Raw genomic sequence first — 57,671 nt, 5'->3', positions numbered from 1 at the left:
GCTCATGCGCATTCTCAAAGAAGCGCTAGCAGTGGCAGGGCAGGAGGCAGACAATGTCTTTGCCAACGTCAAAATAAATGTAGGAGAGATTTTAAGTATTGATGAGAAGCTTGAAAAGTATACTGAGACGACACATTAGTCTATTGGGTTTTCTGGGAGTCTTGTCAATCTGGCAGTTAGCAGGTTTTCTTAAACTTCTCCCCAAGTTTATTCTGCCGACACCTCTTGAAATCCTCCAGTCTTTTGTTCGTGATAGAGAATTTCTCTGGCACCATAGCTGGGCGACATTGAGAGTGGCTTTGCTAGGTCTAATTTTGGGAGTCTTAATTGCCTGTCTCATGGCTGTGCTTATGGACAGTTTGACTTGGCTCAATGACCTGATTTATCCTATGATGGTGGTTGTTCAGACTATCCCGACCATTGCTATAGCTCCTATCTTAGTTTTGTGGCTAGGTTATGGAATTTTACCCAAGATTGTCTTGATTATCCTAACGACAACCTTTCCTATCATCGTTAGCATATTAGATGGTTTTAGGCATTGTGACAAGGATATGCTGACCTTGTTTAGTCTGATGCGGGCCAAGCCTTGGCAAATCCTGTGGCATTTTAAAATTCCAGTCAGCCTGCCTTACTTTTATGCAGGTCTGAGGGTCAGTGTCTCCTACGCCTTTATCACAACAGTGGTATCTGAGTGGTTGGGAGGCTTTGAGGGTCTTGGTGTTTATATGATTCAGTCCAAAAAACTGTTTCAGTATGATACCATGTTTGCTATTATTATTCTGGTATCGATTATCAGTCTTCTCGGTATGAAGCTGGTCGATATTAGTGAAAAATATGTTATTAAATGGAAACGTTCATAAGAAAAAGGATGTTTCTGAAAAAGAAAAGAGGAAAGAAAATGACGAAAACATGGAAAGTGTTTTTAACTGTTTTAACAGCTCTTGTAGCTGTCGTACTTGTGGCCTGTGGTCAAGGAACTGCTTCTAAGGACAACAAAGAGGCAGAACTCAAGAAAATTGACTTTATCCTAGACTGGACACCAAATACCAACCACACAGGGCTTTATGTTGCTAAGGAAAAAGGCTACTTCAAGGAAGCTGGAGTGGATGTTGATTTGAAATTGCCACCAGAAGAAAGTTCTTCTGACTTGGTTATCAATGGTAAGGCACCATTTGCAGTCTATTTCCAAGACTACATGGCTAAAAAATTGGAAAAAGGAGCAGGAATCACTGCTGTTGCAGCTATTGTTGAGCACAATACATCAGGAATCATCTCTCGTAAATCTGACAATGTAGCTAGTCCAAAAGACTTGGTTGGTAAGAAATACGGAACTTGGAATGACCCAACTGAACTTGCTATGTTGAAAACCTTAGTAGAATCTCAAGGTGGAGACTTTGAAAAAGTAGAAAAAGTACCAAACAACGACTCAAACTCGATTACACCGATTGCCAATGGGGTCTTTGATACTGCTTGGATCTACTACGGTTGGGATGGTATCCTTGCAAAATCTCAAGGTGTAGATGCTAATTTCATGTACTTGAAAGACTACGTTAAAGAGTTTGACTACTACTCACCAGTTATCATCGCAAACAATGACTATTTGAAAGACAACAAAGAAGAAGCTCGCAAAGTTATCCAAGCTATCAAAAAAGGCTACCAATATGCTATGGAGCATCCAGAAGAAGCAGCTGATATCCTCATCAAAAATGCACCTGAACTCAAGGAAAAACGTGACTTTGTCATCGAATCTCAAAAATACTTGTCAAAAGAATACGCAAGCGACAAGGAAAAATGGGGGCAATTTGATGCAGCTCGCTGGAATGCCTTCTACAAATGGGATAAAGAAAATGGTATCCTTAAAGAAGACTTGACAGACAAGGGCTTCACTAACGAATTTGTGAAATAATGACAGAAATTAGACTAGAACACGTAAGCTATGCCTATGGTCAGGAGAGGATTTTAGAGGATATCAATCTGAAAGTCACTTCGGGTGAAGTAGTCTCTATTTTAGGCCCAAGTGGTGTTGGAAAAACCACCCTCTTTAATCTAATCGCTGGGATTTTAGAAGTCCAGTCGGGGCGAATTGTCCTTGATGGTGAAGAAAATCCCAAGGGGCGCGTGAGTTATATGTTGCAAAAGGATCTCCTCTTGGAGCACAAGACGGTGCTTGGCAATATCATTCTTCCCCTCTTGATTCAAAAAGTGGATAAGGCGGAGGCCATTGCCCGAGCAGATGAAATCCTTGCGACCTTCCAGTTGACAACTGTACGGGACAAGTATCCTCATGAACTGAGTGGGGGGATGCGTCAGCGTGTGGCCTTGCTTAGGACCTACCTTTTCGGTCACAAGCTCTTTCTCTTGGATGAGGCCTTTAGCGCCTTGGATGAGATGACAAAGATGGAACTCCACGCTTGGTACCTTGAGATTCACAAACAGTTGCAGCTAACGACCCTAATCATTACGCATAGTATTGAAGAGGCTCTCAATCTTAGCGACCGCATTTATATCTTGAAAAATCGCCCTGGACAGATCGTTTCAGAAATTAAACTAGATTGGTCTGAGGACGAGGACAAGGAAGTCCAAAAGATTGCCTATAAACGTCAAATATTAGCAGAATTAGGCTTAGATAAGTAGAAAAATAGGGAGTTGGTGAAGATTATCCTTTACCAGCGCCCTTTTTCTTTTAAAAATGAGAAAATTTCGGTATAATAGTCAAAGATAGTCAAGGTTTAAAGAGAGAGGTGGGTTTGTAATGAGATTTAAAAATACATCGGATCATATTGAGGCCTACATCAAGGCAATTTTAGATCAATCTGGTATCGTGGAGTTGCAACGGAGTCAGTTGGCGGATACCTTCCAGGTTGTTCCTAGTCAGATTAACTACGTGATCAAGACACGCTTTACGGAAAGTAGAGGTTACTTGGTTGAAAGTAAGCGTGGTGGCGGAGGCTACATTCGCATAGGACGGATTGAGTTTTCTAGTCATCATGAAATGCTCCGCGATTTGCTTTACTCAATTGGTGAGCGAGTTAGTCAAGAAATTTATGAGGATATTCTGCAGCTTTTGGTTGAGCAGGAATTGATGACCAAGCAGGAGATGAATTTGCTGGTGGCAGTAGCTTTGGATCGCGTTCTAGGAGAAGAAGCTCCAGTTGTTCGTGCAAACATGCTACGACAGGTCATACAAGAGGTAGATAGAAAAGGGAAGTAAGATGAACTATTCAAAAGCATTGAATGAATGTATCGAAAGTGCCTACATGGTTGCTGGCCATTTTGGAGCTGGTTACCTAGAGTCTTGGCACTTGTTGATTGCCATGTCTAATCACAGTTATAGTGTGGCAGGGGCCACTTTAAATGATTATCCATATGAGATGGACCGTTTAGAAGAGGTGGCTTTGGAGCTGACTGAAACGGACTATAGTCAGGATGAAACCTTTACGGAATTGCCGTTTTCTCATCGTTTGCAGGTCCTTTTTGATGAAGCAGAATATGTGGCATCAGTGGTTCATGCTAAGGTGCTAGGGACAGAGCATGTCCTCTATGCGATTTTGCATGATGGCAATGCCTTGGCGACTCGTATCTTGGAGAGGGCTGGTTTTTCTTATGAAGACAAGAAAGACCAGGTTAAGATTGCTGCACTTCGTCGCAATCTAGAAGAACGGGCAGGCTGGACTCGCGAAGACCTTAAAGCTTTGCGCCAACGCCATCGTACCGTAGCTGATAAGCAAAATTCTATGGCTAATATGATGGGCATGCCCCAGACTCCGAGTGGTGGTCTCGAGGACTATACGCATGATTTGACAGAGCAAGCGCGTTCTGGAAAGTTAGAACCAGTCATCGGTCGGGATAAGGAAATCTCGCGTATGATTCAAATCTTGAGCCGTAAAACCAAGAATAATCCTGTCTTGGTTGGGGATGCTGGTGTCGGGAAAACAGCCTTGGCGCTTGGTCTTGCCCAGCGTATTGCTAGTGGTGATGTGCCTGCGGAAATGGCTAAGATGCGCGTGTTAGAGCTTGATTTGATGAATGTCGTTGCAGGGACACGCTTCCGTGGTGACTTTGAAGAGCGCATGAACAATATTATCAAGGATGTTGAAGAAGATGGCCAAGTGATTCTCTTTATCGACGAACTTCATACCATCATGGGTTCTGGGAGCGGGATTGATTCGACTCTGGATGCGGCCAATATCTTGAAGCCAGCCTTGGCGCGTGGAACTTTGAGAACGGTTGGTGCGACCACTCAGGAAGAATACCAAAAACACATCGAAAAAGATGCGGCCCTTTCTCGTCGATTCGCTAAAGTGACGATTGAAGAACCAAGTGTGGCAGACAGCATGACCATTTTGCAAGGCTTGAAGGCGACTTATGAGAAGCATCACCGTGTGCAAATCACAGATGAAGCGGTTGAAACAGCGGTTAAGATGGCTCATCGTTACTTGACGAGTCGTCACTTGCCAGACTCTGCTATCGACCTCTTAGATGAAGCAGCGGCAACAGTGCAAAATAAGGCTAAGCATGTAAAAGCAGACGATTCAGGTTTGAGTCCAGCTGACAAGGCCTTGATGGATGGTAAGTGGAAACAGGCAGCTCAGTTAATCGCAAAAGAAGAGGAAGTGCCTGTCTATAAAGACTTGGTGACAGAGTCTGATATTTTGACCACCTTGAGTCGCTTGTCAGATATTCCAGTCCAAAAACTGACTCAGACTGATGCTAAGAAATACCTAAACTTGGAAGCTGAATTGCACAAACGTGTCATCGGGCAAGATCAAGCAGTTTCAAGCATTAGCCGTGCGATTCGCCGCAACCAGTCAGGGATTCGCAGTCATAAGCGTCCGATTGGTTCCTTTATGTTCTTAGGGCCTACAGGTGTCGGTAAGACCGAATTGGCTAAGGCTCTAGCAGAAGTTCTTTTTGATGATGAATCAGCTCTGATCCGCTTTGATATGAGTGAATATATGGAGAAATTTGCAGCCAGCCGTCTCAATGGAGCTCCTCCGGGCTATGTGGGGTATGAAGAAGGTGGGGAGTTGACCGAGAAAGTTCGCAACAAACCATACTCTGTTCTCCTCTTTGACGAGGTAGAGAAGGCCCATCCAGACATCTTTAATGTTCTCTTGCAGGTTTTAGATGATGGTGTCTTGACCGATAGCAAGGGCCGCAAGGTTGACTTTTCAAATACCATTATCATCATGACGTCAAATCTTGGTGCGACAGCCCTTCGTGATGACAAGACCGTCGGTTTTGGGGCTAAGGGCATTCGTTTTGACCAGGAGAATATGGAGAAACGCATGTTCGAAGAGCTGAAAAAGGCTTATAGACCGGAATTCATCAATCGTATTGATGAAAAGGTGGTCTTCCATAGCCTGTCTAGCGATCATATGCAGGAAGTGGTGAAGATTATGGTTAAACCTTTAGTGGCAAGTTTGGCTGAAAAAGGCATTGACTTGAAATTACAAGCTTCAGCCCTGAAATTGTTGGCAAATCAAGGATATGATCCAGAGATGGGAGCTCGTCCACTTCGCAGAACCCTACAAACAGAAGTGGAAGACAAGTTAGCAGAACTTCTTCTCAAGGGAGATTTAGTGGCAGGTAGCACACTTAAGATTGGTGTAAAAGCAGGCCAGTTAAAATTTGATATTGCATAAAAAAAGAGAATCAGGAGCAATCTTGATTCTCTTTTTTACTACTTTTTTATAAAAAACAATAAAAAACTATTGACAAAACAAAAATATAGTTTATAATAAAAAACATAGATAATAAAAATATCAAAAATTATAAAAAGGCAATGCATTTATGAAAAAGAAAACAGCAGTGGTATTTGGAACCTTTGCTCCACTTCATCAAGGACATATCGATCTGATTCAGCGAGCGAAGCGGCAGTGTGACCAGGTCTGGGTTGTCGTTTCAGGCTACGAGGGAGACCGAGGGGAGCAGGTAGGCTTAACATTGCAAAAAAGGTTTCGCTATATTCGAGAGGCTTTTCGAGATGATGAGTTAACCTCTGTCTGTAAGCTGGATGAAACTAACCTTCCCCGTTATCCTATAGGCTGGCAGGAGTGGTTGGACCAGATGTTAGCAGAGATTTCCTATGATGAAACCCAGCAAGAGCTGATCTTCTTTGTGGGAGAACGTGACTACCAGCAAGAATTATCAAATCGTGGCTTTGAGACTGTCTTGCAAGAAAAAAAGTTTGGTATCTCAGCGACTATGATTCGAGAAAATCCAAGCAAATATTGGAAATATATCGCTCAACCCTTCCGTCGTCAGTTTACAAAGAAAGTGTTGATTATGGGAAGTGCCAGCAATGGGAAGACCACTCTAGCCAAGGATTTGGCAAGGTATTACGATGCACCCGTCAGTCTGGAATACGCACGTGAGTACCAGATCAAAAACAATGTCCGTGACGATGAATTGACTCCAAAAGATTACTATTATCTCCTTTTAGGACAGTATGACCAGACCTCTAAATTAATCGACAGTAATGCCAATAGGGGACTGGTGATAGCTGATACCAACTCCTTAGTAACCAAGGGCTACTATGATTATTACATGGAGACTGAGGACCAAGGGGATTTATCAGGAGAGACTTTTGATAATCTCTTTGCCTCAATCTTAGCTAAGGAAAAATGGGACTTGATTCTCTTTGTGCAGCCTGTCGGCTCCTATGTCAATGACGGATTTAGAGATATGACTATGGCAGAAGACCATATTCGTCATAGTTTTTCCCAGCATTTGGACCAGATGAGAGAGCGATATTTAACCACCATTCCACTAGTTTATCTAGCTGAGGATTACCTAGGCAATTATGAAGCAGCAAAAGTGGCTATTGATGCCATTTATCAAGCAGATTAGGAGACAATTATGAAAAAACTAACTGAAAAAATCACACAATTTATCGAAAACTTTAAAAATGTCCATGCGGAAGCCCGCAAGATCGGTTTTACAGGAATCATGAACCTGCTCTGGAAAGATCTCTTTGTCGGCCGTAGCCTCTTCCAGTGGTTGTATCTCATTGTCTTGTCAAGTGTTCCCTTGATCTTGGAATTCACGCAAAATACAGAAAGTCATGACTGGATGAGCTTGTTGGCATCTTGGACTGGGATTGTCTGTGTTATCTTGGTAGCAGAAGGGCGTGCAAGCAATTATCTCTTTGGGGCCATTAACTCTGCTATCTATTTGGTTTTGGCTATGAATGCGACTTTTTATGGTGAAGTTTTGACGACCGTTTACTTCTTTGTCATGCAGCCGATTGGCCTCTATGCTTGGCTGTCCAACCGTATCAATGATCAAGGAAAAGTAGAAGAATCTCACTTTGAAGCTAAGAAATTATCTGTGCTTGACTGGCTCAAGTACTTGGCTTTGACTGCTATCATTTGGATTGGTATGGGCTTGGCTTACCAAAGTATTCATAGCGCTCGCCCTTTCCGTGATAGTGTAACCGATGCGACCAATGGTGTAGGTCAGCTCTTGATGACACGTCTCTACCGTGAGCAATGGATTTTCTGGATTGCAACCAATCTTTTTAGTATCTACCTCTGGTGGGGTGAAAATATCCACATCCAAGGGATGTACTGGGTTTACACACTCAATAGTCTAGTAGGTTGGTACCAATGGACCAAGGCAGTTCGTAAGGAGGCATAAAATGGCGGATACGATGATTCCAGCAGGGATGACGGAAAAAGAATTTTTTGAAGTTCATGCAAGTCAGGAAGAGTTTTTAGACTGGTACTACAAGCAGGAACTCCCTCAATACGAAAAACCAAGTGTGACGGTGGATATGGTAGCCTACTGCTTTGTCGAAGGAAAGATCAAGCTCTTATTAATTCGTCGCAAGGCTCACCCTTATCAAAATTGTTTGGCCTTAGTTGGAGGATTTATGGACAAGGGCGAAGATGCTGCACATGCCTGTCAGCGTGAAGTGAGAGAAGAAGTCAATCTCGATCTTCCTTTAGAAAAAATCGAGCAATTGATGACCGTATCGACCCCCGGCCGTGATCCACGGGGCTGGACAGTGACCATTGCCCACTTGGTTTATCTGCCTAGTCGTGCATTAGAACTTGTTCAGGCAGGAGACGATGCCAAGGATGTCGTTTTCGTAGATGTCGATTTTCAGACAGGCAAATGCTACCTAGAGGGAGTGGAGCTGGACGAAAGAGCCTTTGCTTTTGACCATTATGCCATTATCCAAGAATCCATCAAACGAATCCAAGGACGACTTGACTGGAATCCGACCTTCCTCTATCTGCTAGAGGAGGAGTTCACTGTATATGAAGGAACCGAACTGGTCAATCTCATCAACCCAGGTCGTCCAATCGTCAGCAATAACTTTCTCGTAAAATACGGCGAATATGTAGAAGAAGTCGGACTCAAACGAGTGCCTAAAAAGAAACCAAGAAAAACCTATCGATTGAAATAAAAAACGAGGTCGGGACAAAGTTCCTGACCTCTTTATGTACCATCATGAGATGGTTTTGTGTTGTGACTGTTTTAGGGAATGGCTATCTTTCTTAGAATTGCTCAACAGGTGCGTAAAGAAGTCTTTGTATCGATACTTGAGATAGTTCTCATGTAAAAATAACAAAGCGATGTAGACAATCATAAAGCTTGTAGTCAGATAGAAGACATCAAATGCAGTTCGCGCATAGTAAGTGGCTGTTTCATAAGAGCAAATAGCTCCCAAAATCAACCCAGGAAGATACTTGTAATATTTGCTTAACATAAGCCTACACCTCCTATATTCTATTTCAATGTTATTATATTCCTTTGTCTAATATAATGCAAGCGATTACACAAAAAACAAATTCAAATTTTAAAAGAAAAATCTCCTGTTTTTCTGTTTTATTACGAATAGAAGAGTAGGAGGAGTAAATATATCTAAATGATGTGAGATTTTTAAAATAGTTTAGATAAATTGTTGACATATTCAAGGCCATATGTTACAATTATATTACAAAAAGATTTCTTTATATTTCTAAAACATTACAAAGGAGTAGAAAAATGAAAAAGAAAACCTATATCAAATTGATGGCAGCAACTGTATTGGCTTCTACCTTGCTATTAGGAGCTTGTGGAAATAAAAAGGAAACAACTCAAGCAAGCAGTTCTGTTAAGACAAGCCAATCATCAAGTTCTAAAGCAGCTTCTTCTAGCAAAGAAAGCAAGACTCAGAAGTCCTCAAGTTCAGCTTCATCTGAAAAGGCCAAATCATCTACTGACCAGTCTGCAGCAACTGCGACACCATCACAAGCGACACCTGCACCAGAGCAAAGACAAGGCCAAGAAGTGTCTAATCAACAGGCAGTGAGTCAACAAACTGCTACTCAAGCTCCTTCAACTCAGCAAGGTTCTCAAGCTCAGTCTAACCAGTCAGGCTATGATCCAACAACTGACCGCAAACTTCAAGACAAGCAAGCAGAACACAACAAACGCTACAAGGGTGTTTTAACCATGGTTGATGGTGATTTCTCAGCAGCTGCAGGCAACTGGAAGGGTGCCAATGGTGAAACCATCACAGTTTCATCAGGAGGCAAATTCACAGTAGAATCTGCTGATGGAAAGAAAGAAAACTACTCTATCAGAGACTATTCTTATACTCTTGATGATGGTAAGTATAATGCCAAAATTGGTGGGGGAAAAATCATCCAAATTACAACAGGAGCGGATGGTAAGGTTTCCAGTGTTGCTTTGAATCAATAATAACGATCAGTATTTGAATATTTACAATCAAAGAAAATCCGTCAGCTCAATAAGAGTTGACGGATTATTTTATACTTGTACTTGGGTTAGAAATTCTTCTGTAGTAAGAATTTGAGCAAATTCATCTTGTAGAGAAAGGAGGTTAATCTCATGGATAGTCTCAGGAGAGATGGCCTGACCGTTTTTGTTAGATAGGGTAAAACTGGCAGTAGTATCTGCTAGTAAAGTGACTTCGAAACCAAGATTTGCTGCCATTCGTGTCGTAGTAGATACACAATGAGGAATAACGACTAAATGACAAATCTGATTTGTTCGTAAATAGGTTTCAAGATTTGTTCCAATAAAGGCGCTATTAACCGTTTTTTGAAAGACAGGTTCGGAAGCAACTGGTTCAAATCCACTTTTAAACTCCTGATTTTGTTTGTTATGAAATTGCGACTGGAGATTATCAGATATGTGTTGAATGTGTAAGACTGGAAGATCGTGTTTACGAAAGTGTGCCAGTACTCTCAATGCTTGGTGTTCAGCTTGAGGGTTGTTTCGTTCTCCCCAGCTAGGTCTATCAAATGCTTTTTGCATATCGATAATCAGTAGAGCCGTATGAACCATTTTATGCCTTATCCAACTGTAAGAGAGCTTCAATCTCTGCCAGAGTGCTAGCTTGTGAAATGGCTCCGCGGAGTTTGGCAGCGCCAGATGTTCCACGGAGGTAGTGAGGAGCGAGTCCTCGGAATTCACGAACTGCGACATTTTCCCCTTTGAGGTTAATCAAGCGTTTCAAGTGCTCGTAGGCAATTTTCATCTTGTCTTCAAAGGTCAAATCAGGTAGGATTTCTCCTGTTTCAAAGTAGTGGTTGATTTGGTTAAAGAGGTAAGGATTCCCCATGGCAGCGCGGCCAATCATGACTGCGTCAGCACCGACTTCTTCGATGCGTTGTTTGGCTTCTTGAACCGTACGGATGTCACCGTTGGCGATGAATGGAATTTTTGTCAATGCTTGAGCGACCTTGTGAAGGGTCTCAAGGTCAGCGTGACCAGTGTACATTTGTTCACGGGTACGTCCATGCATGGCAAGGGCAGAAACACCTGCTGCTTCAGCAGCGAGGGCATTTTCTACTGCAAGAGATGGGTCAGCCCAGCCGGTACGCATTTTGACAGTAAGTGGGATATCAAGGACAGATTGGACCTTGTTGATGATAGAGTAAATCTTATCTGGATCCTTGAGCCACATAGCGCCAGCTTCGTTCTTCACGATTTTGTTAACTGGGCAGCCCATGTTGATATCGACGATATCGGTCTTAGTGTTTTCTTGGATGAATTCTGCTGCGCGTGCTAGGCTGTCTTCATCGCTACCAAAAAGTTGGATAGAGACAGGGTTTTCGCCCTCATCAATATGAAGCATATGCAGGGTTTTTTCATTGTTGTATTGGATTCCCTTGTCAGAGACCATTTCCATGACAACGAGTCCAGCTCCGAGTTCTTTTGCGATGGTACGAAAGGCTGAGTTAGTCACGCCAGCCATAGGCGCTAAAACGGTACGATTGGGAATCTCAACATTGCCAATCATAAAAGGTGTATTAAGATTTGTCACGAATGAGTTCCTCCAGGTCGTTTTCATCAAAGTTATAAGTAGTTTGGCAGAATTGACAAGTGATTTCTGCCCCGTGGTCTTCCTCTTTCATTTCCTGTAGGTCTGAGCTTGGAAGGCTGGCAAGAGCATTCATAAAGCGCTCATGGCTACAGTCACATTGGAAACGGATTTCTTCTTCAGAAAGACGCTTGTAGGATTCATCGCCGTAGATAGCTTTGAGGAGGGCTTCAATATGGTCGTCGCTTTCGAGAAGAGTAGAGATAGCTGGCATTGCTTGGATGCGTTTTTCAAAGCGAGCAATCTCCTCTTCCTTGGCTCCTGGCAAGACTTGGACTAGGAAACCACCTGCAACCTTGACCTTGTCTTCTTCGTCCAAAAGGACATTGAGGCCGACTGCAGAAGGGGTCTGTTGGCTTTCAGTCAGGTAAAAGGCAAGGTCTTCACCGATTTCCCCAGAGATGAGGGGGGTCATAGAGTTGTAAGGATTTCCAGTACCATAGTCTGTGATAACGAGGAATTGACCATTTCCGACAAAAGGTCCGACTAGGACTTCACCAGTTGCAGTCTTTTTGATGTCAACACCGGGGTTTTGAACGTAACCTTTGACATTCCCCTTGGTATCAGCGACGGTGATGATAGCACCTAGAGAGCTAGACCCCAGCACTTTAACTGTTAGTTTGGTATTTCCTTTTTCATTGGCTGCGAGAATCTGGCTGGCGATAAGAGTTCGACCAAGCGCTACAGTTGAGCTAGCTTGGGTTTGATGTTTTTCTTGAGCAGTGCGGACGGTTTCTGTGCTGTCAAGGACAAAAGCACGAAAGGCGCCGCTTTCTGATATTGTTTTAATAATTTTATCCATAGCTACTATTTTAGCATAAAAATGCCCAAAGGGGGAGCCGTGTGTTTGTTGATTTTCAGGATAATGAACCAGGAAATCAGCATGAAAGTAAAAAGAGAAACAGATTATTTCAGCATTTGTTAGATTTATGCTATGCTTAAGGTAGAAAATGAAAGGGGTAACAAATGTATTTAGGAGACTTGATGGAAAAGGCTGAATCTGGCCAATTTTCAATCCTTTCCTTTCTACTACAAGAGTCTCAGACGACCGTCAAGGCTGTAATGGAGGAAACAGGATTTTCAAAAGCAACCCTAACCAAATATGTTACCCTGCTCAATGACAAGGCTTTGGATAGTGGTTTAGAGCTGACAATCCAGTTAGAAGATGAGAATCTGCGTCTATCGATTGGTGCAGCTACCAAGGGGAGAGATATTAGGATCCTGTTTTTGGAGAATGCTGTTAAATATCAGATTCTTGTTTATCTTCTCTACCACCAACAGTTTTTAGCCCATCAGCTGGCTCAAGAATTGATGATTAGTGAGGCTACGCTTGGTCGCCACTTAGCTAGTATAAATCAGATTTTGTCAGAATTTGACTTATCCATCCAAAATGGACGGTGGCGAGGTCCAGAACATCAAATTCGCTATTTCTATTTCTGTCTTTTCCGCAAGGTTTGGTCCAGTCAGGAGTGGGAAGGTCACATGCAGAAATCAGAGAGAAAACAGGAGATTGCCACTTTAGAAGAAATCTGCGGTGCAAGTTTGTCTTCGGGTCAGAAATTGGACCTGGTTCTCTGGGCTCACATCAGTCAACAACGTCTCCGGGTCAATGCCTGTCAGTTTCAAGTCATAGAAGAAAAAATGCGAGGGTATTTTGACAATATTTTCTACCTTCGTTTGCATCGAAAGGCTCCGTCCTTTTTCGCTGGACAACACCTTCCTCTAGGAACTGAGGATGGGGAGATGATGATTTTCTTCTCTTTCCTCCTATCTCATCGTATTCTTCCTCTTCATACTATGGAATATATCCTTGGTTTTGGAGGGCAGTTGGCAGATTTGCTGACGCAATTGATTCAAGAAATGAAGAAGGAGGAGTTACTAGGGGACTACACAGAGGACCATGTCACCTATGAACTTAGTCAGCTTTGTGCTCAAGTCTATCTATATAAGGGCTATATTTTACAAGATCAGTACAGATACCAGACAGAGAATCGTCATCCTTATTTGCTGATGGAACATGATTTTAAAGAGACAGCAGAAGAGATTTTTCATGCTTTACCTGCCTTTCATCAGGGAACGGATTTGGATAAGAAAATTCTCTGGGAATGGCTCCAGTTGATGGAATATATGGCTGAAAATGGTGGTCAGCATATGCGGATTGGTCTAGATTTGACATCTGGTTTTCTTGTCTTTTCAAGGATGGCAGCCATTTTGAAACGGTATTTGGAATACAATCGTTTTATTACCATTGAAGCCTATGACCCTAGTCGGCATTATGATTTGCTGGTTACCAATAACCCCATTCATAAGAAGGAACAGACCCCAGTTTATTATTTAAAAAACGACTTGGATATGGAAGATTTGGCAGGGATTCGTCAGTTATTATTCACTTAAAAGGCTTGGTTGTTCCAGGTCTTTTTTGTGAAATTTACACAATCTCCTCACATTTTTTAAAAAATTAAAAAAAGTTGATGAACAAGAAAGCGCTTTATTTTGTATACTAGTTAGTGTAAAGAGGAAACATTCTCAAGATCATTATCAGGAGGACAGCACATGTCACAAGAAAAATACATCATGGCCATTGACCAGGGGACAACAAGTTCTCGTGCCATTATTTTCAACAAAAAAGGAGAAAAGGTTAGCTCGAGTCAAAAAGAGTTTACTCAGATTTTCCCTCAGGCAGGTTGGGTTGAGCACAATGCCAATGAAATTTGGAATTCCGTCCAGTCTGTTATTGCTGGAGCTTTCATCGAAAGTGGTGTCAAGCCAAATCAAATCGAAGCGATCGGGATTACCAACCAGCGTGAAACAACTGTCGTCTGGGATAAGAAAACAGGACTTCCTATCTACAACGCTATTGTTTGGCAGTCACGCCAGACAGCTCCTTTGGCTGAGCAACTAAAAAGTCAAGGTTATGTGGAAAAATTCCATGAAAAGACTGGTTTGATCATCGATGCTTACTTCTCTGCTACCAAGGTTCGTTGGATTTTGGACCATGTAGAAGGCGCTCAAGAGCGAGCAGAAAAAGGGGAATTGCTCTTTGGCACTATCGATACTTGGTTGGTTTGGAAATTGACTGACGGTGCGGCTCACGTGACCGACTACTCAAACGCAGCTCGTACCATGCTTTATAACATTAAAGAACTCAAATGGGATGATGAGATTTTGGAAATTCTCAACATTCCTAAGGCTATGCTTCCAGAAGTTCGTTCTAACTCTGAAATTTACGGTAAGACAGCGCCATTCCATTTCTATGGTGGACAAGTGCCAATCTCAGGTATGGCTGGTGACCAACAGGCAGCCCTCTTTGGACAGTTGGCCTTTGAACCTGGTATGGTTAAAAATACTTATGGAACAGGTTCTTTCATCATCATGAATACTGGTGAAGAAATGCAGTTGTCTGAAAATAACCTCTTGACAACGATTGGTTACGGAATCAACGGCAAGGTTTACTATGCCTTGGAAGGTTCTATCTTCATCGCAGGAAGTGCCATTCAATGGCTTCGTGACGGTCTTCGCATGGTTGAAAATTCACCAGAATCTGAAAAATACGCTCGTGATTCTCACAACAATGATGAAGTTTATGTCGTTCCAGCCTTTACAGGTCTAGGTGCTCCATACTGGAACCAAAACGCTCGAGGTTCTGTCTTTGGCTTAACTCGTGGAACAACTAAAGAAGACTTTATCAAGGCGACTTTGCAATCTATTGCTTATCAAGTACGTGACATCATCGACACCATGCAAGTGGATGCTCAGACAGCTATCCAAGTCTTGAAAGTAGACGGTGGTGCAGCTATGAACAATTTCCTCATGCAGTTCCAAGCTGACATTTTGGGAATCGATATCGCACGCGCCAAAAACTTGGAAACAACAGCTCTAGGAGCAGCCTTCCTAGCTGGTTTGTCAGTAGGCTATTGGAAGGACTTGGATGAGTTGAAACTCTTGAACGAGACAGGAGAGCTCTTCGAGCCATCTATGAACGAATCTCGTAAGGAACAACTCTACAAGGGCTGGAAGAAGGCTGTGAAAGCAACGCAAGTCTTTGCGGAAGTAGACGACTAATACTGGAAGAATAAAGCGACTTAGTTAGAAAGTGTGTAAATATGGAATTTTCAAAGAAAACACGTGAATTATCAATTAAAAAAATGCAGGAACGTACCCTGGATCTCTTGATTATCGGTGGAGGAATCACAGGGGCTGGTGTAGCCTTGCAGGCGGCAGCTAGCGGCCTTGAGACTGGTTTGATTGAAATGCAGGACTTCGCAGAAGGAACATCTAGCCGTTCAACAAAATTAGTTCACGGAGGTCTTCGTTACCTCAAACAATTTGACGTAGAAGTAGTCTCAGATACGGTTTCTGAACGTGCTGTAGTTCAACAAATCGCTCCACATATTCCAAAACCAGACCCAATGCTTTTACCAGTTTACGATGAGGATGGAGCGACCTTTAGCCTCTTCCGTCTCAAAGTAGCCATGGACTTGTACGACCTTTTGGCGGGTGTTAACAACACACCAGCTGCTAACAAGGTCTTGAGCAAGGAAGAAGTCTTAGAACGCCAGCCAAACTTGAAGAAAGAAGGCTTGGTAGGAGGTGGGGTTTATCTTGACTTCCGTAACAACGATGCACGTCTCGTGATTGAAAACATCAAACGTGCCAACCAAGACGGTGCCCTCATTGCTAACCACGTGAAGGCAGAAGGCTTCCTCTTTGACGAAAGTGGCAAGATTACAGGTGTTGTAGCTCGTGATCTCTTGACAGACCAAGTCTTTGAAATCAAGGCTCGTCTGGTTATCAATACAACAGGTCCTTGGAGCGACAAGGTGCGCAATTTGTCTAATAAGGGAACACAATTCTCACAAATGCGTCCAACTAAGGGAGTTCACCTAGTCGTGGATTCAAGCAAAATTAAGGTTTCACAGCCAGTTTACTTTGACACAGGTTTGGGTGACGGCCGTATGGTCTTTGTTCTTCCACGTGAAAACAAGACTTACTTCGGTACAACTGATACAGACTACACAGGTGATTTGGAACATCCAAAAGTAACTCAAGAAGATGTAGATTACCTAATTCGCATTGTCAACAACCGCTTCCCAGAAGCCAACATCACCATTGATGATATCGAAAGCAGCTGGGCAGGTCTTCGTCCATTGATCGCAGGCAATAGCGCTTCTGACTACAATGGAGGAAATAACGGAACCATCAGCGATGAAAGCTTTAACAACTTGATTGCGACTGTTGAGTCTTACCTCTCTAAAGAAAAAACGCGTGAAGATGTAGAGGCTGCTGTTAGCAAGCTTGAAAGCAGTACCTCTGAGAAACATTTGGACCCATCTGCAGTTTCTCGTGGTTCTAGCTTGGACCGAGACGATAATGGTCTCTTGACCCTTGCTGGTGGTAAAATCACAGACTACCGTAAGATGGCTGAGGGAGCTATGGAGCGCGTGGTTGACATCCTCAAAGCAGAATTTGACCGCAGCTTTAAACTGATCAATTCTAAGACTTACCCTGTTTCAGGTGGAGAATTGAACCCAGCAAATGTGGACTCAGAAATCGAAGCCTTTGCGCAACTTGGAGTGTCACGTGGATTGGATAGCAAGGAAGCTCACTATCTAGCAAATCTTTACGGTTCAAATGCACCGAAGGTCTTTGCCCTTGCTCACAGCTTGGAACAAGCGCCAGGACTCAGCTTGGCAGACACCTTGTCACTTCACTATGCAATGCGCAATGAGTTGGCTCTCAGCCCAGTTGACTTCCTCCTTCGTCGTACCAACCACATGCTCTTTATGCGTGATAGCTTAGACAGCATCGTAGAGCCAGTTTTGGATGAAATGGGACGCTTCTATGACTGGTCAGAAGAAGAAAAAGCAGTCTATCGTTCGGATGTTGAAGCAGCTCTCGCTAACAACGATTTAGCAGAATTAAAAAATTAAGAAAAAGGAAAAGATGTGGAGGGCAGCATTCCTTGTCGCCCGCCCCTTCTTTTTAATGGAGACAGAAAGATGATGAATGAATTATTTGGAGAATTTTTGGGGACTTTAATCCTGATTCTTCTAGGAAATGGTGTTGTTGCAGGTGTGGTTCTTCCAAAAACTAAGAGTAACAATTCAGGTTGGATTGTGATTACTATGGGTTGGGGGATTGCCGTTGCCGTTGCAGTCTTTGTATCTGGCAAGCTCAGTCCGGCTCATTTAAATCCAGCGGTGACTATTGGTGTAGCCTTAAAAGGTGGTTTGCCTTGGGCTTCCGTTTTCCCTTATATCCTAGCTCAGTTTGCAGGGGCTATGCTCGGTCAGATTTTGGTTTGGTTGCAATTCAAACCGCATTATGAGGCAGAAGAAAATGCAGGCAATATCCTAGCAACCTTCAGCACTGGTCCAGCCATCAAGGATACAGTTTCTAACTTGATCAGCGAAATCCTTGGCACCTTTGTTTTGGTATTGACAATCTTTGCTTTGGGGCTGTACGATTTTCAGGCAGGTATCGGAACCTTCGCAGTGGGAACGTTGATTGTCGGTATTGGTCTATCACTTGGTGGGACAACAGGCTATGCCTTGAACCCTGCGCGTGACCTTGGCCCTCGTATCATGCACAGCATCTTGCCAATTCCAAACAAGGGAGACGGAGACTGGTCTTATGCTTGGATTCCAGTTGTAGGACCTGTTATCGGTGCAGCCTTGGCCGTGCTTGTATTCTCACTTTTCTAAGATATTAAAACTCAATTATTCATACCGTAATAAACATAACTTACAAAAAACGACCAAAATAAGGAGCACTTTCTCACTTCATTTTGGTCGTTTTGATTTTTTTAAGTTTGTATACTGGTGTTGATTACTATTTTAGCTAAAAAGGCAGAATCTTTCACTGCTTCCTTCATCAATTTTTTGTTCTTGAATTTTATTTATGGTGTGAATAATTTTGTCTCATTATTGGGGTTCAGTACTGAGAGTCAGTTGGATTTTTTATTTTAAGAAATAAAATAACAGAAGTATTTTTAGTTTTTAAATTATGATATAATGAATAAAGTTAACTATCCTTGGTAATATGATAGGAACTAATCTTAAAAAGATAAATCAAGAGATGAGAAAAAGAAAAAAGGAGTTTGGCTGGTATGAATTATTTCGAGGGGAATGAGTTTTTCCTTCTTTTGTTTGTAGTTTTACTAATTGGTTTTGTAGTAAACTTTTTTGAAAAACGTAAGGACTACTATATTTTGGTGCTCTCCCTCTTATTTGCAGGAGCTATTTATGGCAAGAGTAGAGCAATGATTGTCTATTTACTTGCCTTTGTCATTTACCAATATTTTCTAGTTTTTCTAGCACAGAGGATAGAGGCAAAGCGGCTGAAACCACTGGTTTTCCTTTCCATTCTTCCTTTAGTGATCAATAAAGTCTTTGCCTTGACTTCTCTGCATTTGTTGGCCTTTATTGGCATTTCTTACATGTCCTTTAAGACCATTCAGATCATGCTGGAGATATCGGATGGCTTGATTAAAGAAAAGATTAGTATAAAAGACTACCTGCAATTTTTACTTTTTTTCCCTACAGTTAGTGCTGGTCCGATTGATCGGAGTAGGAGATTTTTAAAAGAGATAAACGAGGTCATGCCTCGAAAAGAGTATCTAGAGTTAGCAGGGGACGGTGTGTATCGTATCGTTCTAGGCCTTCTTTACAAGGTTGTTTTATCAACCTATGTTTACCAGATGTTACTCGCTCTAAATAATACTGGCACAGTCGTTTACTCAATCAAGTATATGTACCTCTATACCTTGTATCTGTTCTTCGACTTTGCAGGCTATAGTCTAATGGCCGTTGGAAGTAGCAACATTCTAGGTATTCAGACACCGATGAACTTTAATAAACCTTTCTTGAGTGTCGATATCAAGGATTTCTGGACCAGGTGGCATATCACCTTGTCGACCTGGTTGAGAGATTTTGTATTTTCAAGAGTATTGATGCAGGTTATCAGGAAAAAATGGTTTAAAAATAGACTACACAATGCAACCTATGCCTATATGGTCAATATGTTGGTCATGGGTTTTTGGCATGGCCTTAGTGTTAGCTACATTGTTTATGGTTTTTATCACGGTGTCTTGATGGCTGGATTTGAAGTGTATCAAAAGAAAAGCAATTTTTATAAGAAAAATAAAAATAAAGATTGGTATAAGCTACTGAGTTGGTTTGTGACCATGAATTTGGTTATGATTGGTTTCTTTATCTTTTCAGGTGAACCTTATAAAATCTTACTGACGATTTTAAAGAGATAAGAACTTGAAAAGAGATTGGACGGATCGAAGGGATAGGATAAAACGAGATGATTAAACTAAAAGCATTTTTGCTATCGCTTGTGCTCGTAATTGCGACGCTTGCGCTTTTAAATGTGACATACGTCAAGAAGATTGATGATTATTATAAAGTAAAGGATAATAGTATTCGCTATAGCACTTCGTATGAAAAGTATAAAAGTAGAGATATTTTAACAAGCAATATCACTCCCAATACATTGGTTTTATTGGGGTCATCTGAGTTGGTTGCAACGATAAATGAAGACTATCATCCCAATAAAATTTTTAACTACAACGATTTTAATATCATGCAGATTGGAACCAGCTATTCACAAAACATCATTCAGGCTACGACCTTGGGCTCAATTGAAGGATCTATGACTAAGCGAAAAGTGGCTATAATAGAGTCGGTTCAGTGGTTTGAAAAAGATGGGACCCATCAAGATGCCTTTTTGAATAAGGCTTCTCAGGAACATATTTTCCACATGCTAGATAATGACAAGATTAGTAAGGAAACGAAAGAAAAACTAATCAATCGCATTATCGAGATTACCAAGGGGAACAAGCAACAAAATGACATCTACAAAAAATACAAAAGTTATTTCATAGATGAGAAAGGAACGATTGTTGATAAAAAACTATTAGAGTTCGATAACGCGATTTATTCCTTTAAACTCAAACAGACTTTTTATCAAAAACATGCCAAATCAGCTTATCCTTCACTAGGGGATAAAACCCCAGACTATGATTGGGAGAAAATGACGAATCAGTTTGTAGAAGAGGTCAAAAAGAAAACAGACAATAATGATTATGCTGTTGATAATAACTACTACAATACCTACTTAAAAGATCGCTATGTATCTCTGAAAGATTCTAATAAAGATTTGAGTTATCTGGAGTCACCAGAGTATTCAGATATGGAACTCTTCTTGACAGTTGCCAAGGAATTGGGCATTGAAGTTGAGGTCATTATTTTCCCAGTAAATGGTAAATGGAATGACTACACAGGTGTCTCAAGAGAGATGCGGGAGAAAACTTATAAAAAAATAGAAGATGTCGCAAAAAGCCATGGTGCAACGGTATTAAACTATGGAAACAGAGAGTATGATGATTACTTTTTATTTGATGTGATGCACGTTGGAGTGAAAGGATGGATGGAAGTTGAAAAAGAGCTTTACAAATTTGCAAACCAAGCTAACTAACACACACCGTTTAATCTTGTGGACGTTATTTTTCTATACGGTTATCTTAAGCATCGTGATTTATTGTTTTGTGACCGATTTTTCGAACATTCAAGAATTTATCTATAGTGAATTTTAGGATTACATACTATAAAAAACTCTAGATAAAGGGAACTGCACCGATAAAGTGAGACATAAGATAAGGCTCTATAATATTTATAGTGGAGACATCCTCTATAGGTAGTATGGAGCCTACTTTATTGTAGCCCCATATAATTTATACTGAAAAGCATTCAAACTATCATTAGAAAGAATCATATGGAACAAATTAATGTTACTGGAACGTAGTGAAAATAGACGGGTAAACAATTGAAAAACTAGTCTATAAAGTGGTATAATAGCAGAAAAATAAATTAGTAAGAAATTGATTTTATTTTAGCGGAAAATTACAGAAATGAATGGTTTTTCTTGATGAAACAGAGAAAAGAATTGTACATATTTCTTGGTCGGACAGCCTTGTATTTTCTTATCTTTCTAGGGCTGCTTTACTTCTTTAGCTATCTTGGTCAGGGTCAAGGAAGCTTTATCTATAATGAATTTTAACTTGAAGGAGAATCCTTATTATGTCAAATAAAGCAATCGTAGATATGATTGAAACCATTGAGCATTTTGCTCAGACACAGCCTAGCTATCCTGTTTACAATGTTTTGGGGCAGGAACATACTTATGGCGATTTAAAGGCTGATTCGGACAGTTTGGCTGCAGTTATTGACCAGATGAATTTGCCAGAGAAGTCTCCTGTGGTCGTTTTTGGTGGCCAAGAATATGAAATGTTGGCAACTTTTGTAGCGCTGACTAAGTCAGGACATGCCTACATTCCCATTGACAGCCATTCAGCCTTGGAGCGAGTTTCGGCTATTTTAGAAGTAGCAGAGCCAAGCTTGATTATTGCTATCTCAGATTTTCCATTGGAGAAGGCTTCTACACCGATAATGAATCTAGCTCAGGTTCAAGAAGCCTTTGCTCAAGGGACTAGTTATGAGATTACGCATCCAGTCAAGGGTGATGATAACTACTATATTATCTTTACTTCTGGTACGACTGGTAAGCCAAAGGGAGTGCAGATTTCCCATGATAACCTCCTCAGTTTTACCAACTGGATGATTACGGATAAGGAATTTGCGACGCCAAGTCGTCCGCAAATGCTGGCTCAGCCACCTTATTCTTTTGACCTGTCCGTCATGTACTGGGCGCCGACCTTGGCACTGGGAGGTACGCTTTTTGCCCTTCCTTCAGCTATTACTCAGGACTTTAAGCAACTCTTTGCGACCATTTTTTCATTGCCAATCGCTATCTGGACTTCAACGCCTTCTTTTGTGGATATGGCTATGTTGTCAGAAGACTTTAATGGCGAGAAAATGCCTGGCATCACGCATTTTTACTTTGATGGCGAAGAATTGACGGTTAAAACGGCTCAAAAACTGCGCGAACGTTTCCCAAATGCCCGTATTATCAATGCTTACGGCCCAACAGAAGCGACAGTAGCTTTGTCAGCAGTTGCTGTGACAGACGAGATGCTAGCTACTCTCAAACGCCTCCCAATCGGCTATACCAAGGCTGATTCTCCAACCTTTATCATTGACGAGGAAGGAAATAAACTGCCAAATGGTGAACAGGGAGAAATCATTGTTTCAGGACCGGCCGTCTCAAAAGGTTATATGAATAATCCTGAAAAAACAGCAGAAGCCTTCTTTGAGTTTGAAGGTCTGCCAGCTTATCACACAGGTGATGTGGGAACCATGACAGATGAAGGCTTGCTTCTCTACGGCGGACGCATGGACTTCCAGATTAAGTTCAACGGTTACCGCATTGAGTTAGAAGATGTCTCTCAAAACCTCAATAAGTCTCGCTTTATCGAGTCTGCTGTTGCAGTACCGCGCTATAATAAAGACCACAAGGTGCAAAATCTTCTAGCCTATGTCATCTTAAAAGATGGTGTTCGTGAGCAGTTTGAGCGTGATATCGATATTACCAAGGCCATTAAGGAAGACTTGACAGATATTATGATGTCTTATATGATGCCGTCCAAATTCCTTTATCGAGACAGTTTGCCACTGACTCCAAATGGAAAAATTGATATCAAAGGATTGATTAATGAGGTAAATAGGAGATGATGGAGTTCTTTAAACAGCTTCCTCATTTAGAGCCATACGGCAATCCTCAGTATTTTGTCTATGTGATTGCTGCAACCTTGCCCATCTTTATCGGCCTCTTTTTCAAGAAACGCTTTGCCTGGTACGAGGTATTGGTTAGTCTCTTCTTTATCGTTACCATGCTGGTAGGTGGGAAGACTAATCAATTGGCTGCCTTGGGCATTTATCTGTGCTGGGAAATATTGCTCTTGCTTTTCTATAAGCACTATCGAAAAAGTAAGGATGGTAAGTGGGTTTTCTACCTAGTTAGTTTTCTGTCCCTACTGCCGATTATCTTTGTCAAGGTGCAGCCAGCTATCAATGGAACGCAGTCTTTGCTTGGATTTTTGGGAATTTCTTACCTGACCTTTCGTTCGGTTGGGATTATCATCGAGCTGAGAGATGGAGTGATTAAGGATTTTAGCCTCTGGGAATTCCTCCGCTTCCTACTCTTCATGCCGACTTTTTCAAGCGGGCCAATCGATCGCTTTAAGCGGTTTAATGAAAATTATCAGACCATTCCTGAGCGAGATGAGTTGATGGATATGCTGGATGAATCTGTTCGCTATATCATGTGGGGATTTTTGTATAAGTTTATCCTAGCTCATGTTTTAGGAGAAACCTTACTCCCTCCTCTGAAGAATCTAGCCCTGCAGTCAGGTGGTTTCTTTAACCACTATGCCTTGGCAGTCATGTATACCTTTGGTCTGGAGCTATTCTTTGACTTTGCAGGGTACTCTATGTTTGCCTTGGCTATTTCAAATTTGATGGGAATCCGTAGCCCTATCAACTTCAACAAACCCTTTTTATCAAGGGATTTAAAGGAATTTTGGAATCGTTGGCATATGAGTCTGTCTTTCTGGTTCCGTGACTTTGTCTTTATGCGAATGGTGATGGTATTGACCAGAAAGAAGGTCTTTAAGAATCGCAATGTAACCTCAAGTGTGGCCTACATTGTAAATATGCTGATTATGGGATTTTGGCATGGTGTGACCTGGTACTACATCGCCTATGGCCTCTTTCATGGACTTGGATTGGTCATCAATGATGCTTGGATTCGCAAGAAAAAAACGCTCAATAAGGAACGGAAAAAAGCAGGGAAGCCTGCTCTACCTGAGAATCGCTGGATTCAGTTGCTTGGCATGGTTATCACCTTCCATGTCGTCATGCTGTCATTCTTGATCTTTTCTGGATTTTTGAATGATTTATGGTTTAAAAAATAAAGGAAATAAAATATGGATATCAAATCAGAAGTTATCGAAATTATTGATGAGTTGTTTATGGAAGATGTTTCTAACATGATGGATGAAGATCTTTTTGACGCAGGTGTCTTGGATAGTATGGGAACGGTTGAGTTGATTGTGGAGATTGAAAACCGTTTTGACATTCGTGTCCCTGTAACAGAGTTTGGTCGCGACGACTGGAATACAGCCAATAAAATCATAGCTGGTATTGTGGAGCTACAAAATGCTTAAACGCTTATGGATGATCTTCGGGCCCATCTTCATTGCTGGATTTTTGGTTCTTCTACTCATCTTTTTTTATCCAAGTACAACAAGCCATAATCTGACGGAGGAGAAATATTCGGCGGCTTCTGTTAATGTAGAGAGTTTTAAAGAGAGAAGCCAAAAAGTAAGGGCTCTTACAGACCCAAATATGCGTTTTATTCCTTTTCTAGGGTCCAGTGAATGGATTCGATTTGATAGTGTCCATCCAGCTGTTTTAGCCGAGAAATACCATCGTCCCTATCGTCCTTACTTTTTAGGTCAAGCAGGAGCAGCCTCTCTAAATCAATATTTTGGCCTACAGCAAATTTTGCCAGAAATAGAGAATAAGCAGGCAGTATTTGTAATTTCGCCTCAGTGGTTTACGGAGACTGATTATGAACCCGCAGCGTTTCAGAGATTTTTTAACAGTGACCAATTGACAGCTTTTCTGGAAAATCAATCTGGTGACACTGCTGCAAAGCATGCGGCTATTCGATTGTTAAAGCAGAATCCTAATGTTGCATTAAAAGGCATTGTTCAAAAACTGTCAAAGGGTGAAGAATTATCAGAGGTTGATCAGGTTGCTATTAATATTTTTGCCCGATTCAATGAGAGACAGGCTTCTCTATTTGGTCAGTTCTCCATTAGAGGAAAACTCAAATATAAGGAACATGTGGAAAATTATTTAAAAGATCTTCCAGATCAATTTTCTTACCAAGAGTTAGAAAAAATTGCTCGAAAGGATGCAGAAGCCAATACGACCAATAATGATATGGGGATGGAAAATCATTTCTATACGAGAGAGGTTAAGAAGGATTTGAAAAAATGGGAAGGGTATCAAAAGAATTACAGTTTCCTAAAATCATCTGAATATAATGATTTACAGTTGGTTCTCAATCAATTTGCAAAATCGAAAGTTAATGTCCTCTTTGTCATCCAGCCTGTCAATAAGAAATGGATGGACTACACAGGGCTCAGAGAAGATATGTACCAGCATGCAGTGGAGAAAATTCGTTATCAATTAGAAAGTCAAGGTTTCACTAATATTGCTGACTTTTCAAAAAATGGAGGGGATCCTTATTTTGTTAAGGATACCATTCACCTAGGTTGGTTGGGTTGGCTTGCTTTTGATAAGGCAGTTGATCCTTTCCTATCCAATCCCACGCCAGCTCCGACTTACCATCTGAATGAACGCTTTTTCAGCAAAGATTGGGCGACTTATGATGGAGATGTCAAGACATTCAAATAGATAATAATATATAGAAGAGTTCAAGAATGAAACTGGTTTTCACATTTTTTCTTGACTCTTTTTTTGGTTGTGATATAATTAACCAGTAAATAATTCTTCAAAGAATAGTATTTTTCTCTTAAAAAAGAGAAGTCCAAAAGGAAAGGAGTCAGATATGAGACAGCTAGCTAAGGATATCGATGCTTTTTTGAACGAGGTGATTTTGCAGGCGGAAAATCAGCATGAAATCCTAATAGGTCATTGTACTAGTGAGGTAGCCCTGACTAATACCCAGGAGCATATTCTCATGCTTTTGTCAGAAGAATCTTTAACAAATTCAGAATTAGCCCGTCGCCTCAATGTCAGTCAGGCGGCGGTTACCAAGGCCATTAAATCTCTGGTTAAGGAAGGGATGTTAGAAACATCTAAAGATCCTAAGGATGCGCGTGTGATTTTTTACCAGTTGACTGATTTGGCTCGTCCAATCGCTGAGGAGCACCATCATCACCATGAGCATACACTTTTAACTTATGAACAAGTGGCGACTCAGTTTACTCCAAATGAACAAAAAGTGATCCAGCGGTTTTTGACTGCTTTAGTAGGAGAAATCAAATAATGAGATATATTACGGTAGAGGATTTATCCTTCTATTATGATAAGGAGCCAGTTCTCGAGCATATCAATTATAGTGTTGATAGTGGGGAATTTGTGACCTTGACGGGAGAAAATGGGGCAGCTAAGACGACACTCATCAAGGCCAGTCTTGGAATCCTTCAGCCACGCATTGGTAAGGTGACCATTTCAAAGACAAATACCCAGGGTAAGAAATTGAGAATAGCCTATCTTCCCCAACAGATTGCCAGTTTTAATGCAGGTTTTCCAAGTACGGTTTATGAATTTGTCAAGTCAGGCCGCTATCCGCGAAAGGGTTGGTTCCGTCGCCTGAATGCTCATGATGAGGAGCATATAAAGGCTAGTCTGGATTCAGTTGGTATGTGGGAACACCGAGACAAACGCTTGGGGTCTCTTTCTGGGGGGCAAAAGCAGCGAGCGGTGATCGCGCGTATGTTTGCTTCTGACCCAGATGTATTTATCCTAGATGAGCCGACAACGGGGATGGATGCAGGAAGTAAAAATGAATTTTACGAACTCATGCACCACAGCGCCCATCATCATGGCAAGGCTGTTTTGATGATTACCCATGATCCTGAAGAAGTTAAGGACTATGCGGACCGCAATATTCATCTAGTCCGTAACCAAGACTCACCATGGCGTTGTTTCAATGTTCATGAGAATGATCAGGAGGTGGGCCATGCTTAGTTTATTATCTTATGACTTTATGCAGCGTGCCTTTCTGGCTGTTATTGCAATGAGTCTTTTCTCGCCAGTTCTTGGAACCTTCCTTATCTTGCGTCGCCAGAGTTTGATGAGTGATACTCTTAGCCACGTCTCACTTTCAGGTGTAGCCTTTGGTCTGGTCCTAGGAATTTCTCCGACTGTTTCTACGATTGCCATTGTCTTGATTGCGGCGGTCTTTCTGGAGTATCTCCGTACGGTTTACAAGAGTTTTATGGAAATCGGGACAGCTATCCTCATGTCGACAGGTCTGGCTGTTTCTCTGATTGTCATGAGCAAGGGTAAAAGCTCGAGTTCTATGAGTTTGGACCAGTATCTTTTTGGTTCAATCGTGACTATTAGTGAAGAACAGGTCATTTCCCTCTTTGTCATTGCGGCGGTTGTCTTGATTTTGACTTTCCTCTTCCTTCGTCCAATGTATATCTTGACCTTTGATGAGGATACGGCCTTTGTGGATGGTCTGCCAGTTCGCACCATGTCTATTCTTTTTAACATGGTGACAGGGGTGGCTATTGCCCTTATGATTCCAGCAGCAGGAGCTCTTTTGGTGTCGACCATTATGGTCTTGCCAGCTAGTATTGCCCTGCGTCTGGGGAAAAACTTTAAATCGGTTATGTTGCTTGCCAGTGCGATTGGGTTTTTGGGAATGGTAGCAGGACTTTATATTTCATACTATGCAGAAACACCTGCAAGTGCAAGTATTACCATTATTTTTGTAACTGTCTTTTTACTTATTAGTTTAGTAAGACGTTTTATCAAATAGGAGACTAACGTGAAAAAAATTAGCTTATTGTTCGCCAGTCTATGTGCCTTGTTTTTAGTGGCTTGTTCCAATCAAAAGCAGGCAGATGGCAAACTAAATATTGTGACAACCTTTTACCCTGTCTATGAATTTACCAAGCAAGTCGCAGGAGATACTGCTAATGTAGAACTCCTCATCGGTGCTGGTACAGAACCTCATGAATATGAACCTTCTGCCAAGGCAGTTGCCAAAATCCAAGACGCAGATACCTTCGTTTATGAAAATGAAAACATGGAAACATGGGTCCCTAAATTGCTAGATACTTTGGATAAGAAAAAAGTGAAAACCATCAAGGCGACTGGAGATATGTTACTCTTGCCAGGTGGTGAGGAAGAAGAGGGAGACCATGACCATGGCGGAGAAGGCCATCACCATGAGTATGATCCCCATGTTTGGTTATCACCAGTTCGTGCCATTAAACTAGTAGAGCACATCCGTGATAGCTTGTCAGCAGATTATCCTGATAAAAAAGAGACCTTTGAGAAGAATGCTGCTGCCTATGTTGAAAAATTGCAAGCCTTGGATAAGGCTTATGCAGAAGGTTTATCTCAAGCTAAACAAAAGAGCTTTGTGACTCAACACGCAGCCTTTAACTATCTTGCTTTGGACTATGGACTCAAGCAAGTCGCAATCTCAGGTCTCTCTCCAGATGCAGAGCCATCAGCTGCACGTCTGGCAGAATTGACAGAGTATGTCAAGAAAAATAAAATTGCCTATATCTACTTTGAAGAAAATGCCTCACAAGCTCTTGCTAATACACTTTCAAAAGAGGCAGGTGTCAAAACAGATGTCCTCAATCCTTTAGAAAGTCTGACAGAAGAGGACACCAAGGCTGGCGAAAACTACATCTCCGTTATGGAGAAAAACCTCAAGGCTCTGAAACAAACAACAGACCAAGAAGGCCCAGCAATTGAGCCTGAAAAGGCAGAGGATACGAAGACAGTTCAAAATGGTTACTTTGAGGATGCAGACGTCAAGGACCGCACTTTGAGTGACTATGCAGGTAACTGGCAATCAGTTTATCCTTTCCTTGAAGATGGGACCTTTGACCAAGTCTTTGACTACAAGGCTAAGTTGACTGGTAAGATGACCCAGGCTGAGTACAAGGCTTACTATACAAAAGGCTATCAGACAGATGTCACTAAGATCAACATTGCTGATAATACTATGGAATTTGTTCAAGGTGGACAAAGCAAGAAATATACTTACAAGTATGTTGGTAAGAAAATTTTGACATACAAGAAAGGCAATCGTGGTGTGCGCTTCCTCTTTGAAGCCACAGATGCGGATGCTGGACAGTTCAAGTATGTTCAGTTTAGCGACCATAATATCGCCCCAGTTAAGGCAGAACATTTCCATATCTTCTTTGGAGGAACAAGCCAAGAAGCCCTCTTTGAAGAAATGGACAACTGGCCAACCTACTACCCAGATAACCTATCTGGCCAAGAAATCGCTCAAGAAATGTTGGCGCATTGATGAGAAACCGACTAGATCATAGGAACTAGTCGGTTTTTGGATACTAGATTAGGTTGGGTACTAGATGGTAACTTCATTATATACCTTTCAGATACCTAAGGAACGTAATCGGTAACCGATGACAAAAATAGTATACACATCAAATTTAGATCATCAACCTCACTTAATGCTTGAACTATTGGAGTGTGGTTCATTGTAATGATGTTTTTTGTGAGTCTTTTAAAGGGATTAACCGTTACTTGTTTCGTTTTTTTGTCCACGACTTGTAAAGCTCAGATAGTATGTTGATAATCAATAGAGTTAGAGAGAACTAGCATGGTGCACCTAATTCCTTACCAGTTGTTTTAGCAAGAGATTAGACGACAATGTGACAATTCACCTCTAATTATTGACATTTCAGGAAAAATCGCAGTAAAAACTGCACAGCCTTCTTTAAATGTGCTATAATACAGGAAAAATAATGATGGAGGTCACGATAATGGCAACATTTTTGATGATTTTTGTGGTGGTTTGTGTGCTCCTATTGGTGATAGTCACACTGAGTACAGTTTATGTAGTTCGTCAGCAGTCGGTGGCGATTATTGAACGCTTTGGGAAATACCAAAAGGTTGCTAATAGCGGTATTCATATTCGCTTGCCTTTTGGGATTGACTCGATTGCAGCGCGGATTCAGTTGCGCTTGTTGCAAAGCGATATTGTGGTTGAGACTAAGACAAAGGACAATGTGTTCGTTATGATGAATGTGGCGACCCAGTACCGTGTCAATGAGCAGAGCGTGACAGATGCTTACTATAAACTCATGCGTCCAGAATCTCAGATTAAATCTTATATCGAAGATGCTCTTCGCTCTTCTGTTCCCAAATTAACCTTGGATGAATTGTTTGAGAAAAAAGATGAGATTGCCCTTGAAGTTCAACACCAAGTAGCAGAAGAAATGACTACTTACGGTTACATTATCGTGAAAACCTTGATTACCAAGGTCGAACCAGATGCAGAAGTCAAGCAATCCATGAATGAAATCAATGCGGCGCAACGCAAGCGGGTCGCAGCGCAAGAATTGGCGGAAGCCGACAAGATTAAAATCGTCACTGCAGCTGAAGCCGAAGCAGAAAAAGACCGCCTCCATGGTGTGGGGATTGCCCAACAACGTAAGGCCATTGTGGATGGATTGGCAGAGTCTATCACAGAACTCAAGGAAGCCAATGTTGGTATGACAGAAGAGCAAATCATGTCCATCCTCTTGACCAACCAATATTTGGATACTTTGAATACCTTTGCCTCTAAAGGAAATCAAACTATCTTTTTACCAAATACGCCAAATGGTGTGGATGATATCCGTACACAAATCTTGTCAGCCCTCCGTGCTGAGAAGAAATAATAGACTAAAGAGCCTGGAGTCAGGCTCTTTTTAGTGTTCGTGAGAGATAAGTCTTAGCTTAAGCAAGACGATTCACAAAAGTTACTAACAGGTTGTGGATAAGTGTGGATAACTTCTGATTGTTTTAGAGATAATTCTTATTGGTATGAGCAATCTAGTAACTTTTTAGGATTATAAAGTAGTTTTAATTCCTGTAAATAAAGAGTTAAGCACAGTTTGGGATAGTTATTCACGACTTGTGGATAACTTTGGGGATTGCAGATTTTTTATTATTTAGCGATGACTTGGCAACCAGCTGAGGGTGAAGGTTAGTTGCTCAGCTTTTAGGAGATCTTTGTGTTGAATAGTTGATACGAGTGTTTTGTCCAGTCGGCATTCTTTTACAAAGTTAAAATGGCTGTGGTTTTGCTCAGTATGAATATCTAGCCATTTATTTTCTTTAGCTAGGTAGATACGGAGGTGGTCAAAGAGAGGGATTCCGAGGTCGTAGCTTGATTTTCCTGGGCAGGTCGGATAAAATCCGAGAGCCGACCAGATGTACCAAGCAGAGAGACTACCATTGTCTTCATCGCCAGGATAGGCTTGCCAGCTTGTATGAAAGGCTTTTTGACGCAAGGTCTTGATAAGAAGGGCAGTGTAGTCAGGGTAGTGGCTGTAACGGAAGAGATAAGGAATGTGGAAGCTAGGTTGGTTGGAAATAGCGACTCGTCCAAAAGGAGAGGTAGCCATTTCGCTCATCTCATGAATCTCGTAACCATAGCCTGTCGTCTCAAAGAGGGGAGCCTCTTGACAGACTTTCAAAAGATACTTGCTGAAGGCTTCTTTTCCACCCATAAGTTGGATTAAGCTTGGCATGTCGTGGAGGACGCCTAAAGTTGCTTGAATGGCAGAGCATTCAGCGTAGTCTCGCCCCCAACTATAAGGAGAGAAGTCAGGGCGGAAGTTGCCTTGGCTGTCTCGCGCTCGCATGTATCCTGTCTTAGCGTCAAATAGATGGCGGTAATTTTGTGAAGCAGCCATGTAGGTATCAGCGATTTCTGTTTTCCCTAGTTTTTTGGCACAGCTGGCGATACAAAAGTCGCTATAGGCATAGTCTAGGGTATGGCTGACGCTTTCGTGGTGGTCTGTAGAGAGGTAGCCTAGTTCTTGGTATTGGGCTAGTCCGTGGCGGCCATTGATGCCGAGAGGGTCGGACTTGCTGGCTGTTTCAAGCATGGCTTGGAGGAGTTCTGCTTCTAGGTCGGGGGCCATGTCCTTGCAGGCGCTATCAGCGATAATACCATCTAGCAGGGTACCCGGCATCATACCACGTTCATCTGGAGCCAACCACTTTGGAAGGAATCCAGTATCGCGGTAGCTATTGAGAAAGCCTTCTAAAAAGAGACGATAATGCTCTGGTATGATGAGAGCAAAGAGGGGGAAGGTGGTGCGGAAGGTATCCCAGAAACCATTGTTGCTAAAGAGGACACCGGGCTTGACAGTACCAGTAGCCAGATCTATGTGGATGGCTTGCCCTGATTCATCAACCTCATAAAAAGTCTGTGGGAAGAGGAAGAGTCTGTAGAGACAGTGGTCAAAGAAGGTTCGGTCGGCCTCTCCTGTTTCTATAACGTCAAAACGATGGAGGAGATTTTCCCAGTTCGCTTGGGCACTTGCTTTACAGATATCAAAATCTTCTTGAGGTAGATTGATTAGAGCTTGAGAAGGGGAGATGAAAGAAGTCGCTAGTTGAATCTCAGCATGGCTATCTGCTAAGTCAATTCGCCAGTCTCCACCTTCTTGGCTAACAGCAAGAATATCCGTATTCATTTGCAGGACAGTGAACATCGTTAGTGGATTTTTGTTGGTTTCAGTTTTTCCTTCTTGTCGCAGGGCAAGATTCCGCTTATCTACTTGCTCTACGGTCAGTTCATCTGCTGCGTGGAGATAGAGGGAGAGAGCTTTTCCTTGCTTTTGCTCCAAACGAATAGAAGCACCGTAGCAAGTCGGTGTGAGCTGGGTTTCAATCTGATAGCGCAGGGAGAAAATCTTCAGATAATGAGGTTGGAAAGAGGCCTTATCCATATCATAGGAAGACTGACGATGGAAGAGGCTGTCTCCACCCAGTTGGCCTGTGACAGGTGTCAGAAGGAGCCAAGAGTAGTCGCCAATCCAAGGGCTGGGCTGGTGGGTTAATCGAATCCCTTGAAATATAGGCAGATGTGGGTCGAAAAACCAAGATCCCTCCTGGTTGCTGGTCTGGGGTACAAAGTAATTCATCCCAAAAGGCACGCCTGTGTATGGCAGGGTATTTCCCCGAGAGAAGGCATACTTGCTGGCAGTTCCAAATCGGGTATCGATGGTTTCAAGTAGTGGTTTCATAGTCTTTCCTTTAGCTGTTTTTCTACATTATATCAGAAAAAGATAGCCTTTAGAAAAGGAGTTTTAAAGATAACTATTTTGTAGAAAAATGACTATCATTTGTGTATGTATTTTCTGTCTCAAAAGCTATATACTGAAAATGAAACTTGTTTGAAAGAGGATACTGCACGATGATTTATTCAAAAGAAATTGTTAGAGAATGGCTAGATGAAGTAGCAGAACGTGCTAAGGACCATCCAGAGTGGGTGGATGTCTTTGAACGTTGCTATACAGATACCTTGGACAATACAGTTGAAATATTGGAAGATGGGTCAACTTTTGTCTTGACTGGGGATATTCCTGCTATGTGGCTTCGGGATTCGACAGCCCAACTCAGACCCTACCTGCATGTGGCTAAAAGGGATGCCCTCCTGCGTCAGACCATTGCAGGTTTGGTCAAACGTCAGATGACCTTGGTACTCAAGGATCCTTATGCCAATTCCTTCAACATTGAGGAAAACTGGAAGGGGCACCACGAGACCGACCATACAGACCTGAATGGCTGGATTTGGGAACGCAAGTACGAGGTGGACTCGCTTTGCTATCCTTTGCAGCTGGCTTATCTCCTCTGGAAAGAGACTGGCGAGACTAGTCATTTTGATGAGACTTTTGTCGCAGCGACTAAGGAAATTCTCCATCTTTGGACGGTGGAACAAGACCACAAGAACTCTCCATATCGTTTTGTCCGAGATACGGACCGTAAGGAAGATACCTTGGTAAATGATGGCTTTGGCCCTGATTTTGCAGTGACAGGTATGACTTGGTCCGCTTTTCGTCCGAGTGATGACTGCTGTCAGTATAGTTACTTGATTCCGTCAAATATGTTTGCAGTTGTTGTTTTGGGGTATGTTCAAGAAATCTTTGCAGAACTAGACTTAGCTGATAGCGAGAGTGTTATTGATGATGCTAAGCGTCTCAAAGCGGAGATCCAAGAAGGTATCGAAAACTACGCCTACACAAGCAACAGCAAGGGCGAAAAGATTTATGCCTTTGAAGTGGATGGTCTAGGAAATGCCAGCATCATGGATGATCCAAACGTACCAAGTCTGCTGGCTGCACCTTATCTGGGTTACTGTTCGGTCGATGATGAAGTTTATCAAGCAACTCGTCGTACCATTCTGAGCCCTGAAAATCCATACTTCTACCAAGGAGAATACGCTAGCGGTCTCGGAAGTTCTCATACCTTCTATCGCTATATCTGGCCAATCGCCCTTTCTATCCAAGGTTTGACAACAAGGAATAAGGCAGAGAAGAAATTCTTGCTGGATCAGCTGGTTGCTTGTGATGGGGGGACAGGCGTCATGCATGAAAGCTTCCACGTAGATGACCCAACTCTCTACTCTCGTGAATGGTTCTCTTGGGCCAACATGATGTTCTGTGAATTGGTCTTGGATTACTTGGATATCCGCTAAGGAACACGCTTTAGCGCAACTGATTCTTGGAAAGAATCACAAATTTACATCCAAAAATGTTAACAATAAAAATTTAAATTTAGAATGAGGTTTTACTTCATGGAAAATGTTGTTGTACATATTATCTCACATAGTCACTGGGACCGTGAGTGGTACTTGCCTTTTGAAAGCCACCGTATGCAGTTGGTGGAATTATTTGACAATCTCTTTGATCTCTTTGAAAATGACCCTGAGTTCAAGAGCTTCCACTTGGATGGTCAAACCATTGTCCTTGATGACTACTTGGAGATTCGCCCTGAAAATCGTGACAAAGTTCAACGTTATATCGACGAAGGTAAACTTAAAATTGGTCCTTTTTACATCTTGCAGGATGATTACTTGATTTCAAGTGAAGCCAATGTCCGCAATACTCTTATTGGTCAGCAAGAAGCTGCAAAATGGGGCAAATCAACCCAGATTGGTTACTTCCCAGATACCTTTGGAAATATGGGGCAAGCGCCTCAGATCCTTCAAAAATCAGGCATTCACGTAGCCGCTTTTGGGCGTGGTGTGAAGCCGATTGGTTTTGATAACCAAGTCCTCGAAGATGAACAATTTACTTCCCAGTTTTCAGAAATGTACTGGCAGGGTGCGGATGGTAGTCGTGTCCTCGGGATTCTCTTTGCCAACTGGTACAGTAATGGGAATGAAATTCCAGTTGATAAAGACGAGGCCTTGACCTTCTGGAAACAAAAATTATCAGACGTGCGTGACTACGCTTCGACCAACCAATGGTTGATGATGAACGGCTGTGATCACCAACCTGTACAGAAAAATCTGAGTGAAGCTATTCGTGTGGCCAATGAACTCTTCCCAGATGTGACCTTTGTTCACAGTTCTTTTGATGAATATGTTCAAGCTGTGGAAGGTGCCCTACCTGAACACTTATCAACGGTTACAGGTGAGTTGACCAGTCAGGAAACAGATGGTTGGTACACGCTTGCCAACACTTCTTCATCTCGTATTTATCTCAAACAATCCTTCCAAGAAAATAGCAACCTTCTAGAGCAAGTTGTAGAACCCTTGACTATTATCACTGGGGGTCATAACCACAAGGACCAGTTGACCTATGCTTGGAAAACTCTTTTGCAAAATGCGCCGCATGATAGTATCTGTGGCTGTAGTGTGGACGAAGTTCACCGTGAGATGGAAACGCGTTTTGCCAAGGTCAATCAAGTCGGAAACTTTGTTAAGAGTAATCTTCTCAACGAGTGGAAGGGTAAAATTGCTACAGCTAAGGCTCAAAGTGATTATCTCTTTACCGTCATTAACACGGGCTTGCATGATAAGGTTGATACGGTCAGCACAGTGATTGATGTGGCGACTTGTGATTTCAAGGAATTGCACCCAACAGAAGGTTACAAGAAGATGGCTGCCTTAACCTTGCCAAGATACCGTGTGGAGGACTTGGATGGGCGTCCTGTAGAGGCTAAAATCGAAGACCTCGGAGCTAATTTTGAGTACGATTTACCAAAAGATAAGTTCCGCCAAGCTCGTATCGCTCGCCAAGTGCGCGTGACCATCCCAGTTCACTTAGCACCGCTTTCTTGGACAACTTTCCAATTGCTGGAAGGAGAACAAGAACACCGTGATGGAATCTACCAAAACGGATTGATTGATACGCCATTTGTAACGGTGAGTGTGGATGACAATATCACAGTTTATGACAAGACAACTCACGAAGCTTATGAAGATTTTATCCGTTTTGAGGACCGTGGTGACGTCGGAAACGAGTATATTTATTTCCAACCAAAAGGAACAGAGCCTATCTATGCAGAGCTTAAGGGCTACGAGGTCTTGGAAAACACAGCTCGCTATGCTAAGATTTTGCTCAAACATGAATTGACTGTGCCTGTCAGTGCAGATGAAACGCTAGAAGAAGAGCAAAAAGGAATCATCGAGTTTATGAAGCGTGAGGCTGGACGTTCAGAAGAATTGACAAGCATTCCTCTTGAAACTGAGTTGACTGTCTTTGTTGACAATCCACAAATCCGCTTCAAGACTCGCTTTACTAACACTGCCAAAGACCACCGTATCCGTCTCTTAGTCAAGACTCATAACACACGTCCAAGCAATGATTCTGAAAGCATTTATGAAGTGGTGACACGACCAAACAAACCAGCTACTTCATGGGAAAATCCTGAAAATCCTCAACACCAACAAGCCTTTGTCAGTCTATATGACGATGAAAAAGGTGTGACTGTATCCAACAAGGGATTGAATGAATACGAAATCCTTGGAGACGACACCATTGCAGTGACTATTTTGCGTGCCTCAGGTGAGTTAGGCGACTGGGGTTACTTCCCAACACCAGAGGCTCAGTGCTTGCGTGAGTTTGAAGTCGAATTTGCGATTGAATGCCACCAAGCCCAAGAACGCTTTTCAGCTTTTCGTCGCGCGAAAGCCTTGCAGACACCATTTACCAGCCTTCAGATTGCTAGACAAGAAGGAAGCGTGGCTGCGACTGGTAGCCTCTTGAGTCATTCTGTTCTCAGCATACCGCAAATCTGTCCGACAGCCTTTAAGGTGGCTGAAAATGAAGAAGGCTATGTTCTTCGTTACTACAATATGTGTAGTGAAAATGTACGTGTACCGGAAAGTCAACATCTCTTCCTTGACCTACTTGAACGACCATACCCAGTTCATAGAGGCCTCATTGCACCGCAAGAGATTCGTACAGAATTCATCCAAAAAGAAGAAATTTAATTTCAAAAAGTAAACATAAAAAGAAAGGAGGGGCGAAAAAGTAAGAACTAACTGCTGATTCGCCCCTTTTTATGGTAAAAACAATGACCATTGCAACGATTGATATCGGAGGGACTGGTATTAAGTTTGCTAGTCTGACTCCTGATGGGAAAATACTGAATAAGACAAGCATTCCAACGCCAGAAAGTTTGGAGGATTTACTAGCTTGGCTAGACCAGCGCTTGTTAGAGCAGGATTATAGCGGGATTGCTATGAGCGTTCCAGGTGCGGTCAATCAAGAGACAGGTGTGATTGATGGCTTCAGTGCGGTGCCCTACATTCACGGATTTTCTTGGTATGAGGCGCTTAGCTCATATCAGCTACCTGTCCATCTTGAAAATGATGCCAACTGCGTTGGGTTAAGTGAATTGCTAGCTCATCCAGAGCTTGAAAATGCAGCCTGTGTCGTGATTGGGACAGGGATCGGCGGAGCCATGATTATCAACGGTAGGCTTCACCGAGGACGCCATGGCTTGGGTGGAGAATTTGGCTACATGACAACCCTTGCCCCTGCTGAAAAACTCAACAACTGGTCGCAACTAGCGTCAACTGGAAATATGGTTCGATACGTGATTGAAAAGTCTGGTCAGACTGACTGGGACGGTCGCAAGATTTACCAAGAGGCCGAAGCAGGAAATACCCTTTGCCAAGAAGCCATTGAGCGCATGAACCGTAATCTGGCGCAAGGCTTGCTCAATATCCAATATCTCATCGACCCAGATGTCATCAGTCTGGGAGGCTCTATCAGTCAAAATCCAGATTTTATCCAAGGTGTCAAGAAGGCTGTTGAAGACTTTATCGATGCCTACGAAGAATACACGGTCGCACCTCTTATCCAAGCTTGTACCTATCATGCAGATGCCAATCTCTATGGTGCCCTTGTCAACTGGTTACAGGAGGAAAATCAATGGTAAGATTTACAGGACTTAGTCCCAAACAACATCAAGCTATAGAGTTGCTTCAAAAGCACATTTCTCTACCAGATGTGGAAGTAGCTGTCGCTCAGTCTGACCAAGCCTCTATCTCTATCAAGGGTGAGGGTGGCCATTATCAACTAACTTATCGCAAATCTCACCAATTTTATCGTGCCTTGTCCTTGTTGGTAACAGCTCTAGCAGAAGGTGATAAAGTAGAGATAGAAGAACAAGCAGCTTATGAAGATTTAGCCTACATGGCAGACTGTTCGAGAAATGCGGTGCTGAATGTGGCTTCTGCCAAGCAGATGGTTGAGGTCTTGGCTCTCATGGGCTACTCAACCTTTGAGCTCTACATGGAAGACACTTACCAGATTGAAGGGCAGCCTTACTTTGGCTATTTCCGCGGTGCTTATTCAGCAGAGGAGTTGCAGGAAATCGAAGCTTATGCCCAGCAGTTTGATATGACCTTTGTGCCATGTATCCAGACCTTGGCTCACTTGTCAGCCTTCGTTAAATGGGGTGTCAAGGAAGTGCAGGAACTCCGTGATGTGGAGGATATCCTTCTTATCGGCGAAGAAAAGGTTTATGACCTGATTGATGGCATGTTTGCTACTCTATCTAAACTACAAACTCGCAAGGTCAATATCGGGATGGACGAAGCCCACTTGGTTGGTTTGGGACGCTACTTGATTCTGAACGGTGTTGTGGATCGTAGTCTCCTCATGTGCCAACACTTGGAGCGCGTGCTGGATATTGCTGACAAATATGGTTTCCACTGCCAGATGTGGAGCGATATGTTCTTTAAACTCATGTCAGCAGATGGTCAGTACGACCGTGATGTGGAAATTCCAGAAGAAACTCGTGTCTACCTAGACCATCTCAAAGACCGAGTGACCTTGGTTTACTGGGACTATTATCAGGATAGCGAGGAAAAATACAATCGCAACTTCCGCAACCATCACAATATTAGCCATGACCTTGCCTTTGCAGGGGGAGCTTGGAAGTGGATTGGTTTCACACCCAATAACCATTTCAGCCGTCTTATCGCTCTTGAAGCGAACAAGGCCTGTCGTGCCAATGATATCAAAGAAGTCATCGTGACGGGTTGGGGGGACAATGGTGGTGAAACTGCCCAATTCGCTGTCCTACCAAGCTTGCAAATCTGGGCAGAACTCAGCTACCGCAATGACCTAGACCGTTTGTCTGCTCATTTTCAGACCAATACAGGCCTATCAGTTGAGGAATTTATGCAGATTGACCTTGCTAACCTCTTACCAGATCTACCAGGCAATCTCAGCGGGATCAATCCCAACCGCTATGTCTTTTATCAGGATGTTCTCTGTCCAATCCTTGACCGACACATGACACCTGAACAGGACAAACCGCACTTCGCTCAGGCTGCTGAGACGCTTGCTAACATTAAAGAAAAAGCTGGCAACTATGCCTACCTCTTTGAAACGCAGGCTCAGTTGAATGCCATTTTAAGTAGCAAAGTCGATGTGGGACGACGCATTCGTCAGGCTTACCAAGCAGATGATAAAGGAAGTCTGCAAGAAATCGCAAGGCAAGAATTACCAGAACTCAGAAGCCAAATTGAAGACTTCCATGCCCTCTTTAGCCACCAATGGCTGAAAGAAAACAAGGTCTTTGGCTTGGATACGGTCGATATCCGCATGGGTGGACTCTTGCAACGCATTAAGCGAGCAGAAAGCCGTATCGAAGCTTATCTGGCTGGTCAGATTGACCGCATCGATGAGTTAGAAGTGGAAATTCTGCCATTTACAGACTTCTACGCAGACAAGGACTTCGCAGCCACAACAGCCAACCAGTGGCATACTATTGCGACAGCTTCAACCATTTATACAACTTAAAAACAAGAACACCTTGCCTTGAGCAGGGTGTTTCTCGTGAAACATCCCTTTCTTAAAAAAGTACTCCACATAAAATAATTTGTGGAGTTTTTTCTATAATTAGTAGTTTAACCTAACCTTCAAATAGGAGTATACTAATAATGTAATCGTTATCAAAAGTCTAAAAAGGAATTTTTAGATGGATATCAAAATAAAAAAGGGAGGAAATTATGAATAAGTTTTCAAAAACCTTGAGAGATAACTGGATCTTTCTCTTGATGGTTTTACCAGGTGCACTCTGGTTGATTCTATTCTTCTACATTCCAGTATTTGGAAACGTGGTTGCTTTTAAAGACTACCACATGACCAGTAATGGATTTATAGATAGTATCGTGAATAGTAAATGGGTCGGACTCGATAATTTCAGATTCTTGTTTAGTTCAAAAGACGCCTTTATCATCACTCGAAATACTGTCCTCTACAATCTAGGCTTTATCTTTATCGGTTTGATTGTATCTGTAGGGATTGCTATCATCTTAAGTGAACTCCGTTCTAAGAGAATGGTTAAGATCTTCCAAACTTCCATGTTGTTCCCTTACTTTTTGTCTTGGGTTATCATCAGTTTCTTTACAGATGCCTTCCTAAACATTGATAAAGGGGTCTTCAACCATTTCCTAGAGTCTATTGGGATGAAGGAAATTAATTTCTACGCTAACTTAGGCATCTGGCCTTATCTCCTACTTTTCCTAGGTATTTGGAAAGGTTTTGGATATAGCAGTGTCATGTACTATGCGACAATCATGGGAATTGATCCAACCTACTACGAAGCAGCGACAGTGGACGGGGCCAGCAAATGGCAACGAATTCGCAATGTCACCATTCCGCAGTTGACACCGCTGGTAACCGTATTGACTATCCTTGCAGTCGGAAATATCTTCCGTGCAGACTTTGGTCTCTTCTACCAAATCCCCCACAATGCTGGTCAGCTTTATAACGTAACCAATGTCTTGGACGTATATGTATATAATGGCTTGACTCAGACAGCAGATATTGGGATGGCTTCAGCGGCAGGTCTCTATCAATCAGTAGTCGGCTTGATTCTGGTTATCCTATCAAACTTACTTGCAAGACGAGTTGATCCAAACTCAGCCTTGTTCTAGAAAGGAGGAGAATATGGCAGAAAAGAAAATTAAAAAAGAAAAAATTGATAATGTCGGCATTCACTCCTTCAGTAAGAAAGCAGATATCTTCTTTAGTACCATTTCTGGTTTGGTTGCCCTCTCTTGTATCCTACCCTTCGTATTCGTTATCGTTATTTCGGTAACAGATGAAAAGAGTATCCTCCAAAATGGATATAGCTTCTTCCCATCTCAATTTGGATTAGATGGATTTGAGTTCTTGGCACAGTTTAAGGATAAAATCCTACAAGCCCTCTTCATCTCAGTCTTTGTAACCGTAGTTGGGACATTGACAAATGTCTTTATCACAACAACTTATGCTTACGCCATTTCACGTACAACCTTTAAGTATCGCAGATTCTTTACCATCTTCGTACTTCTCAGTATGTTGTTCAACGCTGGTTTGGTACCAGGTTATATCATGGTCACTCGTGTACTTCAGCTTGGTGACACTGTTTGGGCCTTGATTGTTCCAATGCTTCTCTCACCATTCAATATTGTCTTGATGCGTTCCTTCTTCAAGAAGACCATTCCAGAAGCTATTCTAGAATCTGCTCGTATCGATGGTGCCAGTGAAGCCCGAATTTTCTTCCAGATCTGTTTGCCATTGTCACTGCCAGGTATCGCAACCATCACGCTCTTAACAGCTCTTGGTTTCTGGAATGACTGGTTCAACGCCCTTCTTTATATCAAGAGTGACAACTTGTATCCATTGCAATATTTGCTCATGCAAATCCAACAAAATATGGACTACATCGCCAAAGCAGTCGGCCTTTCAGGTCAACTGGGCGTTGCTCTACCGAAAGAAACAGGTCGTATGGCCATGGTTGTGGTCGCAACCCTTCCAATCGCGATTTTATATCCATTCTTCCAACGCTACTTTGTAAAAGGTTTGACTATCGGTGGTGTGAAAGAATAGTACTTGTTGAGAAATATCCTTTCTCGTTTTCAAACTTCCCTTGCGTGAAGTTAAAATCATTACATTGTTTATAAGTTTAAAAATAAAAAAAGGAGTTTTTGTCATGAAAAACTGGAAAAAATATGCTTTTGCATCTGCTAGCGTAGTCGCTTTGGCTGCTGGTCTTGCTGCTTGTGGAAACCTTTCAGGTAACAAAAAAGCTGCTGACTCAGCTTCAGGTGATAAGACTGTTATCAAAATGTACCAAATCGGTGACAAACCGGATAATTTGGATGAATTGCTAGAAAATGCTAACAAAATCATCGGTGAAAAAGTTGGTGCTAAATTGGATATCCAATACCTTGGATGGGGTGACTATGGTAAGAAAATGTCAGTTATCACATCATCTGGTGAAAATTATGATATCGCCTTTGCAGATAACTATGTTGTAAACGCTCAAAAAGGTGCTTACGCTGACTTGACAGAATTGTACAAAAAAGAAGGTAAAGATCTTTACAAGGTACTTGACCCAGCTTACATCAAAGGTAACAGCATTAACGGTAAAATTTACGCAGTTCCAGTTGCAGCCAACGTTGCATCATCTCAAAACTTCGCCTTCAACGGAACACTTCTTGCTAAATACGGTATCGATATTTCAGGTGTAACTTCATACGAAACACTTGAACCAGTCTTGAAACAAATTAAAGAAAAAGCTCCAGATGTAGTGCCATTTGCGGTTACTAAGAACTTCATCCCATCTGATAACTTTGACTACCCAGTTCCAAATGGACTTCCATTCGTTATCGACCTTGAAGGAGACACTACTAAGATCGTAAACCGTTACGAAGTACCTCGTTTCAAAGAACACTTGAAGACTCTTCATAAATTCTATGAAGCTGGATACATTCCAAAAGACGTAGCAACAAGCGATACTTCATTTGACCTTCAACAAGATACTTGGTTCGTTCGTGAAGAAACAGTAGGACCAGCTGACTATGGTAACAGCTTGCTTTCACGTGTTGCAAACAAAGATATCCAAATCAAACCAATCACTAACTTCATCAAGAAAAACCAAACAACACAAGTTGCTAACTTTGTTATCTCAAACAACTCTAAGAACAAAGAAAAATCAATGGAAGTGTTGAACCTCTTGAACACTAACCCAGAACTCTTGAACGGTCTTGTTTACGGTCCAGAAGGCAAGAACTGGGAAAAAATTGAAGGAAAAGAAAACCGTGTTCGCGTCCTTGATGGATACAAAGGAAACACTCACATGGGTGGATGGAACACTGGTAACAACTGGATCCTTTACATCAACGAAAACGTTACAGACCAACAAATTGAAGATTCTAAGAAACAATTGGCTGAAGCTAAAGAATCTCCAGCGCTTGGATTCATCTTTAACACTGATAGTGTGAAATCTGAAATCTCAGCAATCTCTAATACAATGCAACAATTCGATACAGCTATCAACACTGGTACTGTAGACCCAGATAAAGCTATTCCAGAATTGATGGAAAAATTGAAATCTGAAGGTGCCTACGAAAAAGTATTGAACGAAATGCAAAAACAATATGATGAATTCTTGAAAAACAAAAAATCATAAAATCAATTGATTTCGTGTATTCATTCCTAATTCCTAAAAATGTGATCACTGTTTTCCTCAGGTTTGTCTGGGGAAGGCAGTGATTTTTTGAAATGAGAGCATAGGATATCCATGTTTTCTTATCACTATTTAACTACTCAGGAAATCTCAAGTAACATTTAGGATTTGGAGTAAAGATTTAGGAAAATATAGCTTATATTAGAGATGTTCCGATTTTAGAAAGGAGGGTTCACATGAAGAAGTATCAGCTTTTACTCAAAATAAGTGCAGTTTTCTCTTACCTATTTTTTGTATTTGGTCTTTCTCAGCTGACGCTTATTGTCCAAAATTATTGGCAATTTTCTTCCCAGATTGGCAATTTCTTCTGGATTCAAAATATCTTGAGTTTGCTATTTAGCGGAGTCATGATTTGGATTCTGGTTAAGACAGACCATGGTTATCTCTTTCGCATTCCGAGAAAAAAATGGCTTTGGTATTCGATTTTGACAGTATTAGTGGTAGTGCTCCAGATCTCTTTTAACGTTCAGACAGCTAAACATGTTCAGTCAACTGCTGAAGGTTGGGCCGTATTGATCGGTTATAGTGGGACCAACTTTGCTGAGCTAGGTATCTATATAACCCTGTTCTTTCTGACTCCACTTATGGAAGAGCTGATCTATAGAGGATTACTGCAACACGCCTTCTTTAAGCATTCTAGATTTGGCCTTGATTTGCTTCTTCCGTCCATTTTATTTGCTCTTCCTCATTTTTCAAGCCTGCCTAGTTTGTTAGATATCTTCGTCTTTGCAACATCTGGCATCATCTTTGCTAGTTTGACCCGCTATACCAAGAGCATTTATCCTTCCTATGCGGTGCATGTGATTAATAATATTTTCGCGACATTACCATTTTTGCTGACTTTTTTATATAGGGTGTTTGGGTAAAATATTAGTTCGAGAGTAAGAATGATAGCTTTTCAATTTAAGGAGGAAAATAAGAATGACACCATTAAAATGGTTTGCAGGAGGAAGCGAAAGGCGTTGTGAAGCCATGACTATCATAAATCATCTATTGGAAGATATAAAGGATACGCCTCAATTGACTCCCTTGAAAAATCAATTAGTTATTTATCAAAGAAGATTGAAGGACGATGGGACTTCTACTCCTTTTATATTGAGTCAAATGAATGTTGATATCTCACGTGTGTTGATTGATAATAAGTTGATTTTGTCAGAAAATCAAGCCGAGCAAATAAAAAAATTGAGAGAATTATCTGCTATTCGCTATGGTTACTGATGAAGTGCAGGGATAAGCACTTTTCTACAATTTCCAGTCAAATAAATTGCATTCGCTTTCTCAAGCAGGTATACTAGTATAGTTAGATGAAAAATTCTGAAAATTTAAGAATAGAAAAGAGAACAAATCTTATGGCAAAAGATATTCGTGTCTTACTTTACTACCTTTACACTCCAATTGAAAATGCAGAGCAATTTGCTGCAGACCACTTGGCTTTCTGTAAATCAATCGGCCTTAAAGGTCGTATCCTAGTCGCTGACGAAGGAATTAACGGAACAGTTTCAGGTGACTACGAAACAACTCAAAAATACATGGACTACGTTCACAGCCTCCCAGGCATGGAAGACCTCTGGTTCAAGATTGACGAAGAAAATGAACAGGCCTTCAAGAAGATGTTTGTTCGCTACAAGAAAGAAATTGTCCACCTTGGTTTGGAAGACAACGACTTTGACAACGACATCAACCCACTTGAAACAACAGGTGCTTACTTGTCTCCAAAAGAGTTCAAAGAAGCTCTTCTTGACGAAGATACGGTTGTCCTTGACACACGTAACGATTATGAGTATGACCTAGGACATTTCCGTGGGGCTATCCGCCCAGATATCCGCAACTTCCGTGAGTTGCCACAGTGGGTTCGTGATAACAAGGAAAAATTCATGGACAAGCGCGTCGTGGTTTACTGTACAGGTGGCGTTCGCTGTGAGAAATTCTCAGGCTGGATGGTGCGTGAAGGCTACAAAGATGTAGGCCAATTGCACGGAGGAATCGCTACTTACGGTAAAGACCCAGAAGTTCAAGGTGAGCTTTGGGATGGGAAAATGTACGTCTTTGACGAGCGTATTGCCGTAGATGTCAACCATGTCAACCCAACTATCGTAGGGAAAGACTGGTTTGATGGAACACCATGTGAACGTTATGTCAACTGTGGAAATCCATTCTGTAACCGTCGTATCTTGACATCAGAAGAAAATGAAGACAAGTACCTTCGTGGATGCTCACACGAGTGCCGTGTTCACCCACGTAACCGCTATGTTTCAGAACATGAATTGACACAAGCTGAAGTTGTCGAGCGCCTAGCCGCTATCGGTGAAAGCTTGGATCAAGCAGCTACTGTATAAGATTAAACAGTCCTTAGGGGCTGTTTTTCTATGCTTTTTACTAAAAAATCTAAAGTTTGTTTCTGTATCTTTCAGGAAAATAGGGTATACTATATGTAAACGATTTCAAAGGAGTCCAGTTATGACGAAAACATTTTTTATTCCAAATAAACAGAGCATTTTAGGAGAACAGGAAATTTTGACTGCCAAGTCGATCTTGGCCTTGGTAGATGGTTTGGAGTCACATAGCTATGATGCTGTCTATCTCCGTCAGCCTCTTAATCGTCTCGAGTATATCGAGTGTGCGATAGTGGGGCAATCACAATTTCTTTTTAAGGTCAGTTATGCTGATGGTCAAAAGGGTTACCGTGTCGATCTTCCTGAGCTACTAACGAAGACAGACTGGGAGATCATCAAGTCATTTTTAGAAGCCCTGCTTGCTTACACAGGAACGGAGATTGAGGGGCTCGATGATTTTGACTTTGAAGCTTATTTCCAAGCAGGTATTCAAGCCCATCTGGCTGATAGTGCAGCCCGCTTTACGATTTGCCAAGGAATTTTTAATCCTGTTTTCTTTAGTCATGAGGATTTGAAAAGCTTTTTAGGGGAAGATGGCTTGGCTCAGTTTGAAGCATGTGTACGTGCGGTTCAAGAGACAGACGCCTACTTTGCAAGAGTTTCCTTCTATCAGGATGGAGAAGGGCAAGTGCATGGCGTTTACCATCTGGCTCAAGGAGTCAAGACAGTGTTACCGAGAGAACCGTTTGTTCCTGCAGCCTATATTGAGCAATTGCTGGATAAGGAAGTCCAGTGGGAAATTGACTTGGTTCAAATCACAGGAGATGGCTCTAAACCAGAAGACTATGAAGCAATTGCCCGCTTGGACTATGCAAAATTCCTAGAGTCACTACCATCAGCATCTTACCACCAACTAGATGCCAATCAATTAGAAGTGCAACCCATTTTAGACAAAGATTTTAAAACATTGGCACAAGAAAAGTAAAGCAGAAGCAGGTCAATCGATTTGCTTTTTAGCATATAAAAAATCCTGCCATGAAAGACAGGATTAAAGTTTAAAGAAAGGCCAAGATACGAAGATAATCTCCAATCAGTGCCACTTCAGCTACAAAGAAGAGTAGGATAATGACTCCATTCACAAGGACAGATAAGGCTAACTGATAGAAGGAATCCACGTCACTTGCTTGGCTTGGTCTCGTAATGTTGTGGAGACTGATGAGTATAATGAATCCAATGCTAATCGCACACAAGAGAGCTGCAAATGGTAGGCTATCAAAGAAGGCAAAGAAACTAGCAATGGCAGTGAGGAAGATTGGAATTGCCAAGAGTTGGCTATATTGTTGAAAGACCTTTTCTAGCGTCCAGTCATTTTCTTGGTGGATAAATCGTTTCACCACAAAGCTACCGAGTAGGAATGAAAAGAGGAAGAGAGTGGTTGCTACTAAGATAGAAATGATTGAGAAGAGCCCCAAAGGAGCCAGTTGCTCAGGGAAGTGACTGTTTATAGTTGCTATATGTCCATAGTAAGCATGTTTGATGTGGTAGATACTAAAGAAAAAGGAGGATGCAGAAAACAGAATGAGTAAGAGAAAGGCTGTATAACTGTGTGTGCTACTTGTTTCAAGACTGCTTGTAGGAGATTTGAGAGCTTCCACTAGCCAAGACCAAAAATCAAGTACTTGCTCTTTCCATCTATCCGTAGATTTTGGAGCTTGGTCGGGGATATAGGGACTTTCTAAGGATTGACTGATAAGAAGGGGCTCTTTCGTGGTTGGTTTTTGCTGCGGAAGTGCTTCTTGACTCTCTTCAGCTTTAGTGACTTTTTCTGTTTCCCCAGAAAGATCTTGCTCTTCTTCAGTAGAATCTAATGCTTCCTTTTCTTCTATTTCTGTTCTCAATTCACTGTCTTCAGGTGTTTCAATTTTCTCTTCTTGCTGGTTTTCAAGTTCGACTTTAGCTTGAGAGACTTCCTCCTCTACTTGAGTATTTTTTTCAATTGGTGCATCGAGATCGGCTATCGTTTCTTCAGTTTTATCTATCATTTCTTGTGATAAATCTTCTGATTTGTTTTCATTTGGTGATTTAACAAAATCATTACTTTCAAACCATTCTTGTTTCATGGTAGAACCTCCTTTTTAGTGGGCTATGCGTTATAGTGGTCGATATAAATAGGTTTGTTAAGGTATGTTGGATGTAATTTCAAGACTAATATAATCATCAGCCTTAGCTATGAGTTGACCTTTTGTATCAGTTTTTTCAGTTTTGTAAGGGTTACTTAATTCGTTGGGGTGGCGTTGACTCTCGTCTTTCGATAACTGATAAATAGGACCATAGTGACTTGAGATGTCTAAGTTGATTTCTTGGCTTTCTTTTTGAGTTAGCGTGATACTGAGTTCATTTTTAGAAGTTAGTTCTACCTTACCATATACTTTAATATTGTCAACGTAGAAGTGATTTTCTGTTGACTCTAGCTGACTATCTGTAAGGTCTGTATCAAAGATATTGATAATATTTGGTGTTGTGAGTTTACTGTTTTTGATACGACTTCCTTCAATTCGGAGGAGATAGCTATTATTGGTATTGATGGTCGCATTTTCAAGACTAGCATTAGTGATACTGGTTTGACCGCGATTTGCTGAGATGTTGATCCCTTTTAGACTTCTTCCCTTTGGAACTTGGAGAATAACTTCATTAAAACGACTAGAGTAGCTACTTGCGATATGGAGAATCCCGCCAATTCCAGAAGAGAGAGATGGAGTTTCAGACAGTTTTTTATCCGTTAGGCTCAGAGTTCTGTCGTTCTGATTTGTGACAAGATCATGGCGAGCAAAAAGAGATGGATGGTAAGAAATGTGGATTTGATCATCGAAAGAGTCTGTGATGGTGAGCGCGTGTTGGTGGAGAGTGATTTCTAGGTTTTCGACTTCCTTGCCAAAGGTCAACTCTTCCATCCGACTATCGTAGACAGGTTCCTTGGACATGGCAAGTAGGCTCTTGATCCCGTCAGATTGGATACCTACAAAGAGCAGGATAAATCCGATAATAGTAGTCACCACACCAAAAATGAGAAATCCTTTTGTCCATTTACGCATGCTGGTCACCTCTCTTTCTTTTTTTAAGAACAAATTGCACCAGGCGAACAATGAGTAGGCCGAAGAAGTGGGCTACATAGGAAATACCTAGTAAGACTAGTGAAGAAGCACCGATAGCCAGTAAACCAGCACCAAAAATCAAGATAAAGGCTGATTTAGCTTGGGCTAGGACAGTGAAACTTTCAACTAAAAATAGGAATCCGCCGATGATACCAAGTATGGAAACTGCAAAGAAAGCCAGAATGACAGTCAAAGCAGCCACAAGGATTCCGAACAGAGCCACGAGGATGGCGATTCCCAAAGGAATACCGATGGGTGCTGCAAGCAAAGCTAATAAGGCGATATGCAAAATTTGTCGGTTATTTTTTTGAGCGGGTGCTTCATTGATTTTTTTATCGAGGAGATTGGAGAGAACTTCGTGGGCTGCTTCCTTAGGAGTTCCCAAGCTAGCGATGAGTTCTTCTTCTCCTTCGACTCCAGCATCGTCAAAGAGTTCCCTGAAATAGTCCATGGCTTCAATACGGTCAGCTTCAGGCAGTTTCTTGAGATAGAGTTCTAGCTGAGTCAGGTATTCAGTTCTTGTCATGGCGGATACTCCCTTCTATGATGCCATTGATGGTGTCTGTATAAAGTGCCCATTCATCTTTTAGGGTCACGAGCTGTTCTATACCACCATTTGTCAAGGAGTAGTATTTGCGCATGCGACCTTGGAACTCTCTAGAATAGGTTGTTAGAAAGCTATTGCCCTCCAATTTTTTGAGAATGGGATAGAGTGTAGATTCTTTGATATTAGCGATCAGCTTAATGGTTTGGCTAATCTCATAACCATAAGAATCATCCTGCTCCAGTACGGCCAAGATGAGAAATTCAATCAAGGCAGAAGATGTTGGAAAATACATGGGGAACCTCCTTTTCTAATGTGTAAGATTTTTATATATAATTTTTTTACACATACATTGTACATCTAAAAGAAAGCCCTGTCAAGAAATATGTGTAAAAATTTTATATATAAAAAACTTCTAGCCAAAACTAGAAGTTTAGAGGATTTTATCAGCTCTGTCTACTGTAAAGAGGGCCACGGTCATGATGATATCGACGAGTAAGAGGGCAGCTACAGCTGGCACCCAAGAGTGGAAAAGGTCAAAGCTGTAACCAAAGAGGGTTGGCCCAAAGGCTGCTAGGATATAGCCTCCTGTTTGAGATAAGCCAGACAATTGGGCAGTCTTTTCAGGGGCGCTTGTCTTGAGTGAAAAGTTGACCATGAGATAAGGGAAGAGGGCGCTGGTTGCGGTTCCGATGAGGAGATGGATGGCAAGCCAGTAAAAGAAATTACCGATTGGGAAAAAGAGCATGGAAATGCCGATAACACCAGCTAGTGAAACCAGAGTGAGCATAAGCTGACGGTTGCGAGTAGACAAGCTGGTTGTCAGGCTTGGGATAGTCATTGAAAAAGGAATGCTAATCAGAGAGAAGATAGAAGTCAGCAAGCCAGCTTCGTGACTAGATAGGCCTGCATGGATGGCCATGGTAGGTAGCCAGGTCATAGCGGTGTAAAAGAGCAAGGATTGAAAACCTGCAAAGACGATAACTGCCCAGACCTGTTTGTTACGTATGACCTTTGTTTTGCTTTTTTGTTTGGTTTGTGGAGCCAGTCTGTGATTATAGCGGTGATTTGGGAGCCAGACCAAAAAAGTTGCCAGACAGAGCAGGGTGAGGAGGATGATAAGGCCTTTCCAAGAACTGGCTTGTGTAATAGGCACAGCCAGATAGGAAGCCAGAGCCGTTGCAATCCCCATAGAGGTTACATATAAGGTGGTCAGAAAACCAATTTTCTTTGGTTGATTAGCTTGGATAAGGCTAGGAAGCAGCACATTGATGACTGCGATACTTGCTCCAACCATCAAGGTTCCTAGATAGAGCAGGGGCAGATTGATTAGTCGAATGAGAGAACCGATAGTCAAGAAGAAGAGGCTGTAGGTAAAGAGATGCTCCAAGCCAATTTTCTGAGCCAGTCGGGTAGAAAATAGCGAGAAGAGGGTAAACATAAGGAGAGGAAGGCTGGTCAGGACACCAAGTGAACTAACTTCGACTCCCAGCCCTTGCGAAATATCTCCCAAAATAATGGGTAAAACAGTAAAAGGGGTCCGCAAGGAAACACCAATCAGGATAATACCTGGAACAAAAAAAAGTGATTGCTTTTTCATATAATACCTCTTCTAACTGATTTTAATAACAGCTTATTTTAAGGCTTTTTCACTATAATGTCAAGTAAGGTTTTGGGCTTTCAAGATAAAAATGGGAAAGTCTTGAAAATTATGATAAAATAGTGGAAGGAAATCTATATATTGGAGAAAAACTGTGTCTGAAAAGCAAAAAATCAGCGTATTGATGTCGGTCTATATCAAGGAAAATCCGACATTTTTAAAGGATGCTATTGAGAGTGTTCAAAATCAGACCCTGAAACCGAGCGAGTTAGTTCTGGTTGAGGATGGGCCTTTGACACCTGAGCTCTATCAGGTATTAGACCAGGTGGAAGCCCAGTCTGAAATTCCAGTGAAACGCTGCCCTCTTGAGCAGAATCAAGGTTTGGGTCTGGCTCTTCGACAGGGTGTTTTGCAGTGTCAGTACGACATCATCGCTCGTATGGATACGGATGATATAGCTGTTCCAGACCGTTTTGAGAAACAGGTTCAGCTAATGGAGAAGGAGAAGCTCGACCTATTAGGTGGACATATTGCAGAGTTTATTGACAATCCTGATGAGATTGTTTCTTACCGTCGTGTTCCAACCCAGCATGCAGATATTGTAGCTTATCAAAGGATGAGAAGTGCCTTTAACCACATGACTGTCATGTTCAAGAAGGACATGGTTCTCAAGGCAGGCAACTATGAGGATGGCCTTTATATGGAGGATGACCTCCTCTGGCTCAATATGATTGCTGCAGGAGCTAAGACTGGAAATCTGGATCAAATCTTGTGTAAGGTTCGTGTTGGAGCAGGAATGTTTGAGCGTCGTGGGGGACTGCGTTATCTCAAACTCTATCGTCAAGCTCGTCAGCGCATGCTGAAGCGAGGACAAATTTCTTACATGGAATATGCCAAGAGTGTTGCCATTCAGATGGTTGTTGCCCTTTGTCCCGGATTTGTCCGACAGTTTATTTTTATGAAACTGTTACGAAAAAGCAAGTAAAAGATTGTAGCAAATCGTAAACTAGAGAAAAAGTGTTATAATAACAATATAACTATTCAGCTCTTTTAAGGAGGAGTAAATTTCTATGAATAAAAAACTCACAGATTATGTGATTGATCTGGTGGAAATTTTAAATAAACAACAAAAACAGGTTTTCTGGGGAATATTTGATATTTTGAGTATGGTGGTTTCCATCATTGTATCTTATATTTTATTCTACGGATTGATTAATCCAGCACCTGTTGACTACATTATCTATACGAGTTTGGCCTTCCTGTTCTATCAATTGATGATTGGATTTTGGGGGTTGAACGCTAGTATCAGTCGTTACAGCAAGATTACGGATTTCATGAAAATCTTTTTTGGTGTGACTGCTAGCAGTATCTTGTCATATAGTATCTGCTATGCCTTCTTGCCTCTCTTCTCTATCCGTTTTATCGTGCTCTTTATCTTGTTGAGTACTTTCTTAATTTTATTGCCACGGATTACTTGGCAGTTAATCTACTCTAAACGCAAAAAGGGAAGTGGTGATGGAGAACACCGTCGGACCTTCTTAATTGGTGCCGGTGATGGTGGAGCTCTCTTTATGGATAGTTACCAACATCCAACTAGTGAATTAGAACTTGTCGGTATTTTGGATAAGGATGCGAAGAAAAAGGGTCAAAAACTTGGTGGAATCCCTGTTTTGGGTTCATATGATAATCTGCCTGAATTAGCCAAACGCCATCAAATCGAGCGTGTTATCGTTGCGATTCCGTCACTTGACCCGTCAGAATATGAGCGTATCTTGCAGATGTGTAATAAACTGGGTGTCAAATGTTACAAGATGCCTAAAGTTGAAACGGTTGTTCAAGGACTTCACCAAGCAGGTGGAGGCTTCCAGAAGATTGATATCACAGACCTTTTGGGTCGTCAGGAAATTCGTCTTGATGAATCGCGTCTGGGCGCAGAACTGACAGGTAAGACAATCTTAGTCACAGGTGCTGGTGGCTCAATCGGTTCTGAAATCTGTCGCCAAGTTAGTCGTTTCAATCCTGAACGCATCGTCTTGCTCGGTCATGGGGAAAATTCAATCTACCTTGTTTATCATGAATTGATTCGCAAGTTCCAAGGGATTGATTATGTACCAGTTATTGCCGATATTCAAGACTATGACCGTTTGTTGCAAGTCTTTGAGCAGTACAAACCAGCTATTGTTTATCATGCGGCAGCCCACAAGCACGTTCCTATGATGGAGCGCAATCCAAAAGAAGCCTTCAAAAACAATATTCGTGGAACTTATAATGTTGCTAAGGCTGTTGATGAAGCCAAAGTGCCTAAGATGGTTATGATTTCGACAGATAAGGCGGTTAATCCACCAAATGTTATGGGAGCAACCAAGCGCGTAGCTGAGTTGATTGTTACTGGCTTTAACCAACGTAGCCAATCGACCTACTGTGCAGTTCGTTTTGGGAATGTTCTTGGTAGCCGTGGTAGTGTGATTCCAGTCTTTGAACGTCAGATTGCTGAAGGTGGGCCTGTAACGGTAACAGACTTCCGCATGACCCGTTACTTCATGACCATTCCAGAAGCTAGCCGTTTGGTTATCCATGCTGGTGCTTATGCCAAGGATGGAGAAGTCTTTATCCTTGATATGGGCAAACCAGTCAAGATTTATGACTTGGCCAAGAAAATGGTCCTTCTAAGTGGACACACCGAAAGCGAAATTCCAATTGTTGAAGTTGGAATCCGTCCAGGTGAAAAACTCTACGAAGAACTCTTGGTATCAACTGAACTTGTTGATAACCAAGTTATGGATAAGATTTTCGTTGGTAAGGTTAATGTCATGCCTCTAGAAGCCATCGATCAAAAGATTGAAGAATTCCGTACTCTCAGTGGAGATGAGTTGAAGCAAGCTATTATCGCCTTTGCTAATCAAACAACCCACGTTGAATAAAAAATCTTTAAAATCAGAAAACGCATATTATCAGGGCTTGAAACCTTGGTAATATGCGTTTTGTTATGTAGTGACTTATACTCTTCGAAAATCTCTTCAAACCACGTCAACGTCGCCTTGCCGTAGGTATGGTTACTGACTTCGTCAGTTCTATCTACAACCTCAAAGCAATACCTTGAGCAACCTGCGGCTAGTTTCCTAGTTTGCTCTTTAATTTTCATTGAGTATTACTTCATTTTCTTATGAAATGGAGTTGTTGCCCAGTCTATGTTATTGAAAATAGGCCAAAACCTCTAATGGTTTGTGGGCGATATAATCAGGCTGATAGTTGAGCAAATCTGCTTGCTCACCAAATCCCCAAGTGACGGCCAATTTCTGAATGCCTGTTTCTTGAGCTCCAAGCATATCAAACTTGGTATCTCCGATGATGATGGCTTGTTCCGGTGCTAGTTGATGTGCATGCAAGGCTTGGCGAATGACATCTGCCTTATGGGGTGCTTTAGGGCTGGAACCATAAATGCCATCAAAGAAATGATAGATTCCCAAGTTTTTAGTCATGTCTTGAGCGGTTGGAGTATTCTTTGTAGTGGTGATATAAAGAGGGTAATTGCTCGATAACTCCTTAAGCAAGTCTACAATTTGAGGAAATAGTTGAGCTTCATGGATACCTTTTGCCTTGTAGTAAGAACGGTATATCTGCACGGCTTCAGAAATTTGTTCTTTGGGCAGGCAGGTCGCAAAACTACTTTCAAGGGGCGGTCCCATAAAACCACGAATCGTTTTGGCATCAGGGCTAGGCACCCCCAGCTCCTTAAAGGTATGGGTAAAGGCATTGTGAATCCCGATAGAACTGTCAACGAGGGTTCCATCCAGATCAAAAAAGATAGCTGAGATAGAGATCATAGTTTCTCCTATTTGATAAGCTTATTCTCCGAAAATTTCTTTTTGGAGGCGACGACCAGTAGGTGTGGCAGCGAGTCCACCTTCAGCTGTTTCACGAAAGGCAGTTGGCATACTTGCGCCTACTTGATACATGGCATCGATAACTTCATCCACAGGGATTTTCGATTCGATACCTGCCAGGGCCATGTCTGCTGCGATAAAGGCAAAGCTGGCTCCCATGGCATTGCGTTTGACACAAGGAACTTCGACCAAGCCAGCAACAGGGTCACAGATGAGGCCCAGCATATTTTTAATGACAAAGGCAATGGCTTGACTGGCCTGATAAGGTGTCCCACCAGCAGCCAGAGTCAAGGCTGCAGCACTCATAGCAGAGGCAGAACCAACCTCGGCCTGACAGCCACCTTCAGCACCTGAGATAGAGGCATTGTTTGCGATGACTAGTCCAAAGGCACCAGCAGCAAAGAGGAAATCCAGCTGTTGCTCGTGGCTGAGGTCTAATTTTTCAATTGCAGCAGTTAGAACTGAGGGCAGACAGCCGGCACTTCCTGCTGTCGGAGTGGCACAGACCAAGCCCATTTTAGCATTGTGTTCATTGACTGCGATGGCATTTCGAGCAGCTGAGAGAATCGTATAATCCGATAAGTTTTTTCCGTTTTTGATGTAGTGATCCAATTTGGCAGCATCTCCACCTGTCAGGCCACTACGAGATTTATTTTCATTGAGGCCAAGTTGGACAGAGGCTTTCATGACTTCTAGATTGCGTTCCATGAGAAGGAGAACCTCTTCACGTTCACGACCGGTCAATTCAAACTCTGTTGTAATCATGAGTTCTGCGACATTTCCTTGAAAGTCCAGATCTGCTTGCTCGACCAATTCTTTGATAGAATAAAACATGCTTCCTCCTATTTAAAGAAATTGACATTGTGGAGATGAGGGATTTTTCGAATTTCTTCGATGGCCTCATCACAGTTGCGACTGTCGACTTCGATAATCATAATGGCTTTTTCACCAGCTTTTTCACGAGTAACATTCATCTGGGCGATATTGATACCATAGCGTGAAAGGGCCTCTGTTACGAGGGCAATCATGCCTGGAATATCTTGATGAACGATAATGATAGTCGGTGTATTCATATTGAGAGAGACGGCAAAGCCATTGAGTTCGGTGACCTGAATATTCCCTCCACCGATAGAAATACCAGTCACACTGATAGTCTTGTGGGCATTTTTGACAGTAATTTTAGTGGTGTTTGGGTGAGGAGCATTGCTGTCTTTCTGAATAGTCCAGACAATCTTGATGCCACGCTTGTGGGCAATCTCCAGACTATTCGGAATTTCAGGATCATCTGTATCCATGCCCAAAATACCTGCAACAAGGGCTAGGTCTGTCCCGTGACCACGATAGGTCTTGGCAAATGAGTTAAATAGTTGGAATTCGACTTCTGTCGGAGTATCATCAAAAATGGAAGAGACAATCTTCCCAATACGAACAGCACCAGCTGTATGGCTACTAGATGGGCCAATCATAACTGGTCCGATGATATCAAAGACAGATTGAAAACGAAGTGATTTCATCAGTTTCCCCTTATAAAAATTCTTATCTCTATTATATCAAAGAATGAGGGGCTTGGCTTTAATTGTGGATGAAAACCTTTTTAATGCCACAAACAGCATAAAAAAGCATCTTTTGTAACAAAAAATAGCTTGTTTAGGGAAATAAAAAATAATTTTGTAATATTTCTACATAAAAGTGTCAAGAAACAGTAATATTTAAAGGGTATGATAGTACTATAGAAAGAAGGAGAATTTTCGAATATGAAATCAACAACTAAAAAGATTAAAACAACTCTTGCAGGAGTAGCTGCCTTGTTTACAGTATTTGCTCCATCATTTGTATCTGCCCAAGAATCATCAACTTACACTGTTAAAGAAGGTGATACACTTTCAGAAATCGCTGAAACTCACAACACAACTGTTGAGAAATTGGCAGAAAACAACCACATTGACAACATCCATATGATTTATGTTGGTCAAGAGTTGGTTATCGATGGCCCTGTAGCGCCTGCTGCAACACCAGCGCCAACTACTTATGCAGCACCAGCTGCTCAAGATGAAACTGTTTCAGCTCCAGCAGCAGAAACTACAGAAGTAGCAGAAGAAGCAGCTCCAGTGGCAAGCGCACCTGCAGCAGAAGAAACTGTTACTACAGCAGAAACTTCAGCACCAGCTGCAACTGTAAGCGGATCTGAAGCAGAAGCTAAAGAATGGATTGCTCAAAAAGAATCAGGTGGTAGCTACACAGCTACAAACGGCCAATACATTGGACGTTACCAATTGACAGATTCATACTTGAACGGTGACTACTCAGCTGCTAACCAAGAACGTGTAGCAG

53 protein-coding genes (2 of these 53 only partly in view) are annotated in these 57,671 nt (G+C 41.9%); 40 read left to right on the top strand and 13 right to left on the bottom strand.

The genetic code is table 11. The features are described 5' to 3' along the window. From JJN14_RS09780 to JJN14_RS09740, 9 genes are all read left to right on the top strand, one after another. Positions 1-139, top strand: partial view of a thiamine-binding protein gene (locus tag JJN14_RS09780; RefSeq protein ID WP_061589694.1) — the final stretch only. It extends 152 nt beyond the left edge of the window; 139 of the gene's 291 nt are visible here — the last part of the coding sequence; the start codon falls outside the window, past its left edge; it ends in the stop codon at positions 137-139. Then, positions 102-860 carry an ABC transporter permease gene (locus JJN14_RS09775; RefSeq protein ID WP_185756208.1) on the top strand — a complete coding sequence of 253 codons (759 nt, stop codon included), beginning with the start codon at positions 102-104 and terminating at the stop codon, positions 858-860. Before JJN14_RS09780 ends, JJN14_RS09775 begins: the two co-directional genes overlap by 38 nt. Positions 861-898: 38 nt before the next feature. Beyond that, positions 899-1,906, top strand: a complete 1,008-nt coding sequence (locus JJN14_RS09770; protein WP_042751875.1) for an ABC transporter substrate-binding protein — start codon at positions 899-901, stop codon at positions 1,904-1,906. Further along, entirely contained in the window at positions 1,906-2,634 is a 729-nt protein-coding gene (locus tag JJN14_RS09765) for an ABC transporter ATP-binding protein (protein WP_201058552.1), read from the top strand. The genes JJN14_RS09770 and JJN14_RS09765 overlap by 1 nt, the downstream gene beginning before the upstream one ends. A 118-nt stretch (positions 2,635-2,752) precedes the next feature. Further along, complete coding sequence (locus JJN14_RS09760) at positions 2,753-3,211, top strand: CtsR family transcriptional regulator (protein WP_001211265.1); 459 nt, start codon at positions 2,753-2,755, stop codon at positions 3,209-3,211. Position 3,212: 1 nt separating this feature from the next. Then, positions 3,213-5,645 carry an ATP-dependent Clp protease ATP-binding subunit gene (locus tag JJN14_RS09755; RefSeq protein WP_201058551.1) on the top strand — a complete coding sequence of 811 codons (2,433 nt, stop codon included), beginning with the start codon at positions 3,213-3,215 and terminating at the stop codon, positions 5,643-5,645. A 148-nt stretch (positions 5,646-5,793) separates the two neighbouring features. After that, positions 5,794-6,852 carry an AAA family ATPase gene (locus JJN14_RS09750; RefSeq protein WP_201058550.1) on the top strand — a complete coding sequence of 353 codons (1,059 nt, stop codon included), beginning with the start codon at positions 5,794-5,796 and terminating at the stop codon, positions 6,850-6,852. Positions 6,853-6,861: 9 nt separating this feature from the next. Then, the gene (pnuC, locus tag JJN14_RS09745; RefSeq protein WP_201058549.1) at positions 6,862-7,641 is read left to right on the top strand and encodes a nicotinamide riboside transporter PnuC; all 780 of its coding nucleotides are present in this window, start codon (positions 6,862-6,864) and stop codon (positions 7,639-7,641) included. Between the two features lies 1 nt (position 7,642). Then, on the top strand, positions 7,643-8,416 hold the full coding sequence (locus JJN14_RS09740) for an NUDIX domain-containing protein (protein ID WP_201058548.1): 774 nt from the start codon (positions 7,643-7,645) through the stop codon (positions 8,414-8,416). Between the two features lie 42 nt (positions 8,417-8,458). On the opposite strand, the gene JJN14_RS09735 is transcribed toward JJN14_RS09740, so the two are convergent. Further along, positions 8,459-8,719 carry a hypothetical protein gene (locus tag JJN14_RS09735; RefSeq protein ID WP_201058547.1) on the bottom strand — a complete coding sequence of 87 codons (261 nt, stop codon included), beginning with the start codon at positions 8,717-8,719 and terminating at the stop codon, positions 8,459-8,461. 278 nt (positions 8,720-8,997) lie between these two features. Between JJN14_RS09735 and JJN14_RS09730 the strand changes: the two genes are divergently transcribed. After that, on the top strand, positions 8,998-9,696 hold the full coding sequence (locus JJN14_RS09730; protein WP_201058546.1) for a hypothetical protein: 699 nt from the start codon (positions 8,998-9,000) through the stop codon (positions 9,694-9,696). A 69-nt stretch (positions 9,697-9,765) separates the two neighbouring features. On the opposite strand, the gene JJN14_RS09725 is transcribed toward JJN14_RS09730, so the two are convergent. The 3 genes from JJN14_RS09725 to hslO are packed head-to-tail and all read right to left on the bottom strand — an operon-like array spanning position 9,766 to position 12,146. After that, positions 9,766-10,305 (bottom strand): cysteine hydrolase family protein, encoded by a 540-nt coding sequence (locus JJN14_RS09725; protein ID WP_201058545.1) that lies wholly within the window; start codon positions 10,303-10,305, stop codon positions 9,766-9,768. 1 nt (position 10,306) lies between these two features. Continuing rightward, the gene (gene dusB / locus JJN14_RS09720) at positions 10,307-11,287 is read right to left on the bottom strand and encodes a tRNA dihydrouridine synthase DusB (protein WP_000183308.1); all 981 of its coding nucleotides are present in this window, start codon (positions 11,285-11,287) and stop codon (positions 10,307-10,309) included. Beyond that, complete coding sequence (gene hslO / locus JJN14_RS09715; RefSeq protein ID WP_049491157.1) at positions 11,274-12,146, bottom strand: Hsp33 family molecular chaperone HslO; 873 nt, start codon at positions 12,144-12,146, stop codon at positions 11,274-11,276. Before hslO ends, dusB begins: the two co-directional genes overlap by 14 nt. Before the next feature lie 164 nt (positions 12,147-12,310). On the opposite strand from hslO, the gene JJN14_RS09710 reads away from it, so the two are divergent. From JJN14_RS09710 to JJN14_RS09635, 16 genes are all read left to right on the top strand, one after another. Next, positions 12,311-13,738 (top strand): helix-turn-helix domain-containing protein, encoded by a 1,428-nt coding sequence (locus JJN14_RS09710; protein ID WP_201058544.1) that lies wholly within the window; start codon positions 12,311-12,313, stop codon positions 13,736-13,738. Positions 13,739-13,897: 159 nt separating this feature from the next. Next, entirely contained in the window at positions 13,898-15,406 is a 1,509-nt protein-coding gene (gene glpK / locus JJN14_RS09705; RefSeq protein WP_050272612.1) for a glycerol kinase GlpK, read from the top strand. Between the two features lie 41 nt (positions 15,407-15,447). Continuing rightward, entirely contained in the window at positions 15,448-17,274 is a 1,827-nt protein-coding gene (gene glpO, locus JJN14_RS09700) for a type 1 glycerol-3-phosphate oxidase (protein WP_201058543.1), read from the top strand. Between the two features lie 69 nt (positions 17,275-17,343). After that, on the top strand, positions 17,344-18,048 hold the full coding sequence (locus JJN14_RS09695) for an MIP/aquaporin family protein (protein ID WP_201058542.1): 705 nt from the start codon (positions 17,344-17,346) through the stop codon (positions 18,046-18,048). A 404-nt stretch (positions 18,049-18,452) separates the two neighbouring features. Further along, complete coding sequence (gene dltB, locus JJN14_RS09690) at positions 18,453-19,607, top strand: D-alanyl-lipoteichoic acid biosynthesis protein DltB (protein WP_201058541.1); 1,155 nt, start codon at positions 18,453-18,455, stop codon at positions 19,605-19,607. 47 nt (positions 19,608-19,654) lie between these two features. Beyond that, positions 19,655-20,827 carry a D-alanyl-lipoteichoic acid biosynthesis protein DltD gene (gene dltD / locus JJN14_RS09685; RefSeq protein WP_201058540.1) on the top strand — a complete coding sequence of 391 codons (1,173 nt, stop codon included), beginning with the start codon at positions 19,655-19,657 and terminating at the stop codon, positions 20,825-20,827. A gap of 450 nt (positions 20,828-21,277) precedes the next feature. Then, a complete protein-coding gene (locus tag JJN14_RS09680) occupies positions 21,278-21,409 on the top strand; it encodes a teichoic acid D-Ala incorporation-associated protein DltX (protein ID WP_033682482.1) in 132 nt (43 codons plus the stop codon). A 20-nt stretch (positions 21,410-21,429) separates the two neighbouring features. Beyond that, positions 21,430-22,980: a D-alanine--poly(phosphoribitol) ligase subunit DltA gene (dltA, locus tag JJN14_RS09675; RefSeq protein ID WP_201058539.1), complete on the top strand. Its 1,551-nt coding sequence runs from the start codon at positions 21,430-21,432 to the stop codon at positions 22,978-22,980. Continuing rightward, positions 22,977-24,221, top strand: coding sequence for a D-alanyl-lipoteichoic acid biosynthesis protein DltB (gene dltB, locus JJN14_RS09670; protein WP_201058538.1), 1,245 nt, complete (start codon positions 22,977-22,979; stop codon positions 24,219-24,221). Before dltA ends, dltB (JJN14_RS09670) begins: the two co-directional genes overlap by 4 nt. Positions 24,222-24,233: 12 nt before the next feature. Next, positions 24,234-24,473: a D-alanine--poly(phosphoribitol) ligase subunit DltC gene (dltC, locus tag JJN14_RS09665; protein ID WP_125408918.1), complete on the top strand. Its 240-nt coding sequence runs from the start codon at positions 24,234-24,236 to the stop codon at positions 24,471-24,473. Then, complete coding sequence (gene dltD, locus JJN14_RS09660; protein WP_125408920.1) at positions 24,466-25,734, top strand: D-alanyl-lipoteichoic acid biosynthesis protein DltD; 1,269 nt, start codon at positions 24,466-24,468, stop codon at positions 25,732-25,734. Before dltC ends, dltD (JJN14_RS09660) begins: the two co-directional genes overlap by 8 nt. Positions 25,735-25,888: 154 nt before the next feature. After that, complete coding sequence (adcR, locus tag JJN14_RS09655; RefSeq protein WP_001249308.1) at positions 25,889-26,329, top strand: zinc-dependent transcriptional regulator AdcR; 441 nt, start codon at positions 25,889-25,891, stop codon at positions 26,327-26,329. Beyond that, positions 26,329-27,033: a metal ABC transporter ATP-binding protein gene (locus tag JJN14_RS09650; RefSeq protein ID WP_001269496.1), complete on the top strand. Its 705-nt coding sequence runs from the start codon at positions 26,329-26,331 to the stop codon at positions 27,031-27,033. The genes adcR and JJN14_RS09650 overlap by 1 nt, the downstream gene beginning before the upstream one ends. Beyond that, positions 27,026-27,832: a metal ABC transporter permease gene (locus JJN14_RS09645; protein ID WP_000950038.1), complete on the top strand. Its 807-nt coding sequence runs from the start codon at positions 27,026-27,028 to the stop codon at positions 27,830-27,832. The genes JJN14_RS09650 and JJN14_RS09645 overlap by 8 nt, the downstream gene beginning before the upstream one ends. A gap of 9 nt (positions 27,833-27,841) precedes the next feature. After that, entirely contained in the window at positions 27,842-29,347 is a 1,506-nt protein-coding gene (adcA, locus tag JJN14_RS09640; protein ID WP_201058537.1) for a zinc ABC transporter substrate-binding lipoprotein AdcA, read from the top strand. Positions 29,348-29,840: 493 nt separating this feature from the next. After that, entirely contained in the window at positions 29,841-30,725 is an 885-nt protein-coding gene (locus JJN14_RS09635; RefSeq protein WP_004235732.1) for an SPFH domain-containing protein, read from the top strand. A gap of 273 nt (positions 30,726-30,998) precedes the next feature. On the opposite strand, the gene JJN14_RS09630 is transcribed toward JJN14_RS09635, so the two are convergent. Continuing rightward, positions 30,999-33,086 (bottom strand): GH92 family glycosyl hydrolase, encoded by a 2,088-nt coding sequence (locus JJN14_RS09630; protein WP_201058536.1) that lies wholly within the window; start codon positions 33,084-33,086, stop codon positions 30,999-31,001. A 170-nt stretch (positions 33,087-33,256) separates the two neighbouring features. On the opposite strand from JJN14_RS09630, the gene JJN14_RS09625 reads away from it, so the two are divergent. The 11 genes from JJN14_RS09625 (at position 33,257) to JJN14_RS09575 (ending at position 47,145) form a co-directional block, all read left to right on the top strand. Then, a complete protein-coding gene (locus tag JJN14_RS09625) occupies positions 33,257-34,537 on the top strand; it encodes a glycoside hydrolase family 125 protein (protein WP_201058535.1) in 1,281 nt (426 codons plus the stop codon). A 99-nt stretch (positions 34,538-34,636) separates the two neighbouring features. Continuing rightward, positions 34,637-37,282 carry an alpha-mannosidase gene (locus JJN14_RS09620; RefSeq protein WP_201058534.1) on the top strand — a complete coding sequence of 882 codons (2,646 nt, stop codon included), beginning with the start codon at positions 34,637-34,639 and terminating at the stop codon, positions 37,280-37,282. A gap of 83 nt (positions 37,283-37,365) precedes the next feature. After that, positions 37,366-38,235 carry an ROK family protein gene (locus JJN14_RS09615; RefSeq protein ID WP_201058533.1) on the top strand — a complete coding sequence of 290 codons (870 nt, stop codon included), beginning with the start codon at positions 37,366-37,368 and terminating at the stop codon, positions 38,233-38,235. After that, positions 38,229-40,109 (top strand): beta-N-acetylhexosaminidase, encoded by a 1,881-nt coding sequence (locus JJN14_RS09610; RefSeq protein ID WP_201058532.1) that lies wholly within the window; start codon positions 38,229-38,231, stop codon positions 40,107-40,109. The genes JJN14_RS09615 and JJN14_RS09610 overlap by 7 nt, the downstream gene beginning before the upstream one ends. Before the next feature lie 209 nt (positions 40,110-40,318). Continuing rightward, a complete protein-coding gene (locus tag JJN14_RS09605) occupies positions 40,319-41,248 on the top strand; it encodes an ABC transporter permease (RefSeq protein ID WP_001032153.1) in 930 nt (309 codons plus the stop codon). Between the two features lie 13 nt (positions 41,249-41,261). Beyond that, on the top strand, positions 41,262-42,185 hold the full coding sequence (locus JJN14_RS09600; RefSeq protein ID WP_000818354.1) for a carbohydrate ABC transporter permease: 924 nt from the start codon (positions 41,262-41,264) through the stop codon (positions 42,183-42,185). A gap of 103 nt (positions 42,186-42,288) precedes the next feature. Further along, entirely contained in the window at positions 42,289-43,770 is a 1,482-nt protein-coding gene (locus JJN14_RS09595) for an ABC transporter substrate-binding protein (protein ID WP_201058531.1), read from the top strand. Positions 43,771-44,003: 233 nt separating this feature from the next. Continuing rightward, positions 44,004-44,693 (top strand): CPBP family intramembrane glutamic endopeptidase, encoded by a 690-nt coding sequence (locus JJN14_RS09590; protein WP_049488634.1) that lies wholly within the window; start codon positions 44,004-44,006, stop codon positions 44,691-44,693. A 55-nt stretch (positions 44,694-44,748) separates the two neighbouring features. After that, positions 44,749-45,045 (top strand): bacteriocin immunity protein, encoded by a 297-nt coding sequence (locus tag JJN14_RS09585; RefSeq protein ID WP_049488636.1) that lies wholly within the window; start codon positions 44,749-44,751, stop codon positions 45,043-45,045. A gap of 131 nt (positions 45,046-45,176) precedes the next feature. Further along, on the top strand, positions 45,177-46,163 hold the full coding sequence (locus tag JJN14_RS09580; RefSeq protein WP_001030011.1) for a rhodanese-related sulfurtransferase: 987 nt from the start codon (positions 45,177-45,179) through the stop codon (positions 46,161-46,163). A gap of 121 nt (positions 46,164-46,284) precedes the next feature. After that, positions 46,285-47,145, top strand: coding sequence for a DUF4299 family protein (locus tag JJN14_RS09575; RefSeq protein WP_201058530.1), 861 nt, complete (start codon positions 46,285-46,287; stop codon positions 47,143-47,145). 70 nt (positions 47,146-47,215) lie between these two features. Here the strand turns inward: JJN14_RS09575 and JJN14_RS09570 are convergent, their stop codons facing one another. From JJN14_RS09570 to JJN14_RS09550, 5 genes are all read right to left on the bottom strand, one after another. Beyond that, positions 47,216-48,280, bottom strand: coding sequence for a DUF6574 domain-containing protein (locus JJN14_RS09570; protein WP_201058529.1), 1,065 nt, complete (start codon positions 48,278-48,280; stop codon positions 47,216-47,218). A gap of 57 nt (positions 48,281-48,337) precedes the next feature. Further along, complete coding sequence (locus JJN14_RS09565; protein ID WP_201058528.1) at positions 48,338-49,252, bottom strand: DUF4097 family beta strand repeat-containing protein; 915 nt, start codon at positions 49,250-49,252, stop codon at positions 48,338-48,340. Then, the gene (locus tag JJN14_RS09560; RefSeq protein WP_201058527.1) at positions 49,245-49,838 is read right to left on the bottom strand and encodes a DUF1700 domain-containing protein; all 594 of its coding nucleotides are present in this window, start codon (positions 49,836-49,838) and stop codon (positions 49,245-49,247) included. Before JJN14_RS09560 ends, JJN14_RS09565 begins: the two co-directional genes overlap by 8 nt. Further along, positions 49,825-50,151 (bottom strand): PadR family transcriptional regulator, encoded by a 327-nt coding sequence (locus tag JJN14_RS09555; protein WP_000273858.1) that lies wholly within the window; start codon positions 50,149-50,151, stop codon positions 49,825-49,827. The genes JJN14_RS09560 and JJN14_RS09555 overlap by 14 nt, the downstream gene beginning before the upstream one ends. Positions 50,152-50,289: 138 nt before the next feature. Beyond that, positions 50,290-51,456: a CynX/NimT family MFS transporter gene (locus JJN14_RS09550; protein WP_125458041.1), complete on the bottom strand. Its 1,167-nt coding sequence runs from the start codon at positions 51,454-51,456 to the stop codon at positions 50,290-50,292. 154 nt (positions 51,457-51,610) lie between these two features. On the opposite strand from JJN14_RS09550, the gene JJN14_RS09545 reads away from it, so the two are divergent. Both JJN14_RS09545 and JJN14_RS09540 read left to right on the top strand, forming a co-directional pair. Further along, positions 51,611-52,441, top strand: coding sequence for a glycosyltransferase (locus JJN14_RS09545; protein ID WP_049509703.1), 831 nt, complete (start codon positions 51,611-51,613; stop codon positions 52,439-52,441). Positions 52,442-52,526: 85 nt separating this feature from the next. Beyond that, the gene (locus JJN14_RS09540; protein ID WP_125430432.1) at positions 52,527-54,377 is read left to right on the top strand and encodes a polysaccharide biosynthesis protein; all 1,851 of its coding nucleotides are present in this window, start codon (positions 52,527-52,529) and stop codon (positions 54,375-54,377) included. Between the two features lie 270 nt (positions 54,378-54,647). Here JJN14_RS09540 and JJN14_RS09535 read toward each other — a convergent pair whose 3' ends face one another. Genes JJN14_RS09535 through sdaAB form a run of 3 tightly spaced genes read right to left on the bottom strand, consistent with a single transcriptional unit; the run spans position 54,648 to position 56,854 of the window. After that, complete coding sequence (locus JJN14_RS09535) at positions 54,648-55,280, bottom strand: HAD-IA family hydrolase (RefSeq protein ID WP_201058526.1); 633 nt, start codon at positions 55,278-55,280, stop codon at positions 54,648-54,650. A 21-nt stretch (positions 55,281-55,301) separates the two neighbouring features. After that, positions 55,302-56,174, bottom strand: coding sequence for an L-serine ammonia-lyase, iron-sulfur-dependent, subunit alpha (sdaAA, locus tag JJN14_RS09530; protein ID WP_201058525.1), 873 nt, complete (start codon positions 56,172-56,174; stop codon positions 55,302-55,304). Positions 56,175-56,182: 8 nt separating this feature from the next. Next, complete coding sequence (gene sdaAB / locus JJN14_RS09525) at positions 56,183-56,854, bottom strand: L-serine ammonia-lyase, iron-sulfur-dependent subunit beta (RefSeq protein WP_000838912.1); 672 nt, start codon at positions 56,852-56,854, stop codon at positions 56,183-56,185. A gap of 240 nt (positions 56,855-57,094) precedes the next feature. Here sdaAB and JJN14_RS09520 point away from each other — a divergent pair, with 240 nt between their 5' ends. Then, positions 57,095-57,671, top strand: partial view of a M23 family metallopeptidase gene (locus JJN14_RS09520; protein WP_201058524.1) — the 5' portion only. It continues 74 nt past the right edge of the window; the window shows 577 of its 651 coding nt (coding positions 1-577); its start codon is at positions 57,095-57,097; its stop codon lies beyond the right edge, outside the window.

The organism is Streptococcus mitis, assembly GCF_016658865.1.
Taxonomy (GTDB): Bacteria; Bacillota; Bacilli; order Lactobacillales; family Streptococcaceae; genus Streptococcus; species Streptococcus mitis_BT.
Note: the sequence above shows the minus strand (reverse complement) of the source record. Positions and strands in the feature narration are given on the sequence as shown.

What these genes read in the sequence shown, in the direction of transcription:
- JJN14_RS09775 (WP_185756208.1), top strand. Translation starts at nt 102, where the DNA reads ATGAGAAGCTTGAAAAGTATACTGAGACGACACATTAGTCTATTGGGT.
- JJN14_RS09770 (WP_042751875.1), top strand. Translation starts at nt 899, where the DNA reads ATGACGAAAACATGGAAAGTGTTTTTAACTGTTTTAACAGCTCTTGTA.
- JJN14_RS09765 (WP_201058552.1), top strand. Translation starts at nt 1,906, where the DNA reads ATGACAGAAATTAGACTAGAACACGTAAGCTATGCCTATGGTCAGGAG.
- JJN14_RS09760 (WP_001211265.1), top strand. Translation starts at nt 2,753, where the DNA reads ATGAGATTTAAAAATACATCGGATCATATTGAGGCCTACATCAAGGCA.
- JJN14_RS09755 (WP_201058551.1), top strand. Translation starts at nt 3,213, where the DNA reads ATGAACTATTCAAAAGCATTGAATGAATGTATCGAAAGTGCCTACATG.
- JJN14_RS09750 (WP_201058550.1), top strand. Translation starts at nt 5,794, where the DNA reads ATGAAAAAGAAAACAGCAGTGGTATTTGGAACCTTTGCTCCACTTCAT.
- pnuC (WP_201058549.1), top strand. Translation starts at nt 6,862, where the DNA reads ATGAAAAAACTAACTGAAAAAATCACACAATTTATCGAAAACTTTAAA.
- JJN14_RS09740 (WP_201058548.1), top strand. Translation starts at nt 7,643, where the DNA reads ATGGCGGATACGATGATTCCAGCAGGGATGACGGAAAAAGAATTTTTT.
- JJN14_RS09735 (WP_201058547.1), bottom strand. Translation starts at nt 8,719, where the DNA reads ATGTTAAGCAAATATTACAAGTATCTTCCTGGGTTGATTTTGGGAGCT.
- JJN14_RS09730 (WP_201058546.1), top strand. Translation starts at nt 8,998, where the DNA reads ATGAAAAAGAAAACCTATATCAAATTGATGGCAGCAACTGTATTGGCT.
- JJN14_RS09725 (WP_201058545.1), bottom strand. Translation starts at nt 10,305, where the DNA reads ATGGTTCATACGGCTCTACTGATTATCGATATGCAAAAAGCATTTGAT.
- hslO (WP_049491157.1), bottom strand. Translation starts at nt 12,146, where the DNA reads ATGGATAAAATTATTAAAACAATATCAGAAAGCGGCGCCTTTCGTGCT.
- JJN14_RS09710 (WP_201058544.1), top strand. Translation starts at nt 12,311, where the DNA reads ATGTATTTAGGAGACTTGATGGAAAAGGCTGAATCTGGCCAATTTTCA.
- glpK (WP_050272612.1), top strand. Translation starts at nt 13,898, where the DNA reads ATGTCACAAGAAAAATACATCATGGCCATTGACCAGGGGACAACAAGT.
- glpO (WP_201058543.1), top strand. Translation starts at nt 15,448, where the DNA reads ATGGAATTTTCAAAGAAAACACGTGAATTATCAATTAAAAAAATGCAG.
- JJN14_RS09695 (WP_201058542.1), top strand. Translation starts at nt 17,344, where the DNA reads ATGATGAATGAATTATTTGGAGAATTTTTGGGGACTTTAATCCTGATT.
- dltB (WP_201058541.1), top strand. Translation starts at nt 18,453, where the DNA reads ATGAATTATTTCGAGGGGAATGAGTTTTTCCTTCTTTTGTTTGTAGTT.
- dltD (WP_201058540.1), top strand. Translation starts at nt 19,655, where the DNA reads ATGATTAAACTAAAAGCATTTTTGCTATCGCTTGTGCTCGTAATTGCG.
- JJN14_RS09680 (WP_033682482.1), top strand. Translation starts at nt 21,278, where the DNA reads ATGAAACAGAGAAAAGAATTGTACATATTTCTTGGTCGGACAGCCTTG.
- dltA (WP_201058539.1), top strand. Translation starts at nt 21,430, where the DNA reads ATGTCAAATAAAGCAATCGTAGATATGATTGAAACCATTGAGCATTTT.
- dltB (WP_201058538.1), top strand. Translation starts at nt 22,977, where the DNA reads ATGATGGAGTTCTTTAAACAGCTTCCTCATTTAGAGCCATACGGCAAT.
- dltC (WP_125408918.1), top strand. Translation starts at nt 24,234, where the DNA reads ATGGATATCAAATCAGAAGTTATCGAAATTATTGATGAGTTGTTTATG.
- dltD (WP_125408920.1), top strand. Translation starts at nt 24,466, where the DNA reads ATGCTTAAACGCTTATGGATGATCTTCGGGCCCATCTTCATTGCTGGA.
- adcR (WP_001249308.1), top strand. Translation starts at nt 25,889, where the DNA reads ATGAGACAGCTAGCTAAGGATATCGATGCTTTTTTGAACGAGGTGATT.
- JJN14_RS09650 (WP_001269496.1), top strand. Translation starts at nt 26,329, where the DNA reads ATGAGATATATTACGGTAGAGGATTTATCCTTCTATTATGATAAGGAG.
- JJN14_RS09645 (WP_000950038.1), top strand. Translation starts at nt 27,026, where the DNA reads ATGCTTAGTTTATTATCTTATGACTTTATGCAGCGTGCCTTTCTGGCT.
- JJN14_RS09635 (WP_004235732.1), top strand. Translation starts at nt 29,841, where the DNA reads ATGATTTTTGTGGTGGTTTGTGTGCTCCTATTGGTGATAGTCACACTG.
- JJN14_RS09630 (WP_201058536.1), bottom strand. Translation starts at nt 33,086, where the DNA reads ATGAAACCACTACTTGAAACCATCGATACCCGATTTGGAACTGCCAGC.
- JJN14_RS09625 (WP_201058535.1), top strand. Translation starts at nt 33,257, where the DNA reads ATGATTTATTCAAAAGAAATTGTTAGAGAATGGCTAGATGAAGTAGCA.
- JJN14_RS09620 (WP_201058534.1), top strand. Translation starts at nt 34,637, where the DNA reads ATGGAAAATGTTGTTGTACATATTATCTCACATAGTCACTGGGACCGT.
- JJN14_RS09615 (WP_201058533.1), top strand. Translation starts at nt 37,366, where the DNA reads ATGACCATTGCAACGATTGATATCGGAGGGACTGGTATTAAGTTTGCT.
- JJN14_RS09610 (WP_201058532.1), top strand. Translation starts at nt 38,229, where the DNA reads ATGGTAAGATTTACAGGACTTAGTCCCAAACAACATCAAGCTATAGAG.
- JJN14_RS09605 (WP_001032153.1), top strand. Translation starts at nt 40,319, where the DNA reads ATGAATAAGTTTTCAAAAACCTTGAGAGATAACTGGATCTTTCTCTTG.
- JJN14_RS09600 (WP_000818354.1), top strand. Translation starts at nt 41,262, where the DNA reads ATGGCAGAAAAGAAAATTAAAAAAGAAAAAATTGATAATGTCGGCATT.
- JJN14_RS09595 (WP_201058531.1), top strand. Translation starts at nt 42,289, where the DNA reads ATGAAAAACTGGAAAAAATATGCTTTTGCATCTGCTAGCGTAGTCGCT.
- JJN14_RS09590 (WP_049488634.1), top strand. Translation starts at nt 44,004, where the DNA reads ATGAAGAAGTATCAGCTTTTACTCAAAATAAGTGCAGTTTTCTCTTAC.
- JJN14_RS09585 (WP_049488636.1), top strand. Translation starts at nt 44,749, where the DNA reads ATGACACCATTAAAATGGTTTGCAGGAGGAAGCGAAAGGCGTTGTGAA.
- JJN14_RS09580 (WP_001030011.1), top strand. Translation starts at nt 45,177, where the DNA reads ATGGCAAAAGATATTCGTGTCTTACTTTACTACCTTTACACTCCAATT.
- JJN14_RS09575 (WP_201058530.1), top strand. Translation starts at nt 46,285, where the DNA reads ATGACGAAAACATTTTTTATTCCAAATAAACAGAGCATTTTAGGAGAA.
- JJN14_RS09570 (WP_201058529.1), bottom strand. Translation starts at nt 48,280, where the DNA reads ATGAAACAAGAATGGTTTGAAAGTAATGATTTTGTTAAATCACCAAAT.
- JJN14_RS09565 (WP_201058528.1), bottom strand. Translation starts at nt 49,252, where the DNA reads ATGCGTAAATGGACAAAAGGATTTCTCATTTTTGGTGTGGTGACTACT.
- JJN14_RS09560 (WP_201058527.1), bottom strand. Translation starts at nt 49,838, where the DNA reads ATGACAAGAACTGAATACCTGACTCAGCTAGAACTCTATCTCAAGAAA.
- JJN14_RS09555 (WP_000273858.1), bottom strand. Translation starts at nt 50,151, where the DNA reads ATGTATTTTCCAACATCTTCTGCCTTGATTGAATTTCTCATCTTGGCC.
- JJN14_RS09550 (WP_125458041.1), bottom strand. Translation starts at nt 51,456, where the DNA reads ATGAAAAAGCAATCACTTTTTTTTGTTCCAGGTATTATCCTGATTGGT.
- JJN14_RS09540 (WP_125430432.1), top strand. Translation starts at nt 52,527, where the DNA reads ATGAATAAAAAACTCACAGATTATGTGATTGATCTGGTGGAAATTTTA.
- JJN14_RS09535 (WP_201058526.1), bottom strand. Translation starts at nt 55,280, where the DNA reads ATGATCTCTATCTCAGCTATCTTTTTTGATCTGGATGGAACCCTCGTT.
- sdaAA (WP_201058525.1), bottom strand. Translation starts at nt 56,174, where the DNA reads ATGTTTTATTCTATCAAAGAATTGGTCGAGCAAGCAGATCTGGACTTT.
- sdaAB (WP_000838912.1), bottom strand. Translation starts at nt 56,854, where the DNA reads ATGAAATCACTTCGTTTTCAATCTGTCTTTGATATCATCGGACCAGTT.